A 55,843-nucleotide genomic window follows, 5' to 3' on the forward strand; every position below is an offset into this window, starting at 1 on the left:
CGCCATGGCGACGGCAGCGCGCTGCTGTTGTCCGCCCGAAAGCTCATGCGGGTAACGTTCGGCAAGATCGCGGGGCGAAGGCAGGCGCACACGCTCCAGCAGTTCGATCACCCGGTCTCGCCGCGCGGCGCGCGGCAGGTCCGTGTGCAGGCGCAGTGCTTCTTCGATCTGTTGACCGATCCGCAACGTTGGCGTCAGAGCCTGCCCGGCATTCTGCGGGATCAGCGCGATGCTGGACCCGCGCAGCGCCGCGCGCCGGACCTGCGGCAGGGCGAACATGTCGTTGCCATCGAAAACCGCCCGGCCGGAAAAAACGCTGAGACCGGGTTTGAGATAGCCCATCATCGCCAGCGCGACGGTGGATTTGCCCGAACCGCTTTCGCCCACGATGCCAAGGGTTTCGCCCTTGTTCAGGGTCAGGGAAATGCCGCGCAGGATCGGCGCCTGCCGCCCGTCGCGGGCGGCAAAGCCCAACGACAGGGATTCGATGGAGATCAGCGGAGTGGTCATTCTGTCCTCCTTTACACGGCCACGGCCGAGGTGCGGTCGATGCCAAGGGCCTTGCCCACCGCATCGGCCAGCAGGTTGATCCCGATGATGAGGGAACTCAGCGCGAGGCAGGGCCAGAACACCGCCCATGGCGCTGTTGCCAGCAACCCGCGTTCCTGCGCCACCATCAGGCCCCAATCCGGCGTGGGCGGCGTCGCGCCAAAGCCAAGGAACGAAAGCGAGGAAAAGGCCAGCAGCATCCAGCTCCACCGCATGGCACCTTCGACCAGCAGGATGTCCGAAAGGTTGGGGAACATCTCGCGCGTCAGGATTGGCCACAACGCCTCGCCCCGCGCCTTGGCGGCGGTGATGAAATCGCGGGCGGCGACCTGCATGGCCGCGCCCCGGATCACCCGCAGCACCGCGACGCCGTAGAAAAAGCCCAGCGTCGGGATGATGGTCAGCGGCCCCGCGCCGCCGATCGAAATGATCAGCAGCAAGAACAGCAGCCAGGGCATCGACAGGAAGGCGTCGACGATCCGCATCGAGAGTTCGTCTATGCGCCCGCCGACCGTGCCAAAGAAAATCCCTGCAAAGCCGCCCCACAGGGTCGCGATCAAGGCGGCGGTAAAGGTCACGGCGATGGCCAGCCGCCCGCCGTGCAGGACGCGCGAAAGGATGTCGCGGCCCAGCGTATCGGTGCCCATCCAATGGGTGGCCGAAGGTGCCAGCAGAATTGCGTCGGCATTTTGCGCCGTCGGATCGAACGGAGAGATCACCGGCGCCAGAAGCGCCACCAGCAGATGCGCCAGCGTCAGGGTCAGGCCGATGGCACCCGAGGGGCGCGAGGCCACGGTGCGAAGCAAAGCAAGCATCTCAATGCCCCTTTCTGCGCAGGCGCGGGTCGATCAGCACCGCGGCCAGATCGGCCAGCAGGTTCACGCCCACGTAGATGACGGAAAAAATCAGCGCGATGGCCTGCACCAAGGGCAGGTCGCGGTCATGAATGGCCTGGATCATCAGCGTGCCCAGCCCGGGGTAGTTAAAGACCTTCTCGACGACCACGACGCCCGCCAGCAGCCAGGCGATGGTCAGCGCGATGACGTTCAGCGCCGGGATCATGGCGTTGGGCACCACATGGCGGCGGATGATCTCGCGCTCTGGCACGCCTTTCAGACGGGCCATCTGCACATAGTCCGAGGCCATCACGTCGATCACCGAGGCGCGCATCATCCGCATGATATGCGCGATCAGGACCGCCGACAGCACCATGACGGGCAGAACGATCACCGGCAGCATGTCCATCAGGCCCATCCCGGGCCGCATGATGGTCACAGCCGGGAACCATTGCAACGTGATGGCAAAAACGTAGATCAGTCCGGTGGCCGTGACGAATTCCGGTATCGTCATGGCCAGCATCGCCAGCCCAGAAAGGGTCAGGTCGGCGGGCCTGTCGCGACGGACCCCGGCGACGATGCCAAGAAAGATCGCCAGCGGGATCGCCAGCAGCGCGGCCAATCCGCCCAGCAGCGCGGTATTGGCAAAGCGTTCGCCGATCAGTTCGTTGATCGGTTTGCGTTTCTTGAGAGAGTAGCCGAAATCGCCTTGAACGGCACCTGTGACCCAATCGCCGTAGCGTTGGATGGCGGACCGGTCCAGCCCTTGCTGTTCGATACAGCGTTCCAGCCGCGGCCCCTGTGCAAAACGTTGCAGGAACGCGGTGCAGACATTGCCGGGCAGCGCCTCGACAGCGGCGAACATGATGATCGAGACAAAGCCGATGGTGAAGGCGGCAAAGCCGAAGCGACGCAGGATAAGTCCCGTCATGGGAAACTCCTCAAGGTAGGGCGCCGCCCCCGGGGGCGGGGACGGCGCGCAGGTCAGGTCAAAGGTCCGGTCATTCGGCCTTGGTGACGTTCTCGTAGCGGATCGAGAAATCCTCGACCGGGTCGACGCCCGACAGTTTGGACGAGAAGGCACGCACGGTTTTCAGGTGGACGGGGATAAAGCTGCCTCCCTCTTCGAACAGGGTGCGCTGAAGATCGCCGTACAGTTCCTTGCGCTTGGCAAAGTCCAGTTCCTGACGCGCGGCATCCAGTCCGGCGTCAAAGGCGGGGTCGTTCCAAGCGCTTTCATTCCATGCGGCGGTCGAACGGAAGGCTTCGTTCAGGACCTGATCGGCTGGACGCTGCGACCAGCCGGTGGCGAAGAAGGCTTCTTTCATCCAGACATCGCCCCAGAACCCGTCCGAAGGGGCCTGGACCAGTTCGATGGTGATACCCGCATCGGCCGCCTGATTTTGCAGCACCTCGGCCATGCGGATCGCGCCTTCGGAGATGTCCGAGACGAACAGTTCCACTGTCAGACCGTCGGGATAGCCTGCTTCGGCCAACAACGCCTTGGCCTGATCGATATCACGCGGGCAGTCGATGTCGGCGCGGTACTGATCGCCCGACCAGACCGGGTGGTCGCAGTTGGTGACATAGCCGCCGGGGCCATAAACCAGTTTGCCCAAGGCGTCACGGTCGACCGAGATGCGGATCGCCTTGCGCACGCGCGGATCGTCGAAGGGCGCCATGGTCGTGTTCATGATCATGCCGACCCATCGGCCGGTGGCGACTTCCTGCACGGTGAAGTTCGGGTTGTTCTCGAACAAAGGTTTCTGTTCGGCGGACAGCGCGTAGATAAAATCGATCTGGCCGGCCTGAAGCGCGGCAACGCGGGCAGCCTGATCGGCAATGGCAATCAGTTCCAGCTTTTCGACGCCGGGAAGGCCGCCGTAGTAGTCATCAAAGCGGTCCAGCGTGGTGGTTCCCAACACGTCCAGTTCGGCCAGCTTGTACGGGCCGGTGCCGACGCCGGTGTCACAGATCGCATCCAGATCACCGCCGCAGGTTTCCGCGTCCAGCATCTTGATCCGGTAGTCCATGACCAGCAGCGGGAAATCGGCGTGCGCCTGCTTGAGCACGACCTTGACGGTCATGTCGTCGATCACCTCGACACGGTCGATGATCGCCATGACGCCTTTGGTCGGGCTGTCGATAGCCTCGGACTGGGTGCGCATCAGCGAAAAGGCCACGTCTTCGGCGGTGAAGGCACTGCCATTGTGGAAGGTCACGCCGGGGCGCAGGTTGAAGGTCCATTCCTTGGCGTCCGGGGTGGCTTCCCACGACAGGGCCAGATCGGGCGAGGGACGGCCATCGTCGCCCTGCCGGACAAGGCGCGAATACATGTTCTGGATCGCCTCGTAGAAACGCTGGGGCGAAATCGGATCAAGCGACTCGGAGCCGCCGAACCCAAGTTCATGCGGGATGCGAAGCGTTTCGGCGGAGACGGCGGTGCTGGCCAGTGCGATGGCCGCGGACAGGAAGAGCGACTTTTTCATTGTACGATCCCTCGGGCGCTGGCCCGGTCGAATGGATGGAGGCGAAATTGCCTTGGGGGCTTCTTCACGCTTCTTGCGACAGTTTTTTGACGTTTGGAGGGGAGCGGCGCATGACGTGGTATGCACCTTGATGGAAGTTATTGTTTTCAGATGCTTGGATGGAGTTTGGCGTATGTGAACCCTATGGTTGTCATGAAAAATTCACACTGGACGCGGCGGAAATCGGTCTCAAACCGCGTGTTCGTGATATTCAGCACCCAAATAATTTATGGATGTTCCAATGCGCCGTGATTCGACGCTTAATCTGGCTTGGCTCGCGGCCTTTGACAGCGCTGCCCGCAGTCTCAGCTTTACCAAGGCGGCAGAGGAACTGGGCCTGTCACAGGCCGCGGTTTCGATCCAGATCAAGAAGCTGGAACAGGCGCTGGGCGCATCGCTGTTTGAACGGCGCGGCCGCCATATTGTTCTGACCGACGAAGGCTATGCCTATCACCCGCAGGTCAGCGAGGCGTTGTCTTCGCTATACGGTGCAACCTCGCGCCTGTTTACCGGCGCGCGCCGGGGCGTGGTCACGATCAGCTGTTATTCACCAACCTTCGCCGATCATTGGATCGCGCCGCGTATTGCCCATTTGATGGCCGAATTTCCTGACCTGCAATTTGACCTGACCGTTGATTATCAGGCGGGCGGCGGGCGCGGCGAACGCGATGACCTGATCTTTTCGGTCGCTTCGGGGGCCGGGGGCGGCACGGGCCTGTTGCCGCTGGTTCGCGAAAGGCTGACAGCGGTCTGCGCGCCCGGCTACCTCGACCGCCACGGCAGCGCCTGGACCGAGGGGACGTTTATTGAAAGCGTCGGCTCGCGTGAGACGTGGTCTGCATGGCGCAGCGCCGTGGGAGAGCAGGTGGCCTTCAAAGGGCGTGAAATCCGGGTGAATTCGATGTCGGCGGCCATGCGGCTGGCAGAATCGGGCGCGGGGGCGGCGCTGGTGTCGCGGGCTTTCATCACGCCCCAGCTGAAGGCGGGGACGTTGATCGAACTGCGTCCGGGCAAGGTTCTGACGGGCCGGATTCACGGGTTGGCCGCTGCGAACCTGCCCCGGGCCCGTCCGATCGCCAAATTCGTGGCGGCGCGGTTGCTCAAGATGGCGGGGACAGAGCCGCCCGCCTATCTTGCCGGGGCGGCGCCGCATTTCGACTGACGGCGGAAATGGCGGGATCGGATGGACAAGTGGCAGGATTGCCCCTGAAGCGATGCGGCATCCGGTGGCATCTGTCTGGCAATCCACCCGCAAAGGAATGTCCCCATGCCCCAACTTCTTCGCCTCGGCCTGCTGGCCTGTGTCCTCTATTTTGTCGCCATGTCCGTCGCGCATTTCTTTGGCATCAAGGTGCCGGTGCTTTTCGTCTATTACGACACGCCGTTCTACGCCTATCAGGACAAGATCATCTCTTTCGCGGTGCTCAGCTACGTTGGCCTGTTCTATGCCGCCGCGCGTGACATCAAGGTGGTGCCCATCGCGCTGATCGTGTTGGCCTTCACGATTCTTGGTCTGACTTCGGTGAACCTGTCCGATGCCTTGGCCTCGGTGCTGGCCGAAGGACAGCCGGTCTGGCCGTACTGGGCACAGACGGCGATGCTGGCCGGGATCTGGCTGGTTCTGACAGGTCTGTACCTGCGCCGGTCAAAGGCCTGACCGTTCGGTACCCGAGCCAAAACGGCGGCGATACTCCGACGGTGTCAGCCCGACGATCCGGCGAAACACCCGCCGAAAAGCTGCGGTGTCGCTATAGCCCAGATCCCAGCTGATCCTCTCGAAACTGTCGCGGGTCAGTTCCAGTCGCGACCGGGCGGATTCGACCCGCAGGAATTGCAGATAGGCCACGGGTGTCAGGCCCGTGGCCTCTTTGAAGCGCCGCAGAAAGCTGCGTTCGGACATGACCGCCGCCTGCGCCAGCGTGGCCACCGTATGCGCGCCACCGGGGTTCTCTTGCAGCCGTGCCTGCACTGTTGCGATCCTGTCGTCGCTGTGTTTGGTGTTGGGGAGGAAGGTCGCATAATAGCTCTGTTCCCGCTCTGGCGGGTCCAGTACGAACATCCGCGCCACATCCAGCATCAATTGCCGCGCACCAAAGCGCTGGATCAGATGCAGGCTGAGGTCCGTCCAAGCCATGACGCCTCCCGCTGTCACGATGTCCCCAAGATCGACCAGCAGACGGTCGGTTTCGACGATGGCCTTGGGGTGGCGCTGGCGAAACCCTGCCGCGTGCCGCCAGTGGGTCGTGACCCGGCGGCCATCCAGCAAACCGGTCTGCCCCAGCAGGAACGCCCCGGAACAGACCGAGGCCATGACCGTACCGGACTTGTGCCGCGACAGCAGTCCGGCGCACCACGCCTCTGGCAATTCGGGCGGGTTCAGCGACAGCGCAGGAGGCAGGATAAGAACGTCCGGCTGGCCCTGTGGCGCGGTCACGATCTGGGTGCGGAATAGCGGGCGGCCGACGGATTCGGCCTGTGAATTGGCATAGTCGAACAGGTCCCGCGCGCCCCACAGGGCCGATTTCTGCGCGCCCGGATAGTCGAGCAACTGGACGGTAACGGTGCGTGCCATGCGATTTCGTAACAGGAAGCACGGGCCGCGGCACCCCCATGGGGGACAGGCCCGTGGCACCGCCAAGAACTTTTTTTCATTTTTTGCGGTTCGGGGCCAAGGACGCGGGGGGCTGCTGCGTCGTAGACTTATCGTGCGGTCATTTCACCGCCCGCGAGCATGAGGAGACCATGACCATGACCAAATCCATTTTCCTGCCGGCCCTTCTGGCCAGCACCTGCCTTGCCAGCCTTGCCTTCGCCTCGCCCGAGATCACGCGGATCGAACTGGGGCAGGCCGGGATTGCCCGCTATACTTTTGTTGCGCAGGCCGAGGGCAACACCTTGTCCTTCGAGGTGCCGATGCGCGATTCCGATGATGTGCTTGCTTCGCTGGTGGTGCGCGACCCGGCGGGCGGGGTCGTGGATCTTCAGACTGATACGCCGGGCAGCAGCCTTGCCGCCCTGGCCGATACGATCTTTTCCGATGGCGTACCCCGCACGACCGAGGCCATGGTGCGCGCGATGATCGGTGAAACGTTGGAAGTCACCACCTCGCGCGGGGCCTTCAGTGGCCGCGTCATGGGGGTGTCCGACATACAGATGGCCGAGGACGGCGCAGAGGTGCTGCGGACCAGCGTCCTTATGCTGACCAAAGACGGGGTGCAGGACATCGTCCTGATGCCCGGCGCGCAGGTCACCTTTTCCGAGTCGGTGGCCGAACAGCTTGCACGCGCAATGGACGCCGACCGCCGCGACAGCAAGTCCCGTCGGTTTGACCTGACGCTTGAAGCGTCCGAGGCGCGCGACGTGCAGCTGTCTTATGTGACCGAAGTGGCGGCTTGGAAAAACTCGTGGCGGCTGTTGCTGGACGAAGGCCGGTTTCAGGGCTGGGCCACGGTCGAAAACGTCTCGGGGCAGGATTGGAACGCGGTGGCGCTAACGCTGACCACCGGATCGCCGGTGGCCTATCGGCGCGACCTGATCGACCCGCTGTATATTGCCCGCAACGAACCGCCTTCGGGGCCGCGCCCGATCCAGGTGGCCCCGGACAGCGGGGCCTCGGGCCGTGTTGCAATGGCCGCGCCGATGGTCAAATTCGCCCCCCGGGCGGAAATGGCGCTGGCTGCGCCGCCGGCGCCTTCGGGGACGGCCCGCGCGGCCGAGGCGCTGAGCGGTGCGGGGATCCTGCGCTATGCCATGCCGCAACCGGTTGACCTTGGCGACGGGCGGACGGCGAACCTGATGTATTTGGACATGCCGATCGAACCAGAGATCCGCGCGCTGTATCGTCCTCTCAAGACCGGGAACAGCGTCTTGATGGCGGCGTCCTTGCAGGCGGATCAGGCGTTGGCACCGGGGCTGGTCTCGGTTCAGGATTCCAACGGATTCGTGGGCGATGCGCCGTTCAACGGGATGTTGGCGGGGCAAAGCCGCCTTCTGCCCTATGCCACCGCCACCGGCGCAAAGGTTCTGACCGACCGCAGGCAGACTCAGCGCGTGGCGGGCATGATCTCGGGCGGGGATACCGTCACCGTGTCGATGGTGACGCTGCGGACCACCCGATATGACGCCGAAGTGCCGGAAGAGGCGACGCTGTTCTCGGTCGAACACCCCGAAGGCTTTGGCGAACTGGACAAGGCGCCGGGCACCGTCGAACGCGGCGCGGGATTCCTGCGGGTCACTGTCCCGGTCGAAGACGGGCTGGTCGCCGTCGAACTGGTCGAACGAGCGCGCAGCAACCGCCAGATGAGCCTGGGTTCGCATGAATTCGAACAGCTCGTTCTGGACGTCCGCGGCGGCCGGATCGAGGTTGCCGCCCCCCTGATCGACAGCTTTGACAAGGCGCATGACCTCCTGCGCCGGGCGCGCACGGTCGAGCAGGAAATCGATGCGCTGGAAACCCGCCAGCGCGAGTTGAGCAATGAACAGGCCCGCCTGCGCGCCAACCTGGACGCGGTAGAAGTCGACACGCTGCGCACCCGCTATATCAAGGCGCTGGACGGCACCGAGACCGAGATCGTCGCCGCAGCCGAGCGGTTGAGCGCCCTGCGGGACGAAAGCGCGTCGCTGCAACGCCGGCTGACCGCCCTGTTCGAACCCAAGTGATCCGCGCAGGATCGCACAAGGCCCCCTCCGTAATGCCGGCGGGGGCCGAGGTTTTGACCGCCGCCGATTTGCCACTAAGCTGCGGGCAGCGTTTCAGGGAGAGGGTGAAATGGCCAAGGCGCAAGCGCTCATCATCGGTGCGGGCGAAGGCTTGTCCGCGGCGCTGGCACGGGAACTGGCGCGGGATCACGCCCTGACGCTGGCCGCGCGCAGCGGCGTAAAGATGCATAAGGTCGCCGAAGAGACCAACGCCCGACGGGTCTTGCTGGATGCGACCGACGAAGACGCCGTTTCGCACCTGTTCGATGATCTGCCTGCCGCGCCCCGGGTGGTGGTCTACAACCCGTCCGCACGGGTGCGCGGCCCGGTGGCCGAACTGGATGCCGATGCGGTCCGCGCCGCAGTCGACGTGACGGCCATCGGGGCATTTCTGGCGGGAAAGCACGCCGCGCGCCGCATGTTGCAGGCGCAGCCGGTCGATGGCGTGCGCGGCACGATCCTGTTCACCGGGGCCTCTGCCGGGGTCAAAGGATTTCCGCAATCCGCACCCTTTGCCATGGGGAAATTCGCCCAGCGCGGACTGGCAGAAAGCATGTCGCGTGAGCTGCACCCGCAGGGCATTCACGTCGTTTGGGTCAACATCGACGGCGCGATCCTGAACCCGGGCCGGACAGAGCCGGAGGACAGGCCCGGTTCCATGCTGCGCCCCGAGGCCATCGCGCGCAGCTATCGCCACCTGATCGAACAGGACCGCAGCGCCTGGTCGCATGAAATCGCGCTCAGGCCCTGGGTCGAACGTTTCTGACGCTAGCGTTTCTTGTTCATCGCCGCGCGCAGGGCGTCGCCAAGCGCGCCGTTCCCGCTGTCGCGTGGCGGCTGCTTGCCGCCGCCGGGTTTGGGGCCGCCACGCGGACCCGCGCCACGCGGCCCGCCGCCCTTGCGATTGTCCCGATGGTCACGCGCGTCGCGGTTGTCGCGCGCCGCGCCGCCGTCCTGCTGTTTGCGCATCGACAGGCCGATCCGCTTGCGCGGGATGTCGACCTCGACCACACGGACCTTGACCAGATCGCCGGTCTTGACCACCTCATGCGGGTCCTTGACGAATTTATCGGCCAGTTGACTGATGTGGACCAGCCCGTCCTGATGCACGCCGATGTCGACAAAGGCCCCGAAGGCGGCGACGTTTGTCACCGTGCCTTCCAGCATCATGCCGGGTTTCAGATCCTTGATGTCCTCGACCCCGTCGGCAAAGGAGGCTGTCTTGAACTCTGGCCGCGGGTCGCGGCCCGGTTTTTCCAGTTCGCTCAGGATGTCGCGCACGGTGGGCAGACCAAAGGTGTCATCGACGAAATCCTCGGCACGCAGGCCCTGGAGCGCCGCGCCATTGCCCATGATCTGCCGCAGATCGCGCCCGCAGGCCGCAACGATGCGGCTGGCCACGCCATAGGCTTCGGGGTGAACCGAAGAGGCGTCCAGCGGTTCGGCGCCGTCGCGGATGCGCAGGAACCCGGCAGCCTGTTCAAAGGCCTTGGGGCCAAGGCCCGCCACCTTCAGCAGGGCCTTGCGCGAGGGGAAGGCACCGTTTTCGTCACGATGCGCCACGATAGCCTCGGCCAGACGCGGGCCCAGCCCGGCAACATGTGACAACAGTGGCGCCGAGGCCATGTTCACGTCGACGCCCACGGCGTTCACCGCATCTTCGACCATTGCCTCCAGAGCCTGTGTCAGGCGGCGCTGGTCGACGTCGTGCTGATATTGGCCAACGCCGATGGATTTGGGTTCGATCTTGACCAGTTCCGCCAGCGGGTCCTGCAAACGCCGCGCGATGGAAACCGCGCCGCGCAGGCTGACGTCCAGATCGGGAAACTCGCGCGCGGCCAGTTCCGAGGCCGAATAGACCGAGGCGCCCGCCTCGGAGACGACAACCTTGGTCGGCTTTTTGGTGTCGCCGGGCAAGAGCTTGATCGTCTCTGCCACCAACCGTTCCGTTTCGCGGCTGGCGGTGCCATTGCCGATGGCGATCAGTTCGACGCCATGCTTGCGCACCAGTTCGATGATCTTCGCCTCGGAACCGCGAATGTCGTTCTTGGGCTGAAAAGGATACAGCGTCGCCGTTTCCAGAAGTTTGCCCGTGGCGTCGACCACCGCCGCCTTGACGCCGGTGCGGATGCCGGGATCAAGCCCCAGAGTGGCGCGCGGCCCGGCCGGAGCCGCCAGAAGCAGATCCTTGAGGTTGCGCGCAAAAACGGTGATCGCCTCTTCATGTGCGCGGCGGCGCAGGTCGACCATCAGATCCATGTACATGGTCAGGCTCAGCTTGATCCGCCAGATCCAGCTGGCGGCCTCGCGCAGCCAGTTGTCGCCCGGCCCGTCGCCGGTGATGCCGATTTCGGCGGCAACCATGTTGACGGCACGCGGCGCGCCGGTTTCGGGGTCGGGCGCGATCTCGATCGAGACGATGTCCTCTTTGGCGGCGCGCAGGATGGCCAGCGCGCGGTGAGCGGGAATATCGGCCCAGTTCTCACGATGATCGAAATAATCCGAAAACTTGGCGCCTTCTTCCTCCTTGCCGGGCACAACCTTGGCCGCGATATAGGCCTCGGACCGCATGAAATCGCGCAGCTTGCCCAGCAGATGCGCGTTTTCGGCAAGTTCCTCGGTCAGGATATCGCGCGCGCCTGTCAGCGCCTCCTTGGTGCCGGGCACGTTTTCGGTGACATATCCCTCGGCCAACTTGGCGGGGTCGGCACTGCGATTGTCGAGGATTGCGCGCAGCAGCGGCTCCAGCCCGTTCTCCCGCGCGATCATCGCCTTGGTGCGGCGCTTGGGTTTGAAGGGCAGATAGATGTCTTCCAGCGTCGATTTGGTTTCGGCGCGGGCGATGTCGCGGGCCAGCGCGTCGGTCAGTTTGCCCTGTTCCTTGATCGATGACAGGATCGTTTCGCGCCGCGCCTCCATTTCGCGCAGGTAGGACAGACGGTCGGACAGCAGGCGCAGTTGCGTGTCGTCCAGACCACCGGTCACCTCTTTGCGATAACGGGCGACGAAAGGCACCGTTGCGCCCTCATCCAGCAGCCCAACGGCGGCGGCGACCTGAGTCGGGTTTGCCCCGATGTCCTGGGCAATGGTGCGATTGATGCGTTCGGCGGCAACTGACACGTATGGGCTCCCTGCTCTGTTCCGGAGCGTCTGAATACCGCTGCGGGAAACCCACGCCAAGTGCTTCCTGAGCGTGAGGCACGGGCCCTCGGCACCGGCGGCGGAAATCGGCTTCACCCCATGCGCCGGGACCAATAGGATGTGAGCGCGAACATCGGGCAAGGGGACAGGGATGCGCGGCAAGGCTTGCAAGACGCGGGGGCAGCGATGGCCCAAATCCTGATCCTGTCCAGTTGGGTCGCCCATGGGCATGTGGGCCTGTCCGCGGCTGCGCCCGTTTTGCAGGCGCTGGGGCATGGGGTGACGCAGTTGCCGACCACCGTGCTATCGAACCATCCCGGTTGGCCGCACGTGGCTGGCGCGCCCGTGCCGGTTGCACAACTTCAGGAGATGATCGGCGCGTTGGAGGCAAACGGCTGGCTGGCGGATCACGATGCGGTTCTTCTGGGATATCTGCCGACACCCGATCACGTGGCGCTGGCCGTGGATCTGGCGCAGCGGGCACGCAAGGCCGGCGTGCGGGTCATTGTCGATCCGATCCTCGGCGACCTGCCGAAGGGCCTGTATCTGCCCGGCGATGCTGCGCAGGCGTTGCGCGATGACCTTGCGCCCTTGGCAGATGTGCTGACGCCGAACCTGTTCGAACTTGGCTGGCTCACCGATGCGCCGTTGGACAGGCTGGACAAGGTGCAGAAGGCGGCAGAAGTCCTGTTGGAGCGGACCGGCGAGATCCTCGTGACCTCGGCGCCGCTGGGGCAGGGGACCACGGGGGTCCTGCGGGTTACGGCGGACGGCGTGCGAAGCTTTCCGACCGCCCTGCGCAACGGTGTCCCGCATGGGGTGGGGGATGTGTTTTCCGCCCTGATCGCGGCGGGTCTGATGCCGGGGGCGGCGCTTGGCCACCTGTCCGCGTTGATCGATGCAAGCCTGCATCGTCCGCATCTTCAGATCGTGGACGCGGCCCCCAACTGGATCCGTGCCACGCCCCTTCAGCCTTCGGAGACCTGAGCCATGGCCTTTGATTTCATCCTGATGCTGACCGAAAATGACCGCACCATCCCGGACGCCCGCGCCCGGCTGGAAGAAGCGCTGGAAGGCGGGGTGCGCCACATCGGGTTCAAGGACGTTGGCCTGCCGCTGTCCGAACTCAAGGGGCTGGCCGCCGCGATCCGCAGCGCCGGCGGGCGGTCCTACCTCGAAGTGGTAAGCCTTGATGCGGAAAGCGAACTGGCTTCGGCCCGGGCGGCGGTCGAGATTGACGTGGATTGTCTGCTGGGCGGGACGCGGGCGGGCGAGGTGACAGAGGTCACGCGGCATCATCCGCTGCGCTATTACCCGTTTCCGGGACGGATCACCGGGCATCCCAGCGTGCTGGAGGGCCCGGCACAGGACATCGTGGGCTCGGCCCGGAAACTGGCGGATCTTGAACATGTGCACGGGCTGGACCTGCTGGCCTATCGTTTCGACGGCGATGTGCCGGGCCTGATGCGCGATGTCTGCGCCGCGGTGGGCAAGCCGGTGATCATGGCGGGCAGCATCGACCGCGAAGAGCGTGTCGCCGCCTGCGCGCAGGCGGGGGCCGCGGGGTTTACCGTGGGCACGGCGGCGCTGGCCGGGGCCTTTCCGGCTGACAGCGCGGGTTTCGCGGCGCAGGTCCGGTCGATCCTGTCGATCACGGCGCGGTCGCGGGCCGTGTCCACGGCTCCGCGTCGATTGGCGCTGGTGGCGCATGACACGCGCAAGGCGCATCTGCGGGCCTGGGTCATGCGGCACCGTTCGGCGCTGTCGCGGCACCGTCTGACCTGTACCGGTGGCACGGGCCGGATGCTGCTGGAACTGGCGCCGGAACTGGACGTGCGCCGCCTGCAACGCGGCGACCGGGGCGGTGACCAGCAACTGGGCGCGTTGGTCGCCACCGGAGAGCTGGATGCCGTGATCTTTTTCGCGGACCCGACCGTCCCGCATGGCGGCGACGTGGACCTTCAGGCGTTAACGCGTCTGGCCATGTTGCATGACGTGCCTCTGGCGCTCAGCTCTTCGGCGGCGGACATGCTGGCGGCCGCGCTGTTGTCGGTCGGGCAGGAAACCCCGTAGAAGTTTCATCATTCTCCGGCCCGCGTAGACACTTCGTTTCCGAATTGGCGTCAATCTGCCTCTGCGATTTTCCATAGGCAGAGGCGATCATGCCCATCCTTCCCGTGCCACTCGCCAGTTTTGGCGAGGCCGCGACCGCTTGGCTGTTTGGCGGCAATATCCTTGCGCCCCGGACCACGATGACCGGCCCCGGCAGCTATGCCGAGGCGGTCGAAACGCTGGGCGTCACCAGCCTGCGCTATCCCGGCGGATCGTTGACCGAAAGCTATTTTGACCTGTCCAACCCGGATGCCTCGGTCGTCGTTCACAATGAAACCGGGGCGCAATCGGATTTCATGCCGATTTCGGACATCATGGGCTATGCCGCCGAAACGGGCCGTGCCGTCACCATTGTCCTGCCGACCCGGGACCAGATTTCGACCACCCGGTTCGACGACAATGGCGACCGCTACGCCGATGTCGACGAGGGCGAACTGCGCGCGTTCGTCCGCGACGTGGTCAGCGGGGAATATGGCGATGCACCCCTTGCCGGTTTCGAGATCGGCAATGAATACTGGGGATCGGGGCGGATGAACGCGGTGGAATATGGCCGCGTCGCGGCCGAGATGACCCGCATCATCGACAGCGAGCTACAGGCCTTGCTGCCCCTCTACCCCGAGGCTGCCGAGGTCGACATTCTGGTGCAGATGGGCACCAACTTCGGCGAGTCCTCTCTGGACGAAGCCTATGATGGTCTCAGCAATGCCGAGATCATAGCCGACCTGAACGCGACCTACGGTCTGGACCTGCCGCCGGGGCGCGGCATTGACTGGACCGAGTTCAACAACCTGCTGGTCATGGAACAGTTCGATGCGGCGGAAATGGCCGCCGTGGACGGTGTAATCGCCCATGTCTATTCGCGCGGTGCCGACATGCCGCACACCCGCTATTTCGCGCTGAACCAGATTCAGGACACCTGGATCGAGGAAAACCCGGATCTGGAAATCCATGTGTCGGAATGGAACCTGCGATCCAATTCCGACAGCCTGATCGGCGATCAGGACTATGGCCTGTTTCAGGCGCAAGAGATGCTGGAACAGGTCGAGGCCTTCATGGCTGAGGGGGTGGATGCGGCGCAGGTCTGGCCGCTGATCCAGAACACGCCTTCGGCGCTGGGGCTAGGCATGGATTGGTCCGGCAGCACCCCGCCGGGAGAGATGTTTGCCCTGATGTCGGCGAATATACCCGGCATGACCATGCTGGATTTCGCGCCTGCCGATCCGCGGGAAACCGAGTTTGTGGCTGCCGGGATCGAGGTTCACGGATTCGCCGACGGAGAGGATATGCTGCTCTACGTTACCGCGCCGCAGGGCGGCGGCGTGGTGCAAAGCGTGGTCGACCTTGCCCCGCTGGTCGCGGATGTCGGCGCGGTCGAAATCGTCGTTCTGGGCGTTGGTCCGGGACAGGCGCCGGGGGATTCCGGCTCGGACGCGGTTCTGGAACGGGTCGAGGCAGCCGAGGTCTGGACCGATGGTGAGCTGGACGTTGTTCTGAGTGAGGGCGAGATCATGCAGGTCCGCCTGATCGACGTCACCCCGACAGAAAGTTTCGCGCCGGTGTTTGACAGCACATCTCCCGAGGCCGCCGAACAGGCCGATCTGTCCGATACCCTGCCAGAGGTGGATTTGCCCGCAGCGCAGCCTGCCTTTGCCCCCACGCCAGAGGACATGCCGCAGGACCCGCCTGCCGAGCCGCCGAACATCGAACTGCCGGTGTTGGCACCGGGGGACACTACGCCATCCGGGCCAGATCCCGATCCGGAGCCCGTTTTCCAGATCTGGGGAGAGGGGTTTGCGCAACCCGCCGCGCCTGTCGCTCCCGTGGTGTCAAATCCACTTGACCGCCTTGTCGAATTCGAGCGTCTTCTGCACGGGCCGGCCAATGATGCAGATCAGCGGTCGACCGCAGCGGCCCCCGAAGACGCGGCACAAGAGCTCTTGCGCCTTTTGGGGTTCGCACCGGGGTCCGAGCCGGATCATGCCGCGCCTGATCTCTTTGATGCTTTCGCGGAAACGCAAGAGCCAGAGGAGGATCTCTCCGGCACCCCCGACGACATGGGGTTGGGATGGGCCTTGGCGGTCATGCCGCTGCTGGCCGCCTCGGGCTTGGGTTAGATCGGCTCGATCAACTCCGGCCCGCTTGCGCGGTTGGAATTCACCGCAGGATCGACCCGGTAGAACGCCAAGGCATCCTCTGGCGCGGGCTGCATCAGGGTCGCCGCACCGTGGCCCTCTTCGCCCAACCATTTGGCCCAGTCCCCGGGTGCAAGGACCACGGGCATCCGGTGATGAATTTGCGACATCGACTCATTGGCGCCGCAGGTCACGACCGCGCAGGTGCGATAGGCCAGCCCATCGCGTTCCCAATCCTGCCAGACCCCGGCAAAGACCAGCGGTTCCCCGGCGGCCGGATGGATGTACCACGGCAGCCGGTTGCCCTCGGCATCCTTGGTCCATTCGTAGAAACCGGTGCAGGGGATCAGGCAGCGGCGCTCGCGGCAGGCGGCCTTGAAGGCGGGTTTTTCGGCGATGGTTTCGGCCCGGGCATTGATCAGCAACGGACCGGCGTTGGGTGCCTTGTACCAATGCGGCAGGAACCCCCAGCGCATGGACACCAGCCGCCGGCCCGCATCTTCCATCACCACGTGGATGTCATTTGTCGGGCAGACGTTGAAATTTGGCACATCCGGAAGGTCGTTCGACGGCACCGCATCGAACAACCGGGCCATGGCGTCTGTCGGCAAGGTGACCGCGAAACGCCCGCACATCGGATCAGAGCCCGAAGCTGGAGTAGTGCAGCAAACCCCAGGCAGTCAGCTCGCGTTCCACCCGCCCCCAAAGGTCGCCAAAGCGCAGCGGGTCCAGTTTTGTCACCTGCTGGATCTGGGCGATGGTCCGACGGTTGTCGATGGCGGCCAGCAGCGGCGCGCATTCCCGTGGCAGCTTGATCTGAACATCCGCCTCTTTGAGCGTGATCGGCAGGGGGCGGCCCTGCGCCACGGCCTGTGCGGGGCGGCGCATGTCCGGCGTCGGCGACCGCGGCACCAGCGACTGACGCGAGCCACGCGCGATGGGCCGGTCTTCGTCCGAGGGGACGAGATACCCGAGGTGCTTCTTCATCGTGCCGCGCAGTTTTTCGGCGAGCGCCATCGCGGTGGCGTCATCCATGCCCTTGGGGCGATCGGTGATGCGCGCGAGGTCATACAGACCGGGTGGCAGCAGCGATTGCAGCTTCCAGCCGGTGTTTTCCAGCGTTGTCAGCAGGCGCGGAATGTCAAAGGGCGTGTCCTGTCCATGCAACAGCAGGTCGTAAAAGCCTGCGTCGCTTTGCTTGTGGTCGGTGACATTTCCGTTGGCGGCAAAGGGGTGCCCCTTGTGCAGCCCGCCCACGATCTTCTTGGCCTTGGCCAGACGCGCCTGCGGGGCCATGCCGTCGAACAACGTGCCAAAGGCCTCTTGCAACTGGTAGATGCCCGCGCGGCCATAGGGGGCATAGACCATGAACCCCATGCCGCCGCCGGGCGCGACAGCCGCACGCAGCGCGGCAAAACCCGCATCCGGGTCAGGCAGGTGGTGCAGGACGCCGCAGCAATCGATATAGTCGAACTGGCCCAGCTTGGCGGCATCCAGCAGGCTGCCGGTGACAAAGGTGATGCCGGTCAGGCCGCGCACCTTGGCGCGCGCCTCGGCAACCTCGCGCGAGGCGGTCGACAGGTCGACATAGGTGATCTCGTAGGGCGCGCCGGCACTGGTCATCATCTGGGCGATCTGGATCAACGCGTCCCCGGTGCCGCCCCCGGCCACCAGCACCTTCAGCGGCTTGGACCAGTCACGCTGGCCGCCGAAAAGGTAGTGGTCGATTTCAAGCGGATGCGAAGGCGAGCCGGAAATCAGGCGCTTCTTTTCATCTTCGGGGCGCCGTTCGGGATAGGGATAGCTTTCGTACTGTTCCTTGACCGATACCATCTGTGCCTCCCTGATGCCGCATCAGGGTTTGCCCAAAAGACCGCCGGGGAACAAGACTTGATCTGCTTTGCAGCCGTATCCCGGCCCGGATGCACCGTCAGCCGCGCTTTTTCGCGATCTCCAGCCGGGTTTCCAGCAAGGCGATCTCGCGGATCAGGCCCACCCGTTCGCTGCGGTCCGCGGTGTCGCGCAGGGTGTCGCGCAGGCGGGCAAGGTCGCGCGTCAGGGCCACCACCTCGGGGACGGCGCCGTTGTCCTTGAGCATGCGGGTCATCACGGATCCGGCAGGATCGTCGCAGGCGGGCAAAGGGCGCCCCGCGCCTTCAAGGTTGTCGAAGGCTCCGTCGCGTTCGGCAGCTTCGATGCGCGTATTGATGAGGTCGATCAACGGGTGGTCCATGTCTGTCTCATGCCATATTGCGCGGCATCCGGAAAGGAAGCTTCGCTCCGGGTCGGGGGCGATTTCCTTCCAAATCACTTGATCGCGCAAGGAACGCGGCGTCACTGGCCCATTGCCGCTGCGTCTCATAGTCTTGCACGAAGGGCGAAAGCCAAACAGACTGCGCGGCAATGAAAACAAGGGGAGGAGAGGCGGCCATGTCCTATGCAGGGGTCGAAGACCGCAACGCAATCGAGGCAGAGATGCCTTGGGCAGAGCGCGATATTCCGGCGACGCTTTGGGGGCAGTTGTCGCGCACGGCGGACAAGTTTCCGACCCGGCCAGCGGTCAGCTATCAATTGCAGTCCGGTCCGCAGGACAAGGCCGAAACCCTGACCTGGGGCGAATTGAGGGATCAGACCGCTCAGGCGGCAAACCTGTTTCGCAGCCTTGGCATCGGCGAAACCGATGTTGTCGCGCTGGTCCTGCCCAACTGTAGCGAAATCGTCCCCGCCATCTTTGGCGGTGCGGTTGCAGGGATCGTGAACCCGATCAATCCGCTGCTGGAACCGGAGCAGATCGCCGCCATCCTGCGTGAGACAGACGCCAAGGTGGTGGTGACGCTCAAGGCTTTCCCCAAGACCGACATCGCACAGAAGATGGCCGAGGCGGTCCGCAATGCACCCCATGTGCATACCGTGCTGGAAATCGACCTTAACCGCTATCTGACCCCGCCCAAAAGCTGGATCGTTCCCTTGGTGCGGCCCAAGAACCCGGGCAACCACCATGCAAACATCAAGAGCTTTACCAAGGAACTGGCAAAACAGCCCAAGACGCTGAGTTTTGCCGACAGCGCTGGCAACCGTGTTGCGGCCTTCTTTCATACCGGCGGGACGACCGGGATGCCCAAGGTCGCGCAGCACACCTACGAAGGGATGCTGTACAATGGTTGGCTAGGCACCCGCTTGCTGTTCAAGGAAACGGACAATGTCATGTGTCCGCTGCCGCTGTTCCATGTCTTTGCCTGCCACGTCATCATGATGTCCATGGTCTGTTCCGGTGCGCATGTGGTGTTCCCCACGCCCGCAGGCTATCGCGGCGAAGGCGTTTTCGACAATTTCTGGAAGCTGTGCGAACGTTGGAAGATCACCTTTGTCATCACGGTGCCAACGGCGGTTTCCGCGCTGATGCAACGCAAGGTGAATGCGGATATTTCTTCGATCCAGATCGCCTTTTCCGGCTCTGCCCCGATGCCGATGGAATTGTTCAAGCGGTTCGAAAGCGCCTGCGGCGTCACCATCTGTGAAGGGTACGGCCTGACCGAGGCGACCTGCCTTGTGGCGGTAAACCCGGTGGACGGAGAAAAGAAGGTCGGGTCGGTCGGGGTGCCTTTCCCCTATACGGACGTCAAGATCGTCAAGGTTGTGGACGGTGCGCCCGTGGAATGCGCGGTGGACGAGATCGGCGAGATCTGTGTCTCGAACCCCGGCGTCTACGTGGGCAAGACCTATACCGAAGCGGCGAAAAACGCCGAATTGTTCCACTTTGGCACGCATCTGCGCACTGGTGACCTTGGGCGGCTTGATGCGGACGGCTACCTGTGGATCACCGGGCGGGCCAAGGACCTGATCATTCGCGGCGGGCACAACATTGACCCGGCCGAGATCGAAGAGGCGCTGCTGGCGCATCCTGCGGTGGCCTTTGCCGGCGCGATCGGTCAGCCCGATGCCCATGCGGGAGAGTTGCCCTGCGCCTTTGTCGAACTGGTCGCGGGGGCCGAAGCGACCGAGGAAGAACTGCTGGAACATGCCAAGGTTCACGTGCACGAACGCGCGGCGCATCCCAAGCACATGACGATCCTGCCGGAACTGCCCAAGACCGCCGTGGGCAAGGTGTTCAAGCCGGACCTGCGCAAACACGCGATCACGCGCGTCTATAATGCGGCGCTGGAAAAGGCGCATTGCGCGGCGCGCGTTGTCGGGGTTGTCGACCACAAAAGTCGCGGGCTGGTGGCGCAGGTCGAAGCCAACGGCGCCTCCGAGGCGGACGTGGGCAAGGTTCTGGGCGATTTTGTCCGGCCTTGGGAATGGGCCGAGGCAAAGGCCGCAGAGTAGCGGGCAAAGGCGGTCTTTCGCTGAAAGGCCGCCTTTTTTATCCGGTATGGGTGACGTTCGGGTCGATGGGTCCGGCCTTGAACCCGGTCGCCTGCTCTAGCCGGCGGGCCACTTGCAGCAACCGGGCTTCACCTCTTGGGCGACCGATCAGTTGCAAGCCCACCGGTAGGCCCCGAGCATCGCGCCCGATGGGCAGGGACAGGGCAGGCAGGCCGCAAAGCGTTGCCAGAAAAGCGAAACGCAGCCAGTCGAGATAATCCTCGCAAGGCTGCCCGGCCACCTCTGTCGGGTATTCAATCTCGACCGGAAGCGGACCGATCCCCGTGACCGGGCAGGCCAGCACGTCATAGCGTTCAAGGTAGCGCCGCATGGTCTCATACAGGCGGGCACGTGTCAGGTTCGCCTCGGCGATCTGGTCCACGGTCAGGTGCCGACCCTGTTCGATATTGGCCTTGAGCGTCGGTTTGTACCGCGATGTGATCCGTTCCGGCGTAGCTCGATAGCTGGTCCACATGCCAAGCGCGCGAAAGACGCGGAAGGTCCGGTTGATGCCGGGCACCTGCGGCGCATCTTCGTCCACGGTGATATCCGAAGCCTCCAGCCGGGTCAGCGCGGCGGAAAGGATCTGCGCCATTTCGGGCTCGACCGGGGCCAGCCCGCCCAGATCGGGGGCAAAGCCGATCCGGATCTGTCCGGCATCGTGACGACAGGCGGCAAGATAGCCGCCTTCGACCGGGGGGAAGGAGATGGGCGATACCGGGTCCAGTCCGGTCATGGCATCCAGCAACAGGGCGCAATCCTCGACCGTACGGGCCATCGGCCCCTCGACCGGAAAGGCGTTGAACCCGTCGCCGCCTGGGCTGGCCACAAGACCCGGCGAGGGCCGCAGGCCCACGACGCCGCAGAAACTGGCCGGTGTGCGCAGACTGCCGCCAAGGTCAGACCCCTGTGACAGCCAGACCTCTCCCGATGCAAGCCCCGCTGCCGCCCCGCCCGATGAACCGCCGGCGTTCATCGTGGTGTCCCATGGGTTACGGGTGGCACCAAAGACCGCATTGAAGGTGTTGGCGCCGGCCCCCATTTCCGGGGTGTTGGTCTTGCCGATGACAACCGCACCGCGCGTTTCCAGCCGCGTCACCATCGGGTCCGAGGCAGTCGGGATGTGATCTGCCAACCCCGGAGTGCCAAAGGTGGTCCGTACCCCGGCAACCGGTGTCAGATCCTTGATACCAATGGGCAATCCACCCAGAAGGCTGATGGCATCGGCCTCTTGCGCGGCGTCGTGTGCCCGGTCCGGGCAGGTTGTGACCATGGCATTGATCGCGGGTGTCGTCTGGGCGACGCGGTCAAGGCTGGCCTGCACCAGATCGGTCGGGCGAACGTCGCCACGGTGCAACAGATCGACCACCTCGCAGGCGGTCAGGCGACACAGCTCTGGCCCGGTGAAATCCGGCTTAGCACTCGCCATCGGGCTGGGCGCAGAAAATGTCGTAAAGCAAGCCGATCACCCGGCTCGTATTGTCATTGGCAAGGCTGTAATAGATCGTCTTGCCGTCGCGCCGGGTACTGACCAGCCCCTCTTCTCGCAGGCGCGCCAGCATCTGGCTGACGGCGGCCTGACGGATGCCCAGGAGATCTTCCAATTCGCCAACGGACTTCTCTCCATTGCCAAGGTGGCAAAGGATCATCAGCCGCCCTTCATGCGCCAGCGTCTTGAGAAAGGCGGCTGCATGTTTGGCATTGGTTTCCATCTCCTCAGGCGGAGCGATGGTCTTGCTCAGGTCTTCCATGGGACTCGCGACTTGTCTTTTTCTTTTAATATAGCCCGCCCGCATGGGAATTGCGAGATCATGATTCGGTGACCGGCGGAGCTCCCCCCTGGAAGGCATTTCCAAGCGCATAGTCGCAGGGCGCGTCCTGCATTTGCAGGTGCAATCCGTCACCGGTGTAGGGATGCGCTCGGGCCAGTTCCTCGTCCACCTCGATGCCCAGACCGGGGGCCGCAGGCGCGGGGACAAAGCCGTTTTCCACCCGAATGCTGCCCTTGATCAGAGCATCGTGGAACGGTGTTTCGATAGTTTCCGCCAGCAGCAGGTTGGGGATCGACACGGCCAACTGGATATTTGCGGCCCATTCGATCGGCCCGGCATAAAGATGCGGCGCCATCTCGGCGTTGAAGCTTTCGGCCATGGCGGCCAGCTTGCGCATTTCCCAGATGCCGCCCGCACGGCCAAGCGCCGGTTGCAGGATCTTGGCGCCGCCTGTGCGCAGCAAGGCGGCGAACTCGGCGCGGGTGGTCAGCCGTTCGCCGGTGGCGATGGGGATGCGCACGGCGCGTGCCACCTCGGCGAATTCCAGCAGGTTGTCCGGCGGGATCGGTTCCTCGAACCAGAGCGGCAGATAGGGTTCCAGAGCCTGACCCAGCCGGATGGCGCCTGAGGTGTTGAACTGGCCATGGGTGCCGAACAGCAGGTCGGCACGGTCGCCCACGGCCTCGCGGATGGCCTTGCAGAAGGCCACCGACATTGAAATGTCGCGCATCCCCGGCTGATGCCCGCCGCGCATGGTATAGGGGCCTGCGGGGTCGAATTTCACCGCCGTATAGCCCCGGTCGACGCAATCCAGCGCCGCCTCGGCCGCAAGCTGAGGCGAGGTCCAGAAGGCATCCATCTCGTGCCGGGGCAGCGGGTAGAGATAGGTATAGGCGCGCACGCGTTCGTTCATCATGCCGCCCAGCAGGGCCCAGACAGGGCGGTTCCGCGCCTTGCCAAGAATGTCCCAGCAGGCGATTTCCAACCCGGAAAACGCGCCCATGACCGTCAGGTCGGGCCGCTGGGTAAAGCCCGAGGAATAAGTCCGGCGATAGATGCGTTCGATGTTCTCAGGGTTTTCACCCTCGAAGTAACGGGCAAAGACATCGCCGATCACCGCGCGCATGGCATCCGGCCCGACGGAAGAGGCGTAACATTCGCCCCATCCGGTGATGCCGTCATCGGTGGTCAGCTTGACGAGGATCCAATAACGCCCGCCCCAGCCCGGCGCGGGCGGTGCGGTGACGATGATGTCGAGGTCGCGGAGTTTCATCGGGCGTCCCTTTTGCTGTCTGGGTGCGCCCCGCTGCGGGCGGGGCGACCGGTCTTTGGGGCGTCAGGTGTCGAAGAGGATCACGTTGCGGCGCGCGCCGCCGGTCTTGGTGTCGGCAATCGCCTCGTTGATCTGGTCCAGCCGCCAGCGGCCCGAGACCAGTTCATCCAGTTTCAGTCGGCCTTGCCGATACAGGTCGGCCATCCACGGGATGTCGCGCTGGATCACTACATCGCCCATCTTGGAACCGATCATGTGCTGCCCCATGAAGGCGGGAACGACGGGTTCGTATTGGGCCATGGCCCCGGTATGGGGCATGCCGATCATGACCATGCGGCCGCCCCAGCCCATATAGCGCATGGCGGTGTCATAGGCGGGAATGGCCCCGACGGTGACGGCGACCACATCGGCGCCACGCCCCAGCGCATCCATGGCAGTTTTCCACGGGGCTTTATCACTGGCAAGCACGCCATGGGTGGCCCCAAAGGCGCGGGCGGTTTCCAGCTTTTCCTCGCTCATGTCGACGGCGACGATACGACGGGCACCGCCGATGCGCGCGCCCTGGATGGCGTTCAGCCCGACACCCCCCGCGCCGATCACCACCACGTCTTCGCCCGGGCGCATGCGGCCCGCGTTGATCACGGCACCGATGCCGGTGATGACACCACAAGCCAGCAGGCAGACGGCCTCGGGGGGCATGTCGTCGGGCAGGGCGACGGCCTGACTTTGATCGACCACGACCTTTTCCGCGAAAGCCCCGCAGTGCATGGCCTGTTCCACCGGTGTGCCATCGGCGCGCGTCAGCACCGGGGCGGTTTCCCGGTCACCCACGCAGATCGTCGGCTTGCCGGTGGCGCAGTTCGGGCAGGTGCCGCAGGCGCGGATCAACGTGACGACGACGCGGTCGCCCTTGTTCAGCCCGCTGACGCCGTCGCCAAGCGCGGTGATGCGCCCGGCGGCCTCGTGCCCATAGACGGCGGGCAATGTCCCGCCCCAGGCCCCTTCGGCGTAGGAGATATCGGAATGGCAGATGGCGACGGCTTCCAGCGTGACCTCGATCTCTCCCGGCCCGGGGGCGCGCAGGTTGAGGTCCTCGATCTGAAGCGGCGCATCGAAGGCGGTGCAGACCGCGGCGCGAATGGATGTCATGGGAGGTTCCCTTTGGCTTTGCGGGCAGGGTGCGCGGGGCCGGGCGCGGCGTGCTGTCTTAAAAGCGACATTGGCCCCGTCGGATGCGGGGCGTGACGCAACGGTAAGTTACGTCAGGCGGATAGCGTGGCCACCGCGTCGGCAAAGGCGCGGGCCTCCGCCGGGGCGGTGCCCATCTGGTGACGGGGGTCAAAGAGGCTTGCGGGCAGGTCCGGGTGGGCTGCACGTGCCACCTGTTCCAGCGGTTGACCGTTGTCGCGCGCCTGTATGCACAGTGTTTTTGTCAGGGCCTGAGCCTCGGGGCGGGGCATGGTCTTGGCCAGCGCGAAGGACAGCGCCTCGGCCATCAACAGCCCGCCCGTGGCGTTCAGCGTTGCGGCCATGGCATCGGCGTCGGGCGTCAGCGTTTCCGCCAGCGCCTGCGCGTGGGCCATCGCGGCGGCGGAGGACAAGACCAGTTGCGGCAGACAGAGCCATTCGGTGAACCACGCCGCGCCATCCCGTTGCTGACGGTGCAGGGTGGTGCCTTGCAGCGTGGCGTTCAGGCCCTGCGCATGGCGGGCCAGCGCCACCAGCGCCGAGGGTGCCACGGGGTTCTGTTTCTGCGGCATGGTCGAAGAGGAACCGGCCCCCCCAAGGCGCACCTCACCGATGCCGCTTTGGGTGGCAAGGACCAGATCCTCACCCAATTTGCCAGCAGCCAGAGTCACACGAGTGAACCAACCGGCAATATCAAGGATTGGCCCCCGGTCGCTGTGCCAGCTGTGGCCGGGATCGGTCAGGCCCAGTTTCTCTGCCATCATGGTCCGCAACGCGGCGGGGTCGGGGCCAAGCGCCGAGGCCGTCCCGGCCGCCCCGGACAACGACACTCGCAGGGCCTTGGCACGCAGGGCCGGCAGCGCCTCCAGCGCCTCGACCAGTGGCCATCCCCAGGCGGCGACCTGCGCGCCAAAGCTGGTGGGCGTGGCATGCTGGCCATAAGTGCGCGCGGCCATTGGCGTTTCCGCATGGTCCCTTGCAAGACGCGCCAGCGCCGAAAGCGTTGCACGCAACCGTTCCTCTTGCTGGGCCAGAGCCTGCCGAAGGCGCAGCATCAAAGCGGTGTCCTGTATATCTTGCGAGGTCGCGCCCCAATGCAGGTATTGGGCGTGTTCCGGCGCGCTCATCGCCTTGCGGAAGGCGGCGACGAAGGCAGGTGTGACGACGCCGTTCTGCCCCGTCGCCTCGGCCAGTTCGGCCGGGTCGATCTGGCATTCCAGGCTGGCGCGTTGGATCGCGGCGGCCGAAACCTCGGGGATGACACCCTGTGCCGCCTGTGCCTGTGCCAGCGCGGCCTCGACCAGCATCATGGCGCGGATTTCGGCGCTGTCGGAAAACAGGCGGGCGGTTTCGCCTGTCTGAAAGAGGCGATGCAGATGCGTGCTGTCAAAAGGCGTGGCGGACATGGTGGCTCCTGTCAGGGCGTCTGGGTCGCGATCCGGTGCAGCAGATCGGCCAGCCGGTCGGGCATCGAGAAGAAGGGCGAATGGCCACTGTCCAGTTCGTGCACGTCTTCGGGCGCAAACCGGGTGGTCAATTTCTCTTGCAGGTCGGGCGGAATCGCCCCGTCCTTGCGGCAAAGGATATAGCTGCGGGGCTTGTCCTGCGAATTTGCCGTCAGCTCGACCACGGTTTTCGCGGGGGCCAGCGCCTGCGGGCACAGCCGGGGCAGGGCGTAGTCCACCGCCTCTTGCGGGCAGTCCTGATAGAACAGGTCCGGCGCCATGCCGAGGTCGAAACTGTGCGACAACCCGTCGGCCGCGGCGCGCAGGGCCGGGGCCAGCGGCTGGGTCGCCCCGAGAAAGCGCATCTCGGCCATTGTTTTGCCCGGCCATGGCGTGTGCGCGCAAAGATAGACAAGGCGCTGGATATTGTCCGGGGCCATTTCCGCGGCGCGGGTGATCGCGTAGCCGCCCATCGAATGACCGACAAGCACGGCGGGAACAGTCAGGTGACGGCAAATCGCCTGAGCGTATAGATCCAGCGTCACGTCATTGACCGGGGTCGGATCCGCCCCGTGCGAGGGCAGGTCGATGGCTGTCGCCTTATGGCCCAGCGCTTCTAACGCGGGCACCACGTCGCGCCAGCACCATGCCCCATGCGAGGCGCCATGGATCAGCAGGAACCGCGCCATGGGGTCAGACCGCGCCCTGCGCCTTGAGGAAGCCGGTCAGCACCTCGGCATATTCCCCGGGCTTCTCGACGCAGGGCAGGTGGCCGGCGCCGCGGATCAGGTGTTTCTGGACACCGGGGATCAGGTCGGCGGTTTCAAATACCAGATCCGGCGGGGTCGATCCGTCTTCGGACCCTGCGATGGCCAGTGTCGGCAGGCGCAGCCCGCTGGTCGAACTGATGAAATCGGTGCCCGCGATGGCGGCGGCGCACCCGGTCCACCCCTCGTCCGGAGTGCGCAGGAACAGGTTGCGCCATGCCGGAAAGGACGCGTCATCGTGAAAAGGTTTCGAAAACCAGCGGTCCATCGTCGGATCGACGATGGCGTCCAGCCCGCCGTCTTGGACCGCGCGGATGCGGTCGCCCCACATGTCACGTGTGCCGATTTTGGCGGCGGTGTTCGACAGGACCATCGCGCGCACAAGGTCCAGCCGCTTGGCCGCAAGCCCCTGTGCGATCATCCCGCCGATGGACAGGCCGACAAAAACCGCGTTCTTGAACCCTGTGTGGTCCATCAACCGTTCGATGTCCGTGACCAGCGCCCCCATGCTGTACGGTCCTTTTGGTGTGTCGGACAGGCCGTGTCCGCGCTTGTCATAGCGCAGGATCCGCAGCCCGTCAGGCAGCAGCGGCAGGATTTCATCCCAGAGGCGGTAATCGGTGCCCAGCGAATTGGCAAAGACCACGGGCGTGCCGTCTTTGGGTCCGGTGACGCTGTAGTGCAGGCGAAGATCGCCGAATTGAGCCATCTGCATGGGCTGAGCCTCCCTTTTGCGCTTGGTGTAGCGCGTGGGGGCGGCGGGAAAAAGGGACCTTCTGCCCGCGCGGCCTCAATGGCCGTAGCGGGTGTCCAGCGGCAGCAGCCCGCCGGGGGTTACGTGAACGGCCCCTTCCCAATCCGGCACCCGGGTCAGTTCCGTGTTGATCTCTTGGCCGAAATCGACGCCATAAGAGGTCACGCGGACGCCGCCGGGGGCCGGTTCCAGCGTCAGTTCCACCCGGCAATACTGTTGCGCGCCGACGCTGAACCAGCCGGGCACGCTGTAGCTTGGGCCTGTCAGGACGGCGCGACGGCGTTCCGGGCTGTACCCCTCGGCCGGGTCGCGTTCGGTGACGTGGATCTTGTAGTCCGGTCCATAGAACTCCGGGGCCGTGGCGCGGGCCAGAAGATCGGCAAACTCATAGCCTTCGCCGACGAAATGCTGTCGGTAGGTCAGCGTGTGCGAGCTGATGCAGATCTGGCGATACAGACGTTCGAAGGTTTCGGGGCGGTCGGGAAAGACCACCTTGCTTTCAAGGTCGTCTGATAGCTCGATGTCCATCAACTTCAGTTCGGCGATGGTGTCGACATAACGCATCTCGGCCGACGGCGTACCAAGCACAATGGCCAGCAATTCCGGCGGTAGGGCCGGGCCTGAGGCGGTCAGCGCCTTGTAAGAGCTGTCGGCCAAGAGCTTGGCCACCTGAAGCGCGATGTTGAACACCTCGGAATCCGAGGCTGCCGGCGCTGCACCGTCACGAATGAACGGTGAATGAAAGCCGAGCCGGGCACCCGGTTCCATCTGGCGACTGGGGTAGGGGCTGTTGGCGCCGAAGGCCTGTCCGAACATGAACAGGATCGCACAGGACGAAAGGCATTCATCGCCCGTCCGCACGCGAGTGCCGAAAAAGAATCCGCCCTGTTCGCCATTGGCCGCCCGGAGGAAAGACAGCACCTCGCCCAGCGAGCCGCCGGGGCTGTTCAGGCAGATCCGCGCGTTGAACCCGGCCAGAAGGTCCTGTTCGACGGCGCGCATCAAGTCGCCCTTTTCGATCGGGCCTTCGAACCGCAGGCTGCAATCGCCGTAGTCGGCGGGCTGCAACTGGGTCCATTGTCCAGCGGAGGCCGGGCCGGTGATGGCGAAAACGGTGAGAAAGGCAAGGATCGGGGTCAGGAAACGGGACATGAAAAAGGGCCTGTGCAAGGGATGCGACAGGCCCAGCATGCCGGGAGCGCAGCCCCCGGCGCAATCTTTTCCTGACCGGTCAGGCGATCTCGACCAGCTCGATGTCAAAGGTCAGGTCTTTGCCGGCCAGCGGGTGGTTGGCGTCCAGCGTCACGACTTCTTCGGTGACGGCGACCACGGTCACGGGCATGACCTGACCGCCGGGGGCCTGAACCTGCAACTGTGTGCCGAGGTCGAGCGGGATTTCTGCCGGGATTTCAGAACGCGGCACGTCCTGACGCGCTTCGGGGTTGGATTGGCCATAGGCTTCGTCCGCGGGAACCTGAACCGTTTTCTTGTCGCCGACCGTCATGCCGGGGATCGCCTTGTCGAGGCCGGGAATGATCTGGCCCGAGCCAACTTCGAATTGCAGCGGGTCGCGGCCCTGGCTGGAATCGAAGGTGGTGCCGTCGGAAAGGGTGCCGGTGTAATGAATGCGCACGGTGTCGCCGGATTTGACCTGCGTCATGGGAAACCTCTGTATGTCGGGGGGTGATTGGCTGAGGCCGGGGGCGTCCCGGGTGCTCGGATTTGGCGCAAGATACGCATCCCGGACCCGGTTTGCAAATCGGCCCCCTGCGGCCATTGCGCCCGGAACGGGGTTTCCGACCGTCCGCACCCGTGTCAGGGTGGCCGCGAAACCGGGGAGGAGGGGTTCATGGCGATCAAGCTTTGCGTTTTCGATGCCTATGGCACGCTGTTCGACGTGGCAGGGGCGGCGCGCGTCGCGGCAGAGGAACCGGGGCGCGGGGCGCTGGCCGAGGTCTGGCCGCAACTGGCGGCAGATTGGCGGGCAAAGCAGCTGGAATATAGCTGGCTGCGCGCGATCACCGGCGATTACGTCCCCTTCTGGGAGGTCACCAAGGACGGGCTGGACTGGGCCATGGAGCGCGCGGGGCTGGACGATCCGGAACTGCGCGAACGTCTGTTGGCGCTCTACTGGGAATTGCCCGCCTATCGCGAGGTGCCGTTCATGCTGGCGCAACTGAAGGCGCGCGGCATCGGCGCGGCGATCCTGTCGAACGGCAACCGCGACATGCTGGAGGGCGCGGTGGACAGCGCCGGCATTGGCGAGTTCCTGCAAGCCTTGTTGTCGGTGGAGCAGGTGGGCATCTTCAAGCCTGCGCGCGTGGTCTATGACCTTGTGGGCGAGGAGTTCGGCACCGCGCCGGATGAGGTGCTGTTCGTCTCGTCCAACGGCTGGGATGCCGCCGGGGCCGCGGCCTATGGTTTTCAGACGGCATGGGTGAACCGCATGAGCCTGCCGGTGGATCGCCTGATGGCGGCGCCGGCGCATGTACTGACCGACCTGACCACCATCCCGGAGCTTGTGTGATGCCGCGTTTCGAAACCTCTGATGGCGTGTCCCTGTTCTACCGCGATGAGGGCGAGGGCCTGCCGCTGTTGTGCCTTGCCGGGCTGACGCGCGACGGGCGGGATTTCGATTTCGTCGCCCCGCATCTGACGGGCGTCAGGCTGATACGGCTGGATTATCGCGGGCGGGGACAGTCCGACTGGGCCCCGCATGAGACCTACCAGATCCCGGTCGAGGGGCGCGATGCGCTGGAGCTGCTGGATCATCTTGGGTTGGAAAAGGCGGCGGTGCTGGGCACGTCGCGCGGCGGGCTGATTGCCATGGTGCTGGCCGCGACGGCCAAGGATCGGCTGCTGGGCGTAGCGCTGAACGACATTGGCCCGGAAATCGCCGAGCCGGGGTTGAAGTATATCGAGGGCTATCTGGGCCGTGTGCCGCCGATGAAGACCTTGGAGGAGGTCGCTGCACGCCGGGCCGAGTTGCTGACGGGTTTTGTCGGCGTGCCCGAAAGCCGTTGGAAGGAAGAAGCCGAGCGCCTGTTCCGGGAAACGCCCGAGGGGCTGGAGCTGACCTATGACGCGCGGCTGCGGGATGCGGTGCTGGGCGGCGGGGCGCAGCCCGCGCCGGATCTGTGGCCGCTGTTCGATGCGCTGGCAGGGCTGCCGCTGTGTGCCTTGCGGGGCGAAAATTCGGACCTGCTGACGGCGGAGTGTTTTGCCGAGATGCAGAAACGCCGCCCGGACATGATCGGGGTCGAGGTTGCGGGGCGCGGGCACATCCCGTTCCTCGATGAACCAGAGTCGCTGGCCGCGCTGAACAAATGGCTGGCGATGCTGCGCTGACGGCGGGTGACGCTCTCGGGTCCTACGGACCCGTATCGCCCCACCCACCGTCCCTTTGGGCGCGCCTCAGTCGGGCAGGTTGAAGACCCTCGACGGGTGCAGTTCGCCGGATTTGAAACGGCCAACTGCCACCGGCTTGCCGTCAAAGCTGGCCCAGGCTTCGTCTCCGTATTCGACCTTGCCCGGGATCACCATGCCGGGGTTGCCGTTGCGCAGGCGCGTCGCGCCTTCGGCAGTGCATTTCAGTTCAGGCAGGTCGGTCAGGCCGATTTCCAGCGGCAGAAGATGCGTGTCCAGCTCTGGCGACTTGGCAAGCGCGTCGATGGTGTCGATGCTCAGCCCCTGTTCCGCGTCGAACGGGCCGGACCAGATGCGGCGCAGGCGCAGGACGTGGCCGTGACAGCCCAGAGCGCGGCCCAGATCCCGCGCGATCGAACGCACGTATCCACCCTTGCCGCAGGTCATTTCCAACACGGCGTGATCGGCATCGGGACGGTCTGTCAGCACCAGTTCCTCGACCCACAGGGGGCGGGCGGCGATCTCCATTTCCTCGCCGTCGCGGGCGCGTTTGTAGGCACGTTCGCCGTCGATCTTGACCGCCGAGAACTGTGGCGGCACCTGCATGATCTCTCCGACGAAACCGTGCAGGGCTTCCTTGATCTCATCATCGGTAGGACGCAGGTCGGAGGTAGCGATCACCTCGCCTTCGGCGTCATCGGTATTGGTGGCCTGCCCGAAACGAACCGTGAATTGGTACGCCTTCAGCGCATCGGTGATATAGGGCACGGTCTTGGTCGCCTCGCCAAGGGCCACGGCCAGAACGCCGGTTGCCTCCGGGTCCAGCGTGCCGGCATGGCCGGCTTTCTTGGCGTCCAGCGCCCAGCGAACCTTGTTGACGACCGAGGTCGAAGTCATCCCCGCCGGTTTGTCGACGATCAACCAACCGGAAATGTCGCGACCCTTGCGCTTGCGTGCCATGTGCTGCCCCTGCTCGGTGAGGCGCGCGGGTTAGCAAGCGGACCGAAGGCTGTCAACGCGCCTTGGCCGGGGTGCCACAAATCACCGGTTTGATGTTGGCCGGGTCGGTGCGCCAAGAAGCTGGCGCACCGGTATCGGGTCAGTCCCGCTTGCCTGCAAAGCGTTCGGCCCATTCCTCGCGTTCCGCATCGGTGATCTTGCGGAAGGTCACATCCGGGACGGTAAAGGCATGGCCTGCGGGCAGGGTGGCCAGTGCGGCGGCCACGTCATCGGGCCAGTCCGCGCCTTCGGCATGCATGGCCTCCAGCAGTTCGGCGCTGGCGTCGGGGATGAAGGGGCCCGAGATCACCGCGTAGAGGCGGATCATGTTCAGCGCCAGCCGGATCTGCATCGCGGCCTGTTCCGGGTCTGTCTTGAAGGTCGTCCACGGGGCGACCTCTTGCAGGTATTCATTGCCCAGAACCCATGCGGCACGCAGGGCGGCGGCGGCCTTGCGGATCTCGATCGCTTCCATGTGGGTTTCGTATTCGCGGATCTTGGCGGTCAGGTCCGCGATCAGCTTGGCCTCGGCCTCGCCCTGCGTCCCGCCTTCGGGGACCGCCTCGGAGAACTTCGAGCGGCAGAATTTGGTCACGCGGCTGGCAAAGTTGCCCAGCACGTCGGCGAGGTCCTTGTTGACGCCCGACTGGAAGCTTGCCCAGGTGAATTCGCTGTCCGAGCTTTCCGGCACGTTCGACAACAGCCACCAGCGCCAGTAGTCGGCGGGCAGGATGTCCAGCGCCTGATCCATGAAGACACCGCGCCCGCGCGAGGTGCTGAACTGGCCGCCGTCATAGTTCAGGTAGTTGAAGGACTTGATGTAATCGACCAGCTTCCACGGCTCCTTGGAGCCAAGGATCGTCACCGGGAAGGACAGCGTGTGGAAGGGGACGTTGTCCTTGCCCATGAACTGGGTATAGCGCACGTCCTCGGCCCCCTTGTCGGTGCGCCACCAACGCGCCCAGTCGTCACCCTTGCCCGCATCGACCCATTCCTGACTACAGGCGATGTATTCGATGGGGGCGTCGAACCAGACGTAGAACACCTTGCCTTCCATGCCGGGCCACGGCGCGTCGCCCTTTTGCACGGGCACACCCCAGTCGAGATCGCGGGTGATGCCGCGATCCTGAAGACCATCGCCATCGTTCAGCCATTTCTTGGCAATCGAGGTGGTCAGAACGGGCCAGCCGACGCGGGTGTCGATCCACTCCTCGATCTCGTCCTTCATGACGGACTGGCGCAGGTACAGGTGTTTGGTCTCGCGCATTTCCAGATCGGTCGAGCCGGAAATTGTCGAATGCGGGTTGATCAGGTCCACCGGGTCAAGCTGCTTGGTGCAGTTGTCGCACTGGTCGCCGCGGGCCGATTCGAAGCCGCAGTTGGGGCAGGTGCCCTCGATATAGCGGTCGGGCAGATAGCGTCCGTCCGCGTGGGAATACATCTGCGTCTCGCTGACCTCGGCGATCAGCCCGTTGTCGTCCAGCACCTTGGCGAAATGCTGCGTCAGCTTGCGGTTCTGCTCCGAGGACGAACGGCCGAAATGGTCGAAGGACAGACGGAATCCATCGGCCAGTTTCGCCTGCACTTCCCACATCTCGGCGCAATATTCGGCGACGGGCTTGCCTGCCTTGGCGGCGGCCAGTTCGGCCGGGGTGCCGTGTTCGTCCGTGGCACAGAGGAACAGAACCTCGTGTCCGCGGGCGCGCAGGTAGCGGGCATAAAGATCGGCGGGCAGCTGGCTGCCCACGAGGTTGCCCAGGTGCTTGATGCCGTTGATATAGGGAATGGCGGAGGTGATCAGATGGCGGGCCATGGCGTTTCATTCCTTGCGGTTTGCGCGAGGATGTAGCCGAGAGCGCGGGCGAAGGGAACCCGCGCGCTCTGTCTCACCGGTCGTCGCGGTCACGGCTGCCCGACAGCAGGCGCCCGACAAGGAAGGACGACCGCGGTGTGTAGATGTAGCGCGTGCTGGTGGCCTTGGCGCGGCCGGTGCGCATCCGCAGCAGGCCAAAGACCACCAGAAAGGCATGGCCCACCGCAACCATCATGAAGAGCGCGGGCGGTCCGTACCATTCGATCAGCAGCGAGGCGAGCCATGGTGCGGCGATGGCTCCGACCGCGAACCAGAACATCAGCGCCGCCGAAAGGGCGATCCGTTCCTCGGAAACGGCAAAGTCATGCGCGTGGGCCGCCGCGATCGAGAAGATCGGGAAGGTGGTCAGGCCGAACAGCGCGGCCATCAACATGATCCCCGTGGTCGACAGGCCCGAAACGGTGGCGGTCAGGATGCAGCTTCCGATGGCGGCGATGGACAGCCAGATCAGCACCCAGCGCCGGTCATAGCGGTCCGCCAGCCAGCCTGCCGGGTATTGCGCCAGCGCGCCCCCGGCCACGAAGGAGGCAAGGAAAAAGGCGATCTGGGTGGTTTCCAGACCAACCCCCGTGCCATAGAGCGGCCCGACCATGCGGAAGGACGACCCCGACAGCGCCGCCACGATCACCCCGGCCACGGCCAGCGGCGAGCGTTGCCATGCCAGCCGGGGTTCCAACCGGGGCGCATCAGGGGTTGCGGGCGGGCTGAGCCGCGACAGGGTCAGCGGCAGCAGGGCCGCGGTGCAGAGCAGCGCCAGCAGCGTGTAGCTGACGTAATGCGCGGGCGGCAGGACCGAGATCATCAGCTGTGCGCCCAGCGAGGCGGTGATGTCCGCAAGGCGATAGGCCCCGGTGGCGCGGCCCCGGTTGGCATTGGTCACCTTGGCATGCAGCCATGCCTCGATCACGGTATAACAACCGGCGACGCAAAGCCCCTGTCCGATCCGTAGCGCGGCCCATGCATAGGGGTCGTCGATCAGCACGTGGCCAAGGATGCCGATGGTGCCCAGCGCGGTGAAGGCGGCGAAGGCGCGCGAATGGCCGACAGCCCCCATCAGGCGGGGCGCCCACCAGCACCCCACGAAAAACCCTGCAAAATGTGCCGAACCAAGAAAGCCGATCTGCGCCGTGGTAAAGTTCAGCGCCAGCCCGGACAGGGCGTCCAGCGGGCCGACGCTGCCCGACGAAAGCTGGAGCAGGATGACGGAAAGAAACAATGAGGCAAAAGAGATGACCAGTCGCATGGGGCGTTTCTGCGCCTTTTGACGACTCGCGTCAGGTGGCTTCGCGACAAATTTCTGTCGTTTGTGCCTTTGTGCCATTTGGGTCACGCCGGGAGGCATCATCGGACCAGGGGTGCAGGCGCCCGTCCTCCAGCCGCCAGACCTTGGGCGGCATCATCCGGGCGCGCAGGCGTTCGATCCGCCATGCGGTTTGCCCCGGCGCATGGACCGGATCACAGCGCAGCCGGGTTTCGACCCCGGGGGCACCCCCGGCGCCCGGCGTCAGAAGCAGGCCCAGCGGGCGGCAGAGGCCCATGCCGGCCCCGGCCTCTGCCGCGAGGTGCAACCGGCGCACCGGCGTCATGGCAGGCGGTTCGGCCAGATCGGCCACCACCACGGGGGCCGCCCCGCTGCGCAGCGCCTCTTCCATGGTCCAGAGACTGTCATCGGGGCGGTCGGTGGCGGCAAAGATCACCTCGCCCGGCGGCAGAAAGGCCGTCATGCCGCAGGGGTTCAGCTGATCCGGGCTGTGGCGGCGGCTGATCCAGATCACCGGCCCGCCCGCCTGCGCCGCCACCTGCAAGGCCAGCGTGCGCCGCGCCTGTCCGCAGATTTCATGCACCCGCGCCAGCGGCAGCGCGATGTCGCGCCAAAGCGTCAGCGCGGGGGGCGGCGCATGGGGGCGGCGCGAAAGCAGGGCGGAAGCAGAGGCCATCGTCATGCCGTCAGTCTATAATGTTCCGCTTTTGTTCTCAAGATGAGTCGTGCGGCTCTGGATCAACAGGCGGGCCGGGCCATCCCCCGTGCCCCTTGCCTTCGCGGTGGGGATCGCCATGTTAGCGCCAAAGCGAACAATATGCGGGGCATTTCCCATGAAAATGAACCCTCTGGGCCGAACCGGCCTACAGGTCTCGGAACTGTGCCTTGGCACGATGACTTTCGGCAACCAGACCCCGCCCGAGGAGGGGCATCGGCAACTGGACCGGGCGCTGGACGCGGGCATCAATTTTGTCGACACGGCCGAGATGTATCCGGTCAACCCGGTGCGGGCCGAAACCATCGGGCGCACCGAAGAGGTGATCGGCGACTGGATCACGGCCTCTGGCCGGCGGTCAGAGTTCATCCTTGCCACCAAGCATTCCGGCGAAGGCAGCCTTGTTCGGGACGGCGCGCCGATTTCGTCCAAGACCATCCGGCCCACGCTGGACGCCTCGCTGAAGCGGTTGAAAACCGATCACGTGGATCTCTACCAGTTCCACTGGCCGAACCGGGGCAGCTATATGTTCCGTCAGAACTGGCGTTTCGATCCGTCGAAGTCGGGCTGGACGAAGGAACAGGTGGAACAGGATATCGCGGATTGCCTTGGTGCGCTTCAGGCCGAGGTCGAGCGCGGGACAATCCGCGCCTTTGGCCTGTCAAACGACAGCGCATGGGGCACCAAGATGTGGCTGGACGCGGCCGAGCGCAGCGGCGGTCCGCGCGTCGCGTCGATCCAGAACGAATATTCGCTGCTCTGCCGGCTGGCCGACACCGATCTGGCCGAGCTGATGGTCTATGAGGATGTGGGCCTGTTGCCCTTCTCGCCGCTGGGCGCGGGCTTTCTGACGGGCAAGTACCAAGGCGGCGCTGTGCCCGAAGGATCGCGGATGAGCCTGAACGACAGCATGGGCGGGCGGAAATCGCCACGTGTCTTCGAGGCGGTCGAGGCCTATCTGGCCGTGGCGCGCGAGTTCGGGTTGGACCCGGTGCACATGGCGCTGGCCTGGTCGGCGCGGCGGCCTATTGTGGCCTCGTCGATCTTTGGCGCAACGACCTTCGACCAGTTGGAACAGGCGCTTGGCGCCGCCGACGTGGTGCTGAGCGACGAACTGTTGACCCGGCTGGACGAGGTGCACAAGGCGCACCCCATGCCTTACTGAAACGGCGTCGCGCGCCATCCATGGCGCGCGATCCCCTGCCTGACAGGGCCTACTGCTGGATCGACTCGAGGTAGTTGACGAGGGACAGGATGCGCCCCTTCGCAACCATGTCCGCGGTCTCTCCGCGTTCGCTGCTTGCCGTGGACTGATACCTTTCACCCCAGATCGGCATCGTGCTGCCGTGCGCACGAATGATCTTTCGTCCGTCGACCATCCAGACGACATATTCAAACGGGAACGCGCCGTCGCCCTTTTCTTTGGCCAGAGTCGTCAGGTTCGGGGTGTGAACCTTCAGCAGTTCGGCCAGCGGTCCGTCCCCCATACCGGTTTCCCCGTGGCATCCCGCGCAGGCACTCATGTATTCGGTGCGCCCGGCGTCGTCCTGCGCGACTGCGGATGTCGAAATCACCGCCAAGGTGGCGGCCAGTGTCAAAACAGTCCTCTTCATATTCATGGCGAAACTTCCCTCCCCTGAAATTCGCTGGTTGAGGAGGAAAAGTGTAAAAAGAAAAATCCATGCGCCAATGATCTGCATCAACAACAGGTGCGGGCCCCGGGGGGGGGCGGTCTTGGTGAGATTATCCGCCGATCCGCGTCTTCAGCGCGTTCAGGTGGTCGGGCAGGGCGCGGGCGGTGATGCTGGCCTCTTTCACGAGGTGGTCAAAATGCTGGGTGATCGCCGTCACCCGTTCGGTGTCGCGAAAGGCCAGATAGTTGCGTCCCATGTAGAGGACCGCCAGCAGCGGGCCAAAGACCGTAACCGGTGCGGAATACAGCCGCCGCGCGTCGAACAGGTAAATCCGCATCCGGGGATAAAGCGCATGGCTGAGGTCGGCCAATTGCGCCAATTGCGCGCGCCGCACCTCGGCCGGGATACCGGCATAATAACCGACACCTTCGGCAAAGCTCTCAACCTCGTAGAGCGGCAGGGCTATTTCGTAATCGGACCGCGACGCGCGCATCCAGTCCAGCCGGTCAGCCGAGGCATTGATCGCCTGTTCCGTGGTGCGCCCAAGGTGTGGGCCGTATTCCCATTCCAACACCGCCCGAGTCTTGAGCATGTCTGGCAGCGCGGCGGGCACGTGGCGGATCTTGTAGCCCTCGGCCTCGCGGTGCCAGCGAAAGATCTGCTCGTCGACCAGCGCGCGGGGGGCTTCGGTCAGGGTCATGGAGTTTGACAACAGGTCCGCGGCGCTTTCGGGGCGTTCGGACAGACCCAGCAGCCAATCCGAGGAGACGCCAAGCGCCTGCGCGCAGGCCCCCACCAGATGTGCATTCGGCAGGCGGGCACCCTGATCCTTGAGCAGTTGCGAGATGGTCGAGCGATCCACGCCGACTGCCCGTGCTAGCGCGGTTTGATTCGATCCCGCCCGCCGCATCGCCTCGTCCAGACGTTTGCGCAAGAGTTCGGCGCGGCTGCGCTTGTCGAGAATATCCGTCATGATGTGATAAAAATCACGTTTGCCGAGAAATGTGAACCATAGACAGACTGCGCAAGAGATCACGGCGCCGTTACTGTGCCCGGGAAAGTTCAGAAAAATCGGAGGCTTCATGGAAACGCGGGCGCGGACGCTGGTGAAATCCGTCGTTTGGACACTGATGGGCGTGGTGGTCATGGCCGCGGTCGGCTTTGCCTTTACCGGGTCGCTGATCGCCGGGGGCGGTATGGCCGTCATCAACGCGGTGATCGGGTTCCTGACCTATCTGGTCTACGAGCGCGTCTGGGCTGGCATCCGCTGGGGTCGCCATGTCTGAGCGTCTGCGCGGATTGGAATGGCCGACGCTGGCACTATTGGCGCTGTGCTATGCGCTTTGGGCACTGGGCACCACATGGGCGGCGGCGCTCTGGTTGCCGTTGGGCATGGTGCTTGTGGTCTTTTCGGCGGCGCTGCATTCCTCGCTGACGCATGAGATGTTGCACGGGCATCCGTTTCGGTCGCCATTGTGGAATGCGGCGCTGGTTTTTCCGGCCTTGTCGCTGGTGGTGCCTTACCTTCGATTCAGGGACACGCATCTGGCGCATCACCGCGACTCGATCCTGACCGATCCTTACGACGATCCCGAAAGCAACTTCATGGATCCAAGGATCTGGGGACGATTGCCGCGCTGGGCGCAGGCCGTGCTGCGGCTGAACAATACGCTGGCGGGGCGGATGCTGCTGGGGCCGGTGATCGGCACGCTGGCCTTTGCATTGTGGGATCTGCGCGCGATGCGGCGCGGCGACCGGCGGGTCTTGCTGGGCTGGGCCTTGCATGTCCCGGCCGTGGCCGTGGTGGTCTGGTGGATGAGTTCCGTCGGGCAAATGCCGGTCTGGGCTTTCCTTCTGTCGACCTACATGGCGCTGTCGATCCTCAAGATCCGCACCTTTCTGGAACACCGTGCCCATGAGGCGGCACAGGCACGCACGGTCATCATCGAGGATCGCGGTCTGTTGGCGTTGATCTTCCTGAACAATAATTTCCACGTGGTGCATCACATGCATGCAATGGTGCCGTGGTATCGCCTGCCCGCCATGTACCGGCAGAACCGCGAACGTTACCTCAGCCGCAACGGCGATTACCGGTATGCATCTTATGCCGAGGTCTTTCGCCGTTATTTCTGGCGCGCCAAGGATCCGGTGCCGCATCCGTTCTGGCCGGGGGAATAATCCGCGCCAACAAGGCTTGATCCCCGGGGTGCGCTGCGCCTAATGGCGGCATGGATCTTTGGATTATTGCCACACTTCTGGCCGCCACCTTTCAGACCGCCCGTTTCATGCTGCACAAGGTGCTGGCCAACACGGGCCTCAGCGCCACCGGCAGCACCTTTGCCCGCTTTGCCTATGCGATGCCGGCTGCGGCGCTGGTGCTGGTGATCTACCTGTCCGCCACCGGTCAGGTCCTGCCCGCCATGGACCCCGGCTTCTGGATCTGGGCGATTGTCGGCGGACTGGGCCAGATCCTGGCCACGGTGCTGGTGGTCCTGTGCTTTCAAGAGCGCAATTTCGCCGTGGGCATCACCTTCAAGAAGACCGAGGTGATCCAGACCGCGCTTTTGGGCGTCGTGGTCTTGGGTGAGGCGATTTCGCCCGCCGGATGGGTTGCCATCGCGATCGGACTGGCGGGCGTCCTGCTGTTGTCCAAGACACCGGATGCCGCGGGCCTTTGGAAGGGGCTGAGCAGCCGGGCGGTGGTGCTAGGCGTCGGGTCGGGATTTTTCTTTGCGGTGGCCGGGGTGGGATACCGGGCCACGACGCTGGAACTGCCGACCGAGGACCCGGTCCTGCGCGCTGCGGTTTCGCTGGTGGCGGTGACGCTGTTGCAATCCACGGGGCTGGCCATCTGGCTGCGCTGGCGCGAACCGGGGCAGTTGCGCGCCGTCTGGGACGCGCGGCGGCGGGCGGTCTGGCTGGGGCTGACCTCGATGGCGGGCACGATGGGCTGGTTCACCGCCTTCACGTTACAGACGGCGGCCTATGTCTATGCGCTGGGTCAGGTGGAACTGATCCTGTCGCTGGCGGCCTCGGTTCTGTTTTTCCGCGAAAAGGTCACGGCGCGCGAACTGGCCGGGATTGGCGTGCTTATGGTGTCGATTGTGGTTCTGGTATTGGTCCTGTGACGTAATCCAGCGGCGCGCGGGACAGCGCATCGCGCAGCACCAGCGTGACAGTGGCAAAGCTGACATAAAGCAGCAGGTACCATGAGCCCATCTTGGACAGATGTACGAGGTCCATCGTGCTTTGCCCTTTGTAGAGCCATGTATTGGTGTTGGTGCCCACGTTTTCCGCCACCCAGAGAAAGAAGGATGACAGGAAGGCGGCCAGCGGCAGCGGCATCCAGCGCCGGGTGCGGTTGATGGTGAACCAGACACGGGTGCGCGCAAAAAGCACCACCGTCGCCGCCATCAAAACATAGCGCCCATCGGGCAGGTAATGATGGGCGAAGAAATTGACATAGATCGCCACGGCCAGTGCCACCGTTGTCCAGAACGGCGGGTAGGGTGCGAATTTCATGTCGAAGATGCGGATGACCCGCGCCATGTAACTGCCGACCGCGGCATACATGAAACCGGAAAACAGCGGCACGCCGTAGACCTTCAGCACCGCGTCCTCCGGGTAGGCCCAACTGCCCGCGTTGACCTTGAACAGCTCCATCGCGGTGCCGGTCAGGTGGAAGAGCAGGATGACCTTGGCCTCGGTCAGGGTTTCCAGCCGCAGCAGCAGAAAGCCGATCTGGATCGACAGGGCATAGAGGAACAGCAGGTCGTAGCGGGCTAGCGCCGCGTCATCGGGCCAGAAGCGATCGGTGACGATCAGGCCGCCCAGCATGAGAAATCCGAAGAGGCAGGCCCAGGCCTGTTTGAGGAAGAACATCAAGAGGTCGGCAAGACCCCGGGGCAGATGGGAACGCGTGAAATCGCCAAGCGCGCGTTCAAGGCGGCGGGTACTGAACATGGAGGTGTTCTGGCCTCTGCGGCGGGGTGATGCCAGTCAGGGATGCCTGACCTTGGTTCGGTGCATTGAGGTGGTCGGGGCGGGGGCGCTGCCCCCGGCCTGCGGCCTCCCCCGGAGTATTTCGGCCAAGAAGAAGCCCGGGCGGAAGGATCAGCCGGCGCGTGGGCCGTTGTATTCGGCGTCGGAGACCTTTTCGAGCCAGTCGGCGGCGCTGCCGTCCTGCGCCTCTTGTATGGCGAGGTGAGACATGGCGACATCCGGGGCGGCGCCGTGCCAGTGTTTTTCGCCCGGGGCAAACCAGACCGTGTCGCCCGGGCGGAGTTCCTGTACCGGTTCTCCGGCTTTCTGGGCAAGGCAGAGACCGGAGAGGATTTGCAGCGTCTGGCCGAGCGGGTGGGTGTGCCAAGCCGTGCGGGCGCCCGGTTCGAAGGTGACGACCAGCGCGTGTACGCGGGCCGGTTCGGGGGCGGCGATCACCGGGTCGAAGCGGACGGTGCCGGTGAAATAATCGGGATTTGGAGTGACGGAGGGGCGGGAGCCTGCGCGGTGGATTTTGCATGGGGGACCTTCCTGTTTGCCTTGCGTGAGACTAGGCGAAATCTCCGGCTCGGGCAGCCCTTGTCTTTGCCGTCAGCTTGTCGGGATGGACAGGTGGGCAGGCGGGACGTGGTCCACCAGCCAGACGCCGTTTTCGGACCGGTAGAACAGGGCGCCGTCGCGGGCCATTTGCCCGGCTGCGATAGCAAGGATCACCGGTTTACCGCGGCGTGCCCCGACCTTGCGGGCGGTGTCCTCATCCGGAGAGAGGTGGACGTGGTGGCGCGACATGGGGCGCAGACCCTCGGCGCGGATGGCGTCGAGCGCGCCCGGATGGGTGCCGTGGTAAAGCGTTTCCGGTGGTGCGACCGGGGTGAGGCCGAGGTCGACGGGGATCGAATGGCCCTGGTTGGCGCGGATGCGGCTGCCGTCGGGGGAGAGGGCGAAACGTTGCTTGTCGCTGTTGGCGACCACCTCGTGAAGGCGCTCTGCGGTCAGCGGCATTGGCGCGCGGGCCAGCAGGTCCTCGACCGGTGCCCAGCCGCCCGCGTCCAGCGTAAGGCCGATCTCGCCGGGCGCGTGGCGCAGCACGTAGCTGAGGAACTTGGATATGTCGCGGGTCTTTGCCATGCGGTCCATATGAAAAACCGCCGTGGTTATGTCCACGGCGGTTTTCCTGACTGTCTTGTACTGTGCCGTTCTGGGCTGTACTGGCCGGTTTGGTTCAGAGGCCGGGGTAGATGGGGAAGCGCTGGCAGAGGGCTTCGACCTCGGCGCGGACCTTGGCCTCGACCTCGGCGTTGCCCTCTTCGCCATTGGCGGCCAGCCCGTCGACCACCTCGATGATCCAGTCGGCGATCTGGCGGAACTCGGCCTCGCCAAAGCCGCGCGTCGTGCCCGCGGGCGAGCCAAGACGGATGCCCGAGGTCACCGTCGGCTTTTCGGGATCGAAGGGCACGCCGTTCTTGTTGCAGGTGATATGCGCCCGCCCAAGCGCCTTTTCGGTGGCATTGCCCTTGACGCCCTTGGGCCGCAGGTCAACCAGCACCACATGCGTGTCGGTGCCATGGGTGACCGTGTCCAGACCGCCCTTGATCAGCTGGTCCGACAGCGCCTGCGCGTTGTTCACCACGTTCTTGATATAGGTCTTGAACTCGGGGCGCAGCGCCTCGCCGAAGGCCACCGCCTTGCCGGCGATCACATGCATCAGAGGGCCGCCCTGAATGCCGGGGAAGATCGCCGAATTCACTTTCTTGGCGATATCTTCATCATTGGTGAGGATCATGCCGCCACGCGGACCGCGCAGGGTCTTGTGCGTGGTGGTGGTGGCCACATGGGCATGCGGGAAGGGGCTGGGATGTTCGCCCGCGGCCACCAGACCGGCGAAATGCGCCATGTCCACGTGCAGATATGCGCCGACCATGTCGGCGATCTGCCGCATGCGGGCGAAATCGATCTGGCGGGGGATGGCCGATCCGCCGGCGATGATCAGCTTGGGCTGGTGTTCCTTGGCCAGCGCCTCGACCTGGTCGTAATCCAGCATGTTGTCCTGCTGGCGCACGCCGTATTGCACGGCGTTGAACCACTTGCCGGACTGGTTCGGCCGCGCGCCGTGGGTCAGGTGGCCGCCGGCATCCAGGCTCATGCCCAGGATGGTGTCGCCGGGTTTCAGCAGCGCCTGATAGACGCCCTGGTTGGCTTGGCTGCCCGAGTTCGGCTGCACATTGGCATAGTCGCAGTTGAACAGCTGTCTGGCGCGCTCGATGGCAAGGTTTTCGGCCACGTCGACGAACTGGCAGCCGCCATAATAGCGCCGGCCGGGATAGCCCTCGGCGTATTTGTTCGTCATGACCGAGCCCTGCGCCTCCATCACCGCGCGGGAGACGATGTTCTCGGAGGCGATCAGCTCGATCTCGTCACGCTGACGGCCAAGCTCGCCCGTGATCGAGGCGAAAACTTCGGGATCGCGCTGCGCCAGTGTTTCGGTGAAAAACCCGTCCGGTCGGTGCGTCACATTCATTTTTGGTGCTCCTTGTTCTTGTCAGCCGGTCCAGCCAAGACCGGCGGAAATGCAGTTCATGCTTTGCATCAACTGGATGCGGTGGCGGTTGCCATCCTCGCGGCGCACCTGCGCCAGAAGGTGAACCTGCGCCTCATGGGCCGAGCGCAAAGCCGCCTCGTGGCGGGAGATCCGCGCGACCGCGTTGGGAAAGCGGCTGCCCAGCGGCGTGCCGGTCAGGCGTTCGATCGCGGTGACGGACCGCGCGTGCTCCTCACGGACCAGCGCAAAGATCGCCTCGGCCGCGGTGCGATCCTCAACCAGCCCGGCGTAAAGTTCGGCAATGTCCAACCGCACAAGCATCAGCGATTTTTCCACTTCGTCGACGCAGAGGCGGAACAGCGGCAGGTCGTGCATCGTCTTGTCCAGCGCGGCATCGCCCCCGGCACCCCGGATGCTGCGGAAATCCTGCACGGCCTGACCAAACCCATACCAGCTGCTGATCATGTGGCGGTTCTGGGTCCAAGCAAAAACCCAGGGGATCGCCCGCAGATCCGACAGGGATGCGGCACCGAACCGTCGTGCCGGGCGCGAACCGATTTTCAGCAGCGCCAGTTCGTTCACCGGACTGGCCTGATTGAAATAAGGCAGGAAAGACGGGTGTTGCAGCAGGGTCTGATAGGTCGTCTGGCTGAGACTGGACAGGGTTTCCATCACGTCCTCGGCCTCGGGGTCGACGGTCTCAAAGGCCGGTGCGGTGCTGTGGCGCAACACCGACGAGGCCAACAGTTCCAACTGTGCCGCCGCCGTGCCCGTGTTGGCGTATTTCGCCGTCACGACCTCGCCTTGTTCGGTCAGGCGCAGCGTGCCGTTCAGCGTACCGCGCGGTTGCGCGGCAATGGCACGATCGGTGGGCGCGCCGCCCCGGCTGACCGACCCGCCGCGCCCGTGAAAAAAGACCGGCCGCGCGCCCTGCCCCGCGATGGCACGGGTGATCGCCCGTTGCGCGCGGTCCAGCGTCCAACTGGAACAGAGGAAACCGCCGTCCTTGTTGCTGTCCGAATAGCCCAGCATGATCTCCAGCCGCCCGCCGCGGTCCTTCATGCTGCGCGCGGCCAGCGGGATCGACAGGACATCCCGCAGAATGGAAGGGGCGGCCCGCAGGTCCTCGATGGTTTCGAACAGCGGCACAACCTTCAGCGACAGACGTTCCGCCCCGAACCCGGCATAGCGCGCCAGAAGAAGCACTGCCAAAAGGTCGTCGGCAGAGCGTGTCATCGACAGGATAAAAGGTCCGATGGCCTCTGGGTCCGGCCCGTCATGCACTTCGCGGATCAGATGCAGCAGGGCCATCAGTTCCGCCGCCTCATCCCCCAGATGCGCGTTGTCGACAAAGGGCAAGGCAGGTTGGCCGATCTCCCGCCGCAGGCGGGCCGACCAGTCGGCGGACAGCGCCTCGGGCGAGGTATCGACGGCGTTCCAAACGGCCTCGAGCGTGCGTGTTACCACGTCCGAGTTCTGGCGGATGTCCAGCGTGTGCCCCCGGAAACCAAACGTACTGGCCTGCCAGCGCAGCGGGCGGATCAACTGCTGCGCAAGCTGAGTGGCGTCAATGGCCTCCAGCGCGGCCTCAACCGTCTGCAAGTCAGCAAGAAAGCCCGAAACGTGGCGATAGCCGCCCGCCGCGATGCATTGGCGGATCGCAGTCCCCGCCTGCCGAAAGATCTCGTTCGGATTGCGGCGGGCGCAGAGGGCCGGATCGCTGCTGCGGGTCTCGACGATCTGCGCCAGCGCATCCCGGTGCGGACGCGGCACATCCACGATCTTTTCCGAAACACTGAGCCGCGGAATGACCCTGTCCAGCGCCTGCACATATTCCTCGGCGATCATCTGGCGCGAACGGTCCAGCGCCATGCGCGTGACCTTGGCGGTCACATTGGGATTGCCGTCACGGTCGCCACCGATCCATGAATGGAACCGGATACAGCAATGGTCACGGTCTGGCCGTCCCAGAACCGCGCTGACCGCGTCGTGATAACGTTCGAACAGACGGGGCACCGCCTCGAACAGGCTGGTGCGGTAAAATTGCAGGCCCCAATCGATCTCGGAATCCAGACTGGGCCGCTCCATCCGCAGCTCCCCGGTCATCCAGAGCAGGTCGATCTCCATCTCCAGCGTGTCTTCCAGTCGGGAGATTTCGCGCGGGGACCAGCGCATCGTTTCGAACAGGACCAGCGTGCGATAGATGCGGCGATGGATTTCCATGACCGACACACGCTTGGCCTCTGTCGGGTGCGCGGTGATCGTCGGGCCAACGGATAATTGGCCCTCGGACAGCAAGCGTTCCATCGTCGCGCGCTGATCCTCGGGGCAATCGGTCAGCGCCTTGAGAAAACCGCCCTCGACCGGGTCGCCGTCCTGTTCGGCCTGACGACCCATGCGGATCGTCACGTTTTCATCCATGATCTGCTGGAGGTGAAACCAGATCGTGCTGGCCTGCAAATGGTCGGCGAAATCAGAGGCGTCCCAATGGGTGCCGCCCTGTTGGACTGCCTGCGCCACATGAGGCGCGCGGCGGTGGAGAACCTTCAGCCACGCCCCGCGCAGGCGGCGATACACGTCATCTGCATAACTGTCCGGGGACGCGATTCCTGCGGGTTCTGCCACCATCTGCATCACGCCACCCGATCGTTGGGCGCCCGGCCCTCGAAAAAGTCGACAAGGTTGCTCAGCACCCGGCGCCCCATGGCGGTGCGGGTTTCCTCGGTCGCGCTGCCAAGATGCGGCAACATCACGAGGTTGTCGCATTCCAACAGGATCGGCGCGATCTTGGGTTCACCGTCGAAAACGTCCAACGCCGCGCCGCCGATGCATTCGAACATCAATGCCTGCGCCAGCGCGTGTTCGTCGATCACCTCGCCCCGCGCGGTATTGATCAGGAAGGCCCCCGGTTTCATCAGGTCCAGCCGGCGCGAGTTGATCAGGTGGCGGTTGGCCGCCCCGCCCGGGCAATGCAACGAAACAAAGTCGCATTGCGGCAGCAGATCCTCGATCGTGTCGACCTGCGTGGCGTTGTAACGGTCCAGCACGTCCTGAGCGATGCGCGACCGGTTCTGGACGAGGATCTTCATGCCAAAGCCGAAATGCGCCCGCTGCGCGATGGCCTGACCGATGCGGCCAAAGCCCACGATGCCCAGCACCTTGCCCGAAACCTTGGATCCCACCAGATGGGTCGGCCGCCAGCCGGTCCACTGACCGGCGCGCAATTCGCGCTCGCCCTCGCCCGCCCGGCGAGCCACCATCAGCATCAGCGTCATCGCAAGATCAGCGGTGCATTCCGACAGCACATCCGGCGTGTTCGTCACCGTGATGCCCAGCCGTTCGGCCGCGCCCGTGTCGATATGGCTGAAACCGACGCCGTAGTTGGCCAACAGGCGCGTGCGCGCCTCTGGCACATCCATCGCCTCGGCACCCAGCCCGTCGGTGACGGTGGGCAGGATGGCGTCAAACCGGGTGAGAGCGTCGCGGAATTCCGCGGCGCTCATCGGTTTGTCCTCGACATTGAACACGGTGTCGAAACGCTCGGCCAGTTCGGCCTCGACCGTCTGGGGCCAGCGGCGCGTGACAAGCACGCGCGGCCGGTTGTTCAGGATCGCGGGGGCGTTCATCACGCGGCCTCCCTCTGCATGACCTTGGCGATGGTGTCGCCGATCACCGCCGGGTTCGGCGCAACCGTGACCCCTGCGGCGGTCAGGATCTCGACCTTTTCGCTGGCGCTTTCGCCAAAGGCCGAGATGATTGCGCCTGCGTGGCCCATGGTCCGTCCCTTGGGCGCGGTCAGACCCGCGACATAGGCGATCACCGGCTTGGTGACGTGATCCCGGATATAGGCTGCGGCCTCGGCTTCTTGCGGGCCGCCGATCTCACCGATCATGCAGATCACATGGGTCTCGTCATCCGCCTCGAACCGTTCGAGGATGTCCTTGAAGGACGAACCATTGATCGGATCGCCGCCGATGCCGACGGAGGTCGAGATTCCGATGCCATGCTCTTTCAGTTGCGCGGCGGCCTCATACCCAAGGGTGCCCGAACGGCCAATGATGCCCACGTGGCCCGGCAGGTAGATGTGCCCGGGCATGATCCCCAGCAGAGCCTTTCCCGGGCTGATGGTGCCAGCACAGTTCGGCCCGGTCAGCACCATGCGGCGTTCCTTGGGATAGCGGTACATATAGCGCTTGACCCGGATCATGTCCTGCGCCGGGATGCCGTCGGTGATGCAGACGCAATACTTGATGCCCGCATCGGCGGCTTCCATGATGCTGTCGGCGGCAAAGGGCGGCGGCACGAAAACAAGGCTTGCCTCGGCGCCGGTGGCGGCTACGGCCTCTTCCACCGTGTCAAAGACCGGCACGCCTTCGACGGTCTGGCCGCTTTTGCCCGGCACGACGCCGCCGACGACATTGGTGCCATAAGCGATCATGTCAGCGGTGTGGAAACGCGCCATCTTGCCGGTGATGCCCTGGACGATGACGGGGGTATCGCGATCGATGAAGATGCTCATTGAACTGCCCTCATTCTGGAGCCTTGGGAAAGGTCGTTCTGCCACGCGCCCACGGCGCGTTCGGCGGCTTCCATCAGCGTGGTGGCCCGGATGATCGGCAGGCCCGATTTTGCGAGGATCTTCTGCCCCTCTTCGACGTTGGTGCCCGCAAGGCGCACCACGACAGGCACGTCGACCTGCACCTCTTTCAGCGCCTGCACGACGCCTTCGGCGACCCAGTCACAGCGGTTGATGCCAGCAAAGATGTTGACCAGCACCGCCTGCACGTTGCTGTCCGACATCACCAGGCGAAACGCCTTGGCCACACGTTCCGGCGTGGCCCCGCCCCCGATGTCGAGAAAGTTGGCAGGCTCGCCACCCGCCAGCTTGATCGTGTCCATCGTCGCCATCGCAAGGCCCGCACCGTTCACGATACAGCCGATGTTGCCATCCAGCCCGACATAGGACAGGCCCCGGTCGGCGGCGCGGCTTTCGCGCGGGTCTTCCTGGCTCTTGTCGCGCAATTCGCTGATCTGCGGATGGCGGAACAGCGCGTTGTCGTCGAAGGTCATCTTGGCATCCAGAGCAAGGATGCGGTTGTCCCCGGTCACGACCAACGGGTTGATCTCGACCATGGTCGCGTCATGCTCGCGGAAGGCGCGGTAACAGCCTTGCAGCGTGCGGACCATCGCCGCTGTCATGGCCGGTTCGATCCCCAGCTTGAAAGCGATCTGACGACACTGGAAATCCTGAAGCCCCACCGCCGGCTCCACCGTGGCGCGCACGATGCTGTCGGGTTTTTCAGCCGAGATTTCCTCGATTTCCATCCCGCCCTCGGCAGAGGCAACGATCATCACCCGCTGCGAGGTCCGGTCCAGCACGAAACCAAGATAGATCTCGCGTTCGATCGGCACGGCGCCTTCGACGTAGACGCGATAGATGCCCTTGCCCTCGGGGCCGGTCTGATGCGTCACCAGCTTGCGACCGAACAGGGCCTCGCAGGTCGCCTGGATTTCGGCGTCGCTGTCGCAGACCTTGACGCCACCGGCCTTGCCGCGCCCACCGGCGTGGACCTGCGCCTTGACGACCCAGCGGTCACCGCCCAATTCGCGGGCGCGATAGGCCGCCTGTTCCGGGCTGTAGGCAAGCGCCCCGGGCGGAATATCCACGCCGAAAGAGGCGAGGATTTCCTTGGCTTGATACTCATGAATGTCCATTGTCTTTCCTCCTCCGAAAGAATGGCTCTTGGTTATTCGGCCGCGATGGCGCGGTCATAGGCGCTGTCCAGCGCCTCGGTGACGCGGGCCTGATCCACCTCGCCGCCCATGGCGCGGATGGCATCGGCGAAACGGGTCACGATGTCGGTGATGGCCTCGCGGCTCAGCAGGTTCAGGATGCCGATACGAACCTGGACAGGTTCCGAAAGCGTCGGCCAGATGCCAAAGTTCTGCGCCCGGCAGGATTGCACCAGCTCCATCTCGCGTCCGGCCAGCGCCTTGGGCAGGTTCAGCACCACAAGCGAGGTCATGTTCGAAGTCACCTCGCACCCCATGGCCTGCACCGCCCGGCGCAGCGCGGCCTCGTGGTAGGCATAATCCTTGGCGCGGTTGGCCACGCCCTGTTCCAGCGTGATGCGCAGCGCCTCGTGAAAGGCTGCAACCGCATAGGCGGAGTGGGTCCGGTGATAGGTGCCCTTCTCCACATCCTTGCCGTCGATGATGCCCCAGTGGCGGGCCTCCATGATCGGGTGATGAACGAAGGTGCGCGTCCCGGTCTTTTTCAGCGTCTCGATGTAACGGTCGGTGAAAGACACCGGCGCATAGGTCAGCGGCAGGCAGCAGATGCCTTTTTGCGGACAAGAGGCCCAGCCGTGTACACCCGGATAATCGTCGATGCGGAAATCCTCGACGCCCAACGAGGACACCGCGTCCACAAGGCCCATCACCCCGTGCTTTTCGCAGGCGGCGCTGAACCCGGCGATGTCATTGATCCGGCCTGACCCGGTTTCCCAATGCGCCATGGCGGCCCATTTCGGCTTGTGTTCGGCCAGCGCCGCCTCGACCATGCCGCCGGTGACGGACAGCCCGTGCGGCACGTCCACCACGATGACCGAGGCAGGTTTCGGATCCAACGGGCTCAGCGCCAGCTCCGCCGCGGTGGCGGCCTTCATCCGGACGGTCAGTCCGTCGATCCCCGAAAACGTGCCGTTGTTGAACACCACGACCTTGTCGCCCGGCATGACCGCGCTGAACATCACATCCAACCCGCTCCACCCGGTTCCGGCCACGCCGAAGGTGTGCACGTTCTGCGTGCCCCAGACCTGACGCAGCATGAGCTTGCATTCCACCATGCCGCGCAGGACGTCGCCGTGCATGTGATCGGCCAGCCCCGCCCCGGCATAGGCCGCCAGCACGCGGGCATCGGTGTTGCCCGGTCCGGGGCCCGCCGCGATGGTTTCGGGGATTTCAAGCTTGGGGAATAGCTGTGCAACGGTCATGATCGCTCCGCCTGTTCACTGTAAGGGTCGTTTTGTTTCATCATGGTTATAAATTTTCTTGCTCAGTGAAAAAACGTCCCTTAATCCTGCTTTTGGGCATCCAAAGGGGTGGGGAAAGAACCACCCATTTGGGTAAGTATCCCGTTGCATGCCGTTACAGACCCCGCCCGAATGGGTGGTTCGTTTCGATTACGTGAATAAAAACAGGGAGGTAACATGAGGCAGGAACAGATCGACATCATGCTGGGGGACGGCAATCCGCTGGTCCTTTCCGCCATGTCCGAGGTTTTTGAACGTGACCCCCGATTCTCGCTTGTGGCGACCAGCGCGACCGCCGAAGGGTTCCTTGGCATGGTGATGCGTGTTCCGGTCAAGGTCTGCGTCATCGACTGGAACATCCCGGCCCTTGGCGCGGAAAAGCTGATCGAAGTCCTGCGCGCGCAGGAAAAGGCGCCGCGCATCGTGGTCTATGGCCATGACACCGACGCCGCCGTTCCGCGCCAGGCGATGGCCTCGGGCGCGGCGGCATTTGTCTCACGCGCAGCCCATATCGATTCCCTCGTGCAGACCTGCATCGACGTGGCGGCAGGCAAAATGGTCTTTCCCTATCTCGACATTCGCGACCTGCGCACGGACCCAATCAGCACATTGTCCCGCAAGGAACGCGCCCTGCTTGATGCGCTGGCCGAAGGGCTGACCAACAAGCAGCTTGCCGCGCGATTGGACATTTCGACCAACACGGTAAAGTTCCACCTGTCCAACATTTTCGACAAACTCTCGGTCAAGAACCGGGCGCAGGCGATTGCGCATTTCTATGCGTCAAAGGCGAAAAGCGGCAGTTGAGCGCCCGTTCGGTGTGCATCGGCATGCCGAAAAATTTATTGACAGGAATATTTTTTTCCCAAACACAAATAGGGGTCCGACGTCACATCCTTTCAGAAAGGACCCTATCCATGTCTTTCCACGCCATCGAACAGGCGCCCGCGCGCCTCAACCGTTCTGAACTCGCCGTCCCCGGTTCGCAGCCGCAAATGTTTGAAAAGGCGGCGCAATCCGAAGTCGACGTGATCTTCCTCGACCTCGAGGACGCGGTTGCGCCCGACGAAAAGGAACAGGCCCGCAAGAATATCATCAAGGCCCTGAACGAAATCGACTGGGGCACCAAGACCATGTCGATCCGCATCAACGGGCTGGACACGCATTACATGTATCGCGACGTGGTCGACGTGGTCGAACAGGCCGGCGAACGTCTGGACCTGATCATGATCCCCAAGGTCGGCACCGCCGCCGATGTCTATGCCGTCGATATGATGGTGACCCAGATCGAAGACGCCAAGGGTCTGAAAAAGCGCATCGGTTTCGAACACATCATCGAAACCGCGCTAGGGATGCAGAACGTGTCCGAAATCGCCGCCGCGTCCAAGCGGAACGAAAGCCTGCACTTCGGTGTCGCCGATTATGCCGCCTCGACCCGGGCGCGCACCACGATCATCGGTGGCGTGAATCCCGATTACGCCGTGCTGACCGATCCCGATGCAAATGGGGGCCGTGACACCCATTGGGGCGACATGTGGCACTATGCGCTGGCCCGCATGGTTGTGGCGGCACGCGCCAGCGGCCTGCGCCCAATCGACGGCCCCTTCGGTGATTTTCAGGATCCCGACGGCTATCGCGCCGCCGCCAAACGCGCCGCCGTTCTGGGCTGCGAGGGCAAATGGGCCATCCACCCCAGCCAGGTCGCCTTGGCGAACGAAGTCATGTCGCCGTCGCAGGCGGAAATCGAAAAGGCCGGCCGCATCCTGACCGCCATGGCCGAGGCCGAAGCCGCCGGCAAGGGCGCGGTTTCGCTGGACGGCCGCCTGATCGACTACGCCTCGATCCGGCAGGCCGAAGTTCTGGTCGAAAAGGCCCGTCAGATTGCAGCCGAATAACACTGCTTCGTTGAAGGACGACGCGGCCCGGGCATTCCGGGCCGCCATCCGACGCGCCGATCCGGCGCTGGCCATGCGCGATTGCCTGGGGTCGTCCCCCCTGCCCCGGGCCGCGCATGGCCACCGAACCATCGTGCTGGCGCTAGGCAAGGCCGCGCCCGCCATGTTGCGCGCCGTCCTCCCGCGCATCACCGGCCCGCGGGTGATGATCTGTGTCACTCACCGCGAAAACACCGAACAGGTGCCGGGGGCCGAGATTTTTCGCGCCGGTCATCCGGTCCCTGACAGTGTCGGCGCTGCCGGGGCCGCGCGCATTCAGGCGGTTCTGAAAACCGCCGAAGCCGGTGACGTGGTCATTGCGCTGATCTCGGGCGGTGGATCGGCCCTGCTGCCCGCGCCGCCGGAAGGCGTCAGCCTAGAAGACAAACAGACGCTGAACCGCATTCTGCTGGACAGTGGTCTGGACATCGTGGCGATGAACCTGATCCGTCAACAGGTGTCGCAACTCAAGGGTGGCGGATTGGTTCGGCTTGCCGCGCCTGCGCCAGTGACCGGCTATATCCTTTCCGACGTGATCGGCGACAACCTGCGCGCCATCGCCAGCGGACCAACCGTTGCCCCGATCGGCACCGCCGAAGAGGCGCGCCGGCTGTTGCAGGACAAGGGCCTGCTGACCCGTTTGCCCGAAAGCATTCAGCGCCACCTGCGCAACGCGCCCCGCGTCGTTTCAACGGTGCAGGCCAGCAATCAGCTGATCGGCGGCAACCGCGAAAGCGTCGAGGCCGCGGCAGAGGCCCTGCGGCCGGCCTACGCCACGCAGATCATCGACGACCCGCTGATCGGCAATGTGAACGAGGCCGCCTGCACCATCTTTCGCGCCCTCCGCGAGGCAAGGTCCGGGGGACGCCCCCGCGCCATTCTTTGGGGCGGAGAAACCACCGTCCAGGTGCGGGGCAATGGCATGGGCGGGCGCAATCAGGAACTGGCGCTGCGCGTGGCCGCGCTGGCCGATGCCGATCCTGTCGCCGCACCTTGGGTTTTTCTGTCCGGTGGCACCGACGGGCGCGACGGGCCAACCGACGCGGCGGGCGCATCCGTGGATCAAGGCTCGCTCGAGCGCATCCGCGCCAAGGGTCAGGCTCCGACAACACTGCTGGACCGCAATGACAGCAATGCCGCGCTGCGTTTGTCCGGGGATCTGCTGATCACCGGGGCAACGGGCACGAATGTCGCGGACGTTCAGATCCTGCTGATCGGCTGAGGGTTATTCCCGACGCAAGGCTCCGTGGTCGCGCAGAACGCCGCCGCTCTGCGCCTCTTCGCCCTTGCGCCAATCCGGAACATCGTTGACCAGCATATGCGCCGCCCGTTGCAGGGTGGCGCGCATCTTGTCCACCGCGGGACCGGACAGGCCCACATCGTTCAACGCGCGGTCGAAGGTCTGCAACCACAGTTCGGCATCCGCTGTGCGGATCGGGATATGCGCGTGGATCTCACGCAGGTTCATGTGGCCATTGCGTTCCCGATAATAGGCCCGCCCGCCCAGAAACCCGCTGAGGAACTCGAACTGCGCCTGCCGCGTGTGCGACAGGCCATGCCCCCGGAAATGCAGACGGTGCAATTCATGCACCGCCGGATCCGTTTCCATAAGGTCATAGAACTGCTCGACGAGGTCTCGTAGAGCGGTTTCCCCACCGATGTCTTCCAATGCACTTGTCATGGCGTCGGGCTATCCACCGGAGCACTTGGGCGCCTTGACCAAGGTCAAGACCGCGGTTTTTCCTTCTTGGGATCATAGGCCGCCAGATCCGCCCGGATCGTGGCGGGCAGGCGTTTCTGATGCCCGTCCAGCTTGCCGATTTCCACCTGCGTACCCGGTTCGCAATGGGTCACGTCGATCCGCGCCATGGCGATGTTCTTGCCGAGGATCGGGGAACGCATGGACGAGGTGATCTCGCCAATCTGGGCCCGGCCGATATGGACACAATCGCCGTGGCCGACCTCGACGTTGCTGTCGATGTCCAACCCAACCAGCTTGCGCATCGGGTTTTCCTTGCGGCGGATCAGCGCTTCGCGTCCGATGAAATCATCCGGTTTGGACTTTAGTGGCACGGTAAAGCCGACACCGGCCTCGAACGGGTCCGTCTGGTCCGAAAAATCATAGCCGGCAAAAATCAGCCCGGCTTCGATCCGCACCATGTCCAGCGCCTCCAGCCCCATGGGGCGGATGCCGTGCGCCTGACCGGCCTCCCATACCGCGTCAAAGACGTCGCCGGCGTGTTTCGGGTGGCAAAAGATCTCGTACCCCAGTTCACCGGTATAGCCGGTGCGGCTGACCACGACCGGGATTCCCTGATCGTCGCCAATGCGCGCGGGCGCAAAACGGAACCATGCCAATTCGTCGAAATTCGGCTGGTGGGGGGCGGTCCAGATGATCTTTTTCAGCAGATCGCGGCTTTCCGGGCCCTGAACGGCAATATTGTGCTGCATGTCGGTCGAAGACCGGATCAGCACCTTCAGCCCCAGTTCTTCGGCCTTTTCGCGCAGCCACTCACCGCCGTAGTCCGACCCGCCGATCCAGCGGAAGTTATCTTTGCCCAGTCGGAACACAGTGCCGTCGTCAATCATGCCGCCATGCGGATAGCACATCGCCGTATAGACGACGCCGCCCACCGGCAGGGTCTTCATATTGCGGGTAAAGGCATATTGGCACAGCGCCTCGGAATCCGGGCCTGTGATCTCGAACTTGCGCAGGGCGGACAGGTCCAGCACGACGCATTTCTCGCGGCAGGCGTGGTATTCCTCGATCGGGCCGGCGCTGGACATGCAGTTGGCCAGCCAAAAGCCGTTGTATTCGATGAAGTTGTCGGTGAACCGGTCGAACCGGTCGTGAAAGCCTGTCTGTTTGGTCATCTTCGGTTCCGCATCAGGTGTGGGCCGGTACGCAACTGCGCGTTGAAAGGTTTCC

General features: G+C 64.5%; 52 protein-coding genes (2 of these 52 only partly in view). 17 read left to right on the forward strand and 35 right to left on the reverse strand.

Features of this window, described 5'->3' with window-relative positions:
* The 4 genes from KJP30_RS16160 to KJP30_RS16175 all read right to left on the reverse strand — a co-directional run.
* Positions 1-510, reverse strand: partial view of an ABC transporter ATP-binding protein gene (locus KJP30_RS16160; RefSeq protein ID WP_218450375.1) — the start only. The gene continues 1,494 nt to the left of window position 1, outside the view; only the first 510 of its 2,004 coding nucleotides appear in the window; it begins with the start codon at positions 508-510; its stop codon lies beyond the left edge, outside the window.
* Positions 511-521: 11 nt separating this feature from the next.
* A complete protein-coding gene (locus KJP30_RS16165; RefSeq protein ID WP_218450376.1) occupies positions 522-1,364 on the reverse strand; it encodes an ABC transporter permease in 843 nt (280 codons plus the stop codon).
* A gap of 1 nt (position 1,365) precedes the next feature.
* Positions 1,366-2,316, reverse strand: coding sequence for an ABC transporter permease (locus KJP30_RS16170; protein ID WP_218450377.1), 951 nt, complete (start codon positions 2,314-2,316; stop codon positions 1,366-1,368).
* A gap of 70 nt (positions 2,317-2,386) precedes the next feature.
* Positions 2,387-3,874, reverse strand: coding sequence for an ABC transporter substrate-binding protein (locus tag KJP30_RS16175; RefSeq protein WP_218450378.1), 1,488 nt, complete (start codon positions 3,872-3,874; stop codon positions 2,387-2,389).
* Between the two features lie 280 nt (positions 3,875-4,154).
* Here KJP30_RS16175 and KJP30_RS16180 point away from each other — a divergent pair, with 280 nt between their 5' ends.
* Together KJP30_RS16180 and KJP30_RS16185 are read left to right on the forward strand one after the other, a co-directional pair.
* Positions 4,155-5,075, forward strand: a complete 921-nt coding sequence (locus KJP30_RS16180) for a LysR family transcriptional regulator (protein ID WP_218450379.1) — start codon at positions 4,155-4,157, stop codon at positions 5,073-5,075.
* 105 nt (positions 5,076-5,180) lie between these two features.
* Positions 5,181-5,570, forward strand: coding sequence for a hypothetical protein (locus KJP30_RS16185; RefSeq protein WP_218450380.1), 390 nt, complete (start codon positions 5,181-5,183; stop codon positions 5,568-5,570).
* On the opposite strand, the gene KJP30_RS16190 is transcribed toward KJP30_RS16185, so the two are convergent.
* Entirely contained in the window at positions 5,559-6,485 is a 927-nt protein-coding gene (locus tag KJP30_RS16190) for a GlxA family transcriptional regulator (RefSeq protein ID WP_218450381.1), read from the reverse strand. The genes KJP30_RS16185 and KJP30_RS16190 overlap by 12 nt on opposite strands.
* 176 nt (positions 6,486-6,661) lie before the next feature.
* On the opposite strand from KJP30_RS16190, the gene KJP30_RS16195 reads away from it, so the two are divergent.
* Together KJP30_RS16195 and KJP30_RS16200 are read left to right on the forward strand one after the other, a co-directional pair.
* Positions 6,662-8,572 (forward strand): hypothetical protein, encoded by a 1,911-nt coding sequence (locus KJP30_RS16195; RefSeq protein WP_218450382.1) that lies wholly within the window; start codon positions 6,662-6,664, stop codon positions 8,570-8,572.
* Positions 8,573-8,681: 109 nt separating this feature from the next.
* Positions 8,682-9,377: an SDR family NAD(P)-dependent oxidoreductase gene (locus KJP30_RS16200; RefSeq protein ID WP_218450383.1), complete on the forward strand. Its 696-nt coding sequence runs from the start codon at positions 8,682-8,684 to the stop codon at positions 9,375-9,377.
* 2 nt (positions 9,378-9,379) lie between these two features.
* On the opposite strand, the gene KJP30_RS16205 is transcribed toward KJP30_RS16200, so the two are convergent.
* Positions 9,380-11,731 (reverse strand): Tex family protein, encoded by a 2,352-nt coding sequence (locus tag KJP30_RS16205; RefSeq protein ID WP_218450384.1) that lies wholly within the window; start codon positions 11,729-11,731, stop codon positions 9,380-9,382.
* Positions 11,732-11,938: 207 nt separating this feature from the next.
* Between KJP30_RS16205 and KJP30_RS16210 the strand changes: the two genes are divergently transcribed.
* The 3 genes from KJP30_RS16210 (at position 11,939) to KJP30_RS16220 (ending at position 15,978) form a co-directional block, all read left to right on the forward strand.
* Complete coding sequence (locus KJP30_RS16210; RefSeq protein WP_218450385.1) at positions 11,939-12,739, forward strand: PfkB family carbohydrate kinase; 801 nt, start codon at positions 11,939-11,941, stop codon at positions 12,737-12,739.
* Positions 12,740-12,742: 3 nt separating this feature from the next.
* Positions 12,743-13,825, forward strand: coding sequence for a methylglyoxal synthase (locus KJP30_RS16215; RefSeq protein ID WP_218450386.1), 1,083 nt, complete (start codon positions 12,743-12,745; stop codon positions 13,823-13,825).
* An 89-nt stretch (positions 13,826-13,914) separates the two neighbouring features.
* On the forward strand, positions 13,915-15,978 hold the full coding sequence (locus KJP30_RS16220) for a type I secretion protein (RefSeq protein ID WP_218450387.1): 2,064 nt from the start codon (positions 13,915-13,917) through the stop codon (positions 15,976-15,978).
* Here the strand turns inward: KJP30_RS16220 and KJP30_RS16225 are convergent.
* The 3 genes from KJP30_RS16225 to KJP30_RS16235 form a co-directional block, all read right to left on the reverse strand.
* The gene (locus KJP30_RS16225; RefSeq protein WP_218450388.1) at positions 15,975-16,631 is read right to left on the reverse strand and encodes an SOS response-associated peptidase; all 657 of its coding nucleotides are present in this window, start codon (positions 16,629-16,631) and stop codon (positions 15,975-15,977) included. The two genes, KJP30_RS16220 and KJP30_RS16225, sit on opposite strands and share 4 nt — an antisense overlap.
* A 4-nt stretch (positions 16,632-16,635) precedes the next feature.
* Positions 16,636-17,829 carry a class I SAM-dependent methyltransferase gene (locus KJP30_RS16230; protein WP_218450389.1) on the reverse strand — a complete coding sequence of 398 codons (1,194 nt, stop codon included), beginning with the start codon at positions 17,827-17,829 and terminating at the stop codon, positions 16,636-16,638.
* 97 nt (positions 17,830-17,926) lie between these two features.
* Entirely contained in the window at positions 17,927-18,229 is a 303-nt protein-coding gene (locus KJP30_RS16235) for a DnaJ family domain-containing protein (RefSeq protein ID WP_218450390.1), read from the reverse strand.
* Between the two features lie 197 nt (positions 18,230-18,426).
* Between KJP30_RS16235 and KJP30_RS16240 the strand changes: the two genes are divergently transcribed.
* Positions 18,427-20,322: an acyl-CoA synthetase gene (locus KJP30_RS16240; RefSeq protein WP_218450391.1), complete on the forward strand. Its 1,896-nt coding sequence runs from the start codon at positions 18,427-18,429 to the stop codon at positions 20,320-20,322.
* A 37-nt stretch (positions 20,323-20,359) separates the two neighbouring features.
* Here the strand turns inward: KJP30_RS16240 and KJP30_RS16245 are convergent, their stop codons facing one another.
* From KJP30_RS16245 to KJP30_RS16285, 9 genes are all read right to left on the reverse strand, one after another.
* Entirely contained in the window at positions 20,360-21,790 is a 1,431-nt protein-coding gene (locus KJP30_RS16245) for an amidase (RefSeq protein WP_218450392.1), read from the reverse strand.
* A complete protein-coding gene (locus KJP30_RS16250; RefSeq protein ID WP_425515716.1) occupies positions 21,777-22,112 on the reverse strand; it encodes a metalloregulator ArsR/SmtB family transcription factor in 336 nt (111 codons plus the stop codon). The genes KJP30_RS16245 and KJP30_RS16250 overlap by 14 nt, the downstream gene beginning before the upstream one ends.
* A gap of 58 nt (positions 22,113-22,170) precedes the next feature.
* Positions 22,171-23,406 carry a mandelate racemase/muconate lactonizing enzyme family protein gene (locus KJP30_RS16255; RefSeq protein ID WP_218450393.1) on the reverse strand — a complete coding sequence of 412 codons (1,236 nt, stop codon included), beginning with the start codon at positions 23,404-23,406 and terminating at the stop codon, positions 22,171-22,173.
* 63 nt (positions 23,407-23,469) lie between these two features.
* Complete coding sequence (locus KJP30_RS16260) at positions 23,470-24,555, reverse strand: Zn-dependent alcohol dehydrogenase (RefSeq protein ID WP_218450394.1); 1,086 nt, start codon at positions 24,553-24,555, stop codon at positions 23,470-23,472.
* 113 nt (positions 24,556-24,668) lie between these two features.
* Complete coding sequence (locus KJP30_RS16265) at positions 24,669-26,000, reverse strand: lyase family protein (RefSeq protein WP_218450395.1); 1,332 nt, start codon at positions 25,998-26,000, stop codon at positions 24,669-24,671.
* An 11-nt stretch (positions 26,001-26,011) separates the two neighbouring features.
* Complete coding sequence (locus tag KJP30_RS16270) at positions 26,012-26,728, reverse strand: alpha/beta fold hydrolase (RefSeq protein WP_218450396.1); 717 nt, start codon at positions 26,726-26,728, stop codon at positions 26,012-26,014.
* Positions 26,729-26,732: 4 nt separating this feature from the next.
* The gene (gene pcaD / locus KJP30_RS16275) at positions 26,733-27,521 is read right to left on the reverse strand and encodes a 3-oxoadipate enol-lactonase (RefSeq protein ID WP_218450397.1); all 789 of its coding nucleotides are present in this window, start codon (positions 27,519-27,521) and stop codon (positions 26,733-26,735) included.
* A gap of 75 nt (positions 27,522-27,596) precedes the next feature.
* Entirely contained in the window at positions 27,597-28,712 is a 1,116-nt protein-coding gene (locus tag KJP30_RS16280; protein ID WP_218450398.1) for a hypothetical protein, read from the reverse strand.
* A 79-nt stretch (positions 28,713-28,791) separates the two neighbouring features.
* Positions 28,792-29,220 carry an FKBP-type peptidyl-prolyl cis-trans isomerase gene (locus KJP30_RS16285; RefSeq protein ID WP_218450399.1) on the reverse strand — a complete coding sequence of 143 codons (429 nt, stop codon included), beginning with the start codon at positions 29,218-29,220 and terminating at the stop codon, positions 28,792-28,794.
* A gap of 189 nt (positions 29,221-29,409) precedes the next feature.
* Here KJP30_RS16285 and KJP30_RS16290 point away from each other — a divergent pair, with 189 nt between their 5' ends.
* Positions 29,410-30,087 carry a haloacid dehalogenase type II gene (locus tag KJP30_RS16290; protein ID WP_218450400.1) on the forward strand — a complete coding sequence of 226 codons (678 nt, stop codon included), beginning with the start codon at positions 29,410-29,412 and terminating at the stop codon, positions 30,085-30,087.
* Positions 30,087-30,908 (forward strand): alpha/beta fold hydrolase, encoded by an 822-nt coding sequence (locus KJP30_RS16295; protein WP_218450401.1) that lies wholly within the window; start codon positions 30,087-30,089, stop codon positions 30,906-30,908. The genes KJP30_RS16290 and KJP30_RS16295 overlap by 1 nt, the downstream gene beginning before the upstream one ends.
* Before the next feature lie 66 nt (positions 30,909-30,974).
* Here KJP30_RS16295 and truB read toward each other — a convergent pair whose 3' ends face one another.
* The 4 genes from truB to KJP30_RS16315 all read right to left on the reverse strand — a co-directional run bounded on the left by truB (position 30,975) and on the right by KJP30_RS16315 (position 35,741).
* The gene (gene truB, locus KJP30_RS16300; RefSeq protein WP_218450402.1) at positions 30,975-31,886 is read right to left on the reverse strand and encodes a tRNA pseudouridine(55) synthase TruB; all 912 of its coding nucleotides are present in this window, start codon (positions 31,884-31,886) and stop codon (positions 30,975-30,977) included.
* Between the two features lie 139 nt (positions 31,887-32,025).
* A complete protein-coding gene (gene metG / locus KJP30_RS16305) occupies positions 32,026-33,738 on the reverse strand; it encodes a methionine--tRNA ligase (RefSeq protein ID WP_218450403.1) in 1,713 nt (570 codons plus the stop codon).
* 73 nt (positions 33,739-33,811) lie between these two features.
* Positions 33,812-35,041: an MFS transporter gene (locus tag KJP30_RS16310; RefSeq protein ID WP_218450404.1), complete on the reverse strand. Its 1,230-nt coding sequence runs from the start codon at positions 35,039-35,041 to the stop codon at positions 33,812-33,814.
* 31 nt (positions 35,042-35,072) lie between these two features.
* Positions 35,073-35,741, reverse strand: coding sequence for an ImuA family protein (locus KJP30_RS16315; protein ID WP_224874588.1), 669 nt, complete (start codon positions 35,739-35,741; stop codon positions 35,073-35,075).
* 151 nt (positions 35,742-35,892) lie between these two features.
* On the opposite strand from KJP30_RS16315, the gene KJP30_RS16320 reads away from it, so the two are divergent.
* Positions 35,893-36,939 (forward strand): aldo/keto reductase, encoded by a 1,047-nt coding sequence (locus tag KJP30_RS16320; protein ID WP_218450405.1) that lies wholly within the window; start codon positions 35,893-35,895, stop codon positions 36,937-36,939.
* A 49-nt stretch (positions 36,940-36,988) separates the two neighbouring features.
* Here KJP30_RS16320 and KJP30_RS16325 read toward each other — a convergent pair whose 3' ends face one another.
* Both KJP30_RS16325 and KJP30_RS16330 read right to left on the reverse strand, forming a co-directional pair.
* Positions 36,989-37,474: a c-type cytochrome gene (locus tag KJP30_RS16325; protein WP_246594586.1), complete on the reverse strand. Its 486-nt coding sequence runs from the start codon at positions 37,472-37,474 to the stop codon at positions 36,989-36,991.
* 43 nt (positions 37,475-37,517) lie between these two features.
* The gene (locus KJP30_RS16330; protein WP_218450406.1) at positions 37,518-38,381 is read right to left on the reverse strand and encodes a helix-turn-helix domain-containing protein; all 864 of its coding nucleotides are present in this window, start codon (positions 38,379-38,381) and stop codon (positions 37,518-37,520) included.
* A gap of 109 nt (positions 38,382-38,490) precedes the next feature.
* Between KJP30_RS16330 and KJP30_RS16335 the strand changes: the two genes are divergently transcribed.
* From KJP30_RS16335 to KJP30_RS16345, 3 genes are read left to right on the forward strand one after another with little or no spacing between them, the layout of a single operon-like run.
* Entirely contained in the window at positions 38,491-38,694 is a 204-nt protein-coding gene (locus tag KJP30_RS16335; protein WP_218450407.1) for a DUF2061 domain-containing protein, read from the forward strand.
* Positions 38,687-39,586, forward strand: coding sequence for a fatty acid desaturase (locus KJP30_RS16340; protein WP_218450408.1), 900 nt, complete (start codon positions 38,687-38,689; stop codon positions 39,584-39,586). Before KJP30_RS16335 ends, KJP30_RS16340 begins: the two co-directional genes overlap by 8 nt.
* A gap of 50 nt (positions 39,587-39,636) precedes the next feature.
* Entirely contained in the window at positions 39,637-40,536 is a 900-nt protein-coding gene (locus KJP30_RS16345) for a DMT family transporter (RefSeq protein WP_218450409.1), read from the forward strand.
* On the opposite strand, the gene KJP30_RS16350 is transcribed toward KJP30_RS16345, so the two are convergent.
* The 9 genes from KJP30_RS16350 to KJP30_RS16390 all read right to left on the reverse strand — a co-directional run bounded on the left by KJP30_RS16350 (position 40,499) and on the right by KJP30_RS16390 (position 50,944).
* Positions 40,499-41,371, reverse strand: coding sequence for a DUF817 domain-containing protein (locus KJP30_RS16350; protein ID WP_218450410.1), 873 nt, complete (start codon positions 41,369-41,371; stop codon positions 40,499-40,501). The genes KJP30_RS16345 and KJP30_RS16350 overlap by 38 nt on opposite strands.
* A 150-nt stretch (positions 41,372-41,521) precedes the next feature.
* Positions 41,522-41,986, reverse strand: a complete 465-nt coding sequence (locus KJP30_RS16355; protein WP_246594621.1) for a (R)-mandelonitrile lyase — start codon at positions 41,984-41,986, stop codon at positions 41,522-41,524.
* Between the two features lie 15 nt (positions 41,987-42,001).
* Positions 42,002-42,538: an RNA 2'-phosphotransferase gene (locus tag KJP30_RS16360; protein WP_218450411.1), complete on the reverse strand. Its 537-nt coding sequence runs from the start codon at positions 42,536-42,538 to the stop codon at positions 42,002-42,004.
* A 94-nt stretch (positions 42,539-42,632) separates the two neighbouring features.
* A complete protein-coding gene (glyA, locus tag KJP30_RS16365) occupies positions 42,633-43,928 on the reverse strand; it encodes a serine hydroxymethyltransferase (protein WP_218450412.1) in 1,296 nt (431 codons plus the stop codon).
* Between the two features lie 21 nt (positions 43,929-43,949).
* Positions 43,950-46,583, reverse strand: coding sequence for a phosphoenolpyruvate carboxylase (locus KJP30_RS16370; RefSeq protein WP_218450413.1), 2,634 nt, complete (start codon positions 46,581-46,583; stop codon positions 43,950-43,952).
* The gene (locus tag KJP30_RS16375; RefSeq protein ID WP_218450414.1) at positions 46,583-47,575 is read right to left on the reverse strand and encodes a 2-hydroxyacid dehydrogenase; all 993 of its coding nucleotides are present in this window, start codon (positions 47,573-47,575) and stop codon (positions 46,583-46,585) included. The genes KJP30_RS16370 and KJP30_RS16375 overlap by 1 nt, the downstream gene beginning before the upstream one ends.
* A complete protein-coding gene (gene sucD / locus KJP30_RS16380) occupies positions 47,575-48,468 on the reverse strand; it encodes a succinate--CoA ligase subunit alpha (RefSeq protein WP_218450415.1) in 894 nt (297 codons plus the stop codon). The genes KJP30_RS16375 and sucD overlap by 1 nt, the downstream gene beginning before the upstream one ends.
* Positions 48,465-49,664 (reverse strand): malate--CoA ligase subunit beta, encoded by a 1,200-nt coding sequence (locus KJP30_RS16385; protein ID WP_218450416.1) that lies wholly within the window; start codon positions 49,662-49,664, stop codon positions 48,465-48,467. The genes sucD and KJP30_RS16385 overlap by 4 nt, the downstream gene beginning before the upstream one ends.
* Before the next feature lie 32 nt (positions 49,665-49,696).
* Positions 49,697-50,944: a pyridoxal-phosphate-dependent aminotransferase family protein gene (locus tag KJP30_RS16390; RefSeq protein ID WP_218450417.1), complete on the reverse strand. Its 1,248-nt coding sequence runs from the start codon at positions 50,942-50,944 to the stop codon at positions 49,697-49,699.
* Positions 50,945-51,160: 216 nt separating this feature from the next.
* Here KJP30_RS16390 and KJP30_RS16395 point away from each other — a divergent pair, with 216 nt between their 5' ends.
* From KJP30_RS16395 to KJP30_RS16405, 3 genes are all read left to right on the forward strand, one after another.
* Positions 51,161-51,787, forward strand: a complete 627-nt coding sequence (locus tag KJP30_RS16395; RefSeq protein WP_246594587.1) for a response regulator transcription factor — start codon at positions 51,161-51,163, stop codon at positions 51,785-51,787.
* A 110-nt stretch (positions 51,788-51,897) separates the two neighbouring features.
* Positions 51,898-52,875: an HpcH/HpaI aldolase/citrate lyase family protein gene (locus KJP30_RS16400; RefSeq protein WP_218450418.1), complete on the forward strand. Its 978-nt coding sequence runs from the start codon at positions 51,898-51,900 to the stop codon at positions 52,873-52,875.
* A complete protein-coding gene (locus KJP30_RS16405; RefSeq protein WP_218450419.1) occupies positions 52,862-54,136 on the forward strand; it encodes a glycerate kinase type-2 family protein in 1,275 nt (424 codons plus the stop codon). Before KJP30_RS16400 ends, KJP30_RS16405 begins: the two co-directional genes overlap by 14 nt.
* A gap of 3 nt (positions 54,137-54,139) precedes the next feature.
* On the opposite strand, the gene KJP30_RS16410 is transcribed toward KJP30_RS16405, so the two are convergent.
* Both KJP30_RS16410 and KJP30_RS16415 read right to left on the reverse strand, forming a co-directional pair.
* Complete coding sequence (locus tag KJP30_RS16410) at positions 54,140-54,595, reverse strand: group II truncated hemoglobin (RefSeq protein ID WP_218450420.1); 456 nt, start codon at positions 54,593-54,595, stop codon at positions 54,140-54,142.
* Positions 54,596-54,639: 44 nt separating this feature from the next.
* A protein-coding gene (locus KJP30_RS16415) for a trimethylamine N-oxide demethylase (RefSeq protein ID WP_218450421.1) crosses the window boundary here: on the reverse strand, positions 54,640-55,843 show its 3' portion. 1,169 nt of this gene lie beyond the right edge of the window; only the last 1,204 of its 2,373 coding nucleotides appear in the window; its start codon lies beyond the right edge, outside the window — the gene reads right to left on this strand; the stop codon is at positions 54,640-54,642.

It is taken from the genome of Antarctobacter sediminis, from assembly GCF_019218285.1.
In the GTDB taxonomy this organism is placed as follows: Bacteria; Pseudomonadota; Alphaproteobacteria; order Rhodobacterales; family Rhodobacteraceae; genus Antarctobacter; species Antarctobacter sediminis.

What these genes read in the sequence shown, in the direction of transcription:
- KJP30_RS16385 (WP_218450416.1), bottom strand. Translation starts at nt 49,664, where the DNA reads ATGGACATTCATGAGTATCAAGCCAAGGAAATCCTCGCCTCTTTCGGC.
- KJP30_RS16330 (WP_218450406.1), bottom strand. Translation starts at nt 38,381, where the DNA reads ATGACGGATATTCTCGACAAGCGCAGCCGCGCCGAACTCTTGCGCAAA.
- sucD (WP_218450415.1), bottom strand. Translation starts at nt 48,468, where the DNA reads ATGAGCATCTTCATCGATCGCGATACCCCCGTCATCGTCCAGGGCATC.
- KJP30_RS16225 (WP_218450388.1), bottom strand. Translation starts at nt 16,631, where the DNA reads ATGTGCGGGCGTTTCGCGGTCACCTTGCCGACAGACGCCATGGCCCGG.
- KJP30_RS16400 (WP_218450418.1), top strand. Translation starts at nt 51,898, where the DNA reads ATGTCTTTCCACGCCATCGAACAGGCGCCCGCGCGCCTCAACCGTTCT.
- metG (WP_218450403.1), bottom strand. Translation starts at nt 33,738, where the DNA reads ATGGCCCGCCATCTGATCACCTCCGCCATTCCCTATATCAACGGCATC.
- KJP30_RS16350 (WP_218450410.1), bottom strand. Translation starts at nt 41,371, where the DNA reads ATGTTCAGTACCCGCCGCCTTGAACGCGCGCTTGGCGATTTCACGCGT.
- KJP30_RS16320 (WP_218450405.1), top strand. Translation starts at nt 35,893, where the DNA reads ATGAAAATGAACCCTCTGGGCCGAACCGGCCTACAGGTCTCGGAACTG.
- KJP30_RS16235 (WP_218450390.1), bottom strand. Translation starts at nt 18,229, where the DNA reads ATGGACCACCCGTTGATCGACCTCATCAATACGCGCATCGAAGCTGCC.
- KJP30_RS16315 (WP_224874588.1), bottom strand. Translation starts at nt 35,741, where the DNA reads ATGACGATGGCCTCTGCTTCCGCCCTGCTTTCGCGCCGCCCCCATGCG.
- KJP30_RS16185 (WP_218450380.1), top strand. Translation starts at nt 5,181, where the DNA reads ATGCCCCAACTTCTTCGCCTCGGCCTGCTGGCCTGTGTCCTCTATTTT.
- glyA (WP_218450412.1), bottom strand. Translation starts at nt 43,928, where the DNA reads ATGAATGTGACGCACCGACCGGACGGGTTTTTCACCGAAACACTGGCG.
- KJP30_RS16210 (WP_218450385.1), top strand. Translation starts at nt 11,939, where the DNA reads ATGGCCCAAATCCTGATCCTGTCCAGTTGGGTCGCCCATGGGCATGTG.
- KJP30_RS16395 (WP_246594587.1), top strand. Translation starts at nt 51,161, where the DNA reads ATGAGGCAGGAACAGATCGACATCATGCTGGGGGACGGCAATCCGCTG.
- KJP30_RS16290 (WP_218450400.1), top strand. Translation starts at nt 29,410, where the DNA reads ATGGCGATCAAGCTTTGCGTTTTCGATGCCTATGGCACGCTGTTCGAC.
- KJP30_RS16325 (WP_246594586.1), bottom strand. Translation starts at nt 37,474, where the DNA reads ATGCAGATCATTGGCGCATGGATTTTTCTTTTTACACTTTTCCTCCTC.
- KJP30_RS16410 (WP_218450420.1), bottom strand. Translation starts at nt 54,595, where the DNA reads ATGACAAGTGCATTGGAAGACATCGGTGGGGAAACCGCTCTACGAGAC.
- KJP30_RS16285 (WP_218450399.1), bottom strand. Translation starts at nt 29,220, where the DNA reads ATGACGCAGGTCAAATCCGGCGACACCGTGCGCATTCATTACACCGGC.
- KJP30_RS16310 (WP_218450404.1), bottom strand. Translation starts at nt 35,041, where the DNA reads ATGCGACTGGTCATCTCTTTTGCCTCATTGTTTCTTTCCGTCATCCTG.
- pcaD (WP_218450397.1), bottom strand. Translation starts at nt 27,521, where the DNA reads ATGCAGATGGCTCAATTCGGCGATCTTCGCCTGCACTACAGCGTCACC.
- KJP30_RS16375 (WP_218450414.1), bottom strand. Translation starts at nt 47,575, where the DNA reads ATGAACGCCCCCGCGATCCTGAACAACCGGCCGCGCGTGCTTGTCACG.
- KJP30_RS16175 (WP_218450378.1), bottom strand. Translation starts at nt 3,874, where the DNA reads ATGAAAAAGTCGCTCTTCCTGTCCGCGGCCATCGCACTGGCCAGCACC.
- KJP30_RS16190 (WP_218450381.1), bottom strand. Translation starts at nt 6,485, where the DNA reads ATGGCACGCACCGTTACCGTCCAGTTGCTCGACTATCCGGGCGCGCAG.
- KJP30_RS16250 (WP_425515716.1), bottom strand. Translation starts at nt 22,112, where the DNA reads ATGGAAGACCTGAGCAAGACCATCGCTCCGCCTGAGGAGATGGAAACC.
- KJP30_RS16240 (WP_218450391.1), top strand. Translation starts at nt 18,427, where the DNA reads ATGTCCTATGCAGGGGTCGAAGACCGCAACGCAATCGAGGCAGAGATG.
- KJP30_RS16180 (WP_218450379.1), top strand. Translation starts at nt 4,155, where the DNA reads ATGCGCCGTGATTCGACGCTTAATCTGGCTTGGCTCGCGGCCTTTGAC.
- KJP30_RS16265 (WP_218450395.1), bottom strand. Translation starts at nt 26,000, where the DNA reads ATGTCCGCCACGCCTTTTGACAGCACGCATCTGCATCGCCTCTTTCAG.
- KJP30_RS16215 (WP_218450386.1), top strand. Translation starts at nt 12,743, where the DNA reads ATGGCCTTTGATTTCATCCTGATGCTGACCGAAAATGACCGCACCATC.
- KJP30_RS16245 (WP_218450392.1), bottom strand. Translation starts at nt 21,790, where the DNA reads ATGGCGAGTGCTAAGCCGGATTTCACCGGGCCAGAGCTGTGTCGCCTG.
- KJP30_RS16340 (WP_218450408.1), top strand. Translation starts at nt 38,687, where the DNA reads ATGTCTGAGCGTCTGCGCGGATTGGAATGGCCGACGCTGGCACTATTG.
- truB (WP_218450402.1), bottom strand. Translation starts at nt 31,886, where the DNA reads ATGGCACGCAAGCGCAAGGGTCGCGACATTTCCGGTTGGTTGATCGTC.
- KJP30_RS16260 (WP_218450394.1), bottom strand. Translation starts at nt 24,555, where the DNA reads ATGACATCCATTCGCGCCGCGGTCTGCACCGCCTTCGATGCGCCGCTT.
- KJP30_RS16230 (WP_218450389.1), bottom strand. Translation starts at nt 17,829, where the DNA reads ATGGTATCGGTCAAGGAACAGTACGAAAGCTATCCCTATCCCGAACGG.
- KJP30_RS16220 (WP_218450387.1), top strand. Translation starts at nt 13,915, where the DNA reads ATGCCCATCCTTCCCGTGCCACTCGCCAGTTTTGGCGAGGCCGCGACC.
- KJP30_RS16360 (WP_218450411.1), bottom strand. Translation starts at nt 42,538, where the DNA reads ATGGCAAAGACCCGCGACATATCCAAGTTCCTCAGCTACGTGCTGCGC.
- KJP30_RS16270 (WP_218450396.1), bottom strand. Translation starts at nt 26,728, where the DNA reads ATGGCGCGGTTCCTGCTGATCCATGGCGCCTCGCATGGGGCATGGTGC.
- KJP30_RS16195 (WP_218450382.1), top strand. Translation starts at nt 6,662, where the DNA reads ATGACCAAATCCATTTTCCTGCCGGCCCTTCTGGCCAGCACCTGCCTT.
- KJP30_RS16335 (WP_218450407.1), top strand. Translation starts at nt 38,491, where the DNA reads ATGGAAACGCGGGCGCGGACGCTGGTGAAATCCGTCGTTTGGACACTG.
- KJP30_RS16345 (WP_218450409.1), top strand. Translation starts at nt 39,637, where the DNA reads ATGGATCTTTGGATTATTGCCACACTTCTGGCCGCCACCTTTCAGACC.
- KJP30_RS16280 (WP_218450398.1), bottom strand. Translation starts at nt 28,712, where the DNA reads ATGTCCCGTTTCCTGACCCCGATCCTTGCCTTTCTCACCGTTTTCGCC.
- KJP30_RS16390 (WP_218450417.1), bottom strand. Translation starts at nt 50,944, where the DNA reads ATGACCGTTGCACAGCTATTCCCCAAGCTTGAAATCCCCGAAACCATC.
- KJP30_RS16170 (WP_218450377.1), bottom strand. Translation starts at nt 2,316, where the DNA reads ATGACGGGACTTATCCTGCGTCGCTTCGGCTTTGCCGCCTTCACCATC.
- KJP30_RS16200 (WP_218450383.1), top strand. Translation starts at nt 8,682, where the DNA reads ATGGCCAAGGCGCAAGCGCTCATCATCGGTGCGGGCGAAGGCTTGTCC.
- KJP30_RS16295 (WP_218450401.1), top strand. Translation starts at nt 30,087, where the DNA reads ATGCCGCGTTTCGAAACCTCTGATGGCGTGTCCCTGTTCTACCGCGAT.
- KJP30_RS16165 (WP_218450376.1), bottom strand. Translation starts at nt 1,364, where the DNA reads ATGCTTGCTTTGCTTCGCACCGTGGCCTCGCGCCCCTCGGGTGCCATC.
- KJP30_RS16370 (WP_218450413.1), bottom strand. Translation starts at nt 46,583, where the DNA reads ATGCAGATGGTGGCAGAACCCGCAGGAATCGCGTCCCCGGACAGTTAT.
- KJP30_RS16255 (WP_218450393.1), bottom strand. Translation starts at nt 23,406, where the DNA reads ATGAAACTCCGCGACCTCGACATCATCGTCACCGCACCGCCCGCGCCG.